Source organism: Mesorhizobium sp. M0052 (assembly GCF_040323255.1).
GTDB lineage: Bacteria > Pseudomonadota > Alphaproteobacteria > Rhizobiales > Rhizobiaceae > Mesorhizobium.
Window position 1 is genome coordinate 57,672 of the sequence record NZ_JAMYUS010000019.1, and the last position, 53,850, is coordinate 111,521.

The window sequence follows — 53,850 nt, forward strand, 5'->3', positions numbered from 1 at the left end:
CCCGTAAGAAAGTGCAAGGTAAACCACCGGCGCCAAGATCAGCAGAACCGCGATTCCGATAACCACTGCGATTGCCAGGCGCTCTGTTCGCCTGACAAGCTCAGCGACCTTGTCGTCGTCAGCCGATGGTATGAGGTCAAGAACGGAAGAAACTTCCGCAGGACTGTCGTTGTCGTTTGCGGGTCGGGTTGCGCCGTCACGCACAGATCTCTGGACAAAGGTCACTGTTAGCCTCGCTATTGAAACGCACGCCGTTGGCGGTGTCACGACAATCGGGTGCCCGCTAACCTCTCAGGAATGGCGGGCACCCGATTGACCACCGATGAAGGGACTCATGCTCGGCAGCCCGGTTCCAATGTATCGGGAGGGCATAGGTTGCCCGCCTTCGGGCCTATGGCTCCGACGTCAGGACTTCAGTCATACCCTGTTCGGACCTTGGTCTGGCAATCGACGAAGCAATGGCCGCCATTTTGTTTCGACGCAGAAAATGCGGGAACATTAGTAGGCTCTTACGAGTTCACTCCCAGCAACTAGTTCGGGAGAGATACGGTGAACAACATAATCTGGCTCATCGGAGCAGTCGTTATCGTGATTGCGATACTGAGCTTCCTGGGCTTCCGATAAACGTGGCAGCTGAATTGCTGTCGGAGCCTATTGCCATCTGCGCCTTGTAGGCATCGCTTTCGCGTTGGCCGGCGCTTTGCATGTGGGCTTTGGCGTTCGCTCTCAGGTGGCGCTTAAATTCCTTCTCTTCGAACCTTACAGAATGCGCGTCGCAAGCAGGTCGCAAGGGCGACGGTCCTGTTGCAACAGTCGGATCGAGGCCATCGCCGACGAAATCAACAAAGCATGCTGCGTCAGCTCGCCTCGCGCATCGCCTCGGCGGCCTGCAGATCGACCGAGACCAGTTGGCTGACGCCCTGCTCGGCCATGGTCACGCCGAACAGGCGGTTCATGCGCGCCATCGTGATCGGGTTGTGGGTGATGATGACGAAGCGCGTCTCGGTGGTCGCGGCCATTTCGTCCATAAGGTTGCAGAAGCGTTCGACATTGTGATCGTCGAGCGGCGCGTCGACTTCGTCGAGCACGCAGATCGGCGCCGGATTGGTCAGGAACACGGCAAAGATAAGCGACATCGCCGTCAGCGCCTGCTCGCCGCCGGACAGCAGCGTCATGGTCTGCGGCTTCTTGCCGGGCGGACGGGCCAGGATTTCGAGCCCGGCTTCGAGCGGGTCGTCGGATTCGATCAGCTGCAATTCGGCCGTGCCGCCACCGAACAGATGCGAGAACAGCCGCTGGAAATGGCCGTTGACCACCTCGAAAGCGGCAAGCAGCCGTTCGCGGCCTTCGCGGTTCAGGCTCTGGATCGCTTGCCTCAGTTTGCGGATTGCCTCGATGATGTCCTCGCGCTCGGAAACGATGGCCTCCAGCCGGTCCGACAGTTCCTTCTGCTCTTCCTCGGCGCGCAGATTGACGGCGCCGAGCCGCTCGCGCTCAACCTTCAGCCGGTCGAGCTGGCGCTCGATCTCGGCCATTTCGGGCATCGGGCTGTCGGCTTCCAGGCCAGTATGGCGAATGACCAGATGCGGCGGCGTGTTCAGCGTTTCCTGGATGCGCGCCTCGACCTCGAGCCGGCGCTCGTCGGCGGCGGTCAATCGCTCTTCGGCGCGGACGCGGGTTTCGCGGGAATCGGCCAGCGACTGGATCGCCGCGGTGGCGGCCTTGTCCAGCTCGGCCTGGTTGTTCTCGGCCTCCTGCAAACGGTCGGCGGCCGCCTTGCGCAAGGTCTCGGCCTCGGTCAGCTGCGACAGCAGCGCGCGCCGCCTGGCGTCGATCTCGTCGGGGGCGTCGGCCAGCGTTTCGCGCTCGGCCTCGGCCTCGGCCCTGCGCTCGCCCAGCGAGGCAATCTGCGTCGAGGCGTTTTCGGCCCGCTGCAACCAGTTGCTGCGCTCGGCGCCGATGGCGTCGAGCCGGCGCGTGCGCGCCTCGGCTTCGCGGCGCAGGCCTTCATGGACGGCGCGCGCGTCGGCCAAGGTTGCGCGATCGCGGCTGACATTGGCGGCGGATTGTTCAAGCTGCAATTGCAGGTCGCCGAGATCGGGGGCGTCCTGCAGCAGCATTTCGGCCTCGGCGAAGGCGGCGGCCGTTTCTTCATGGCTGTCGACGATTCGCGCGCGCGCCTCGTCCAGGGCGGCGCGGCGGCTTGCCAGCTCGCCACCGGCCTTTTCGGCCTCGGCCAGCGCGCTGCGGGCGGCGTCCAGGCCGTGCTGGGCATCGCGCCCGGCCTGGCGCGCATTGCGTTCGGCCTCGCTCGCCTGGCGGAGTGCCTGTTCGGCCTGGGCAAGGGCGGCTTCGGCCTCGCGCACGATCTGCGTCGCCTGTACCGCCTCGGCATCGAGCTCGGCCAGCCGGTTCTTCTGCGCCAGCCTTTGCGCGGCCGCGGTCGTTGCATCGGCGCTGGCGGTCAGCCCGTCCCAGCGCCACAGCGCGCCGTCACGGCTGACCAGCCGCTGGCCGGGGGCAAGCAGCGTCTGCAGGCGTTTGCCGTCGGCGGCATCGACGATGCCGATCTGCGCCAACCGGCGGGCAAGCTGCGAAGGCGCGCGCACCACGCTGGCGAGGCTCTTGATGCCTTCCGGCAAGGCCGCATCGCCTGGTTGAACCTGGCTTTCGCCCCAATGCACCGGCGCGCTGCGGTCGAGCGGCACGTCGAGGTCCTCACCAAGCGCAGCGCCAAGCGCCGTCTCATAGCCACGTTCGACGCTGAGCTGCTCAAGCACCGAGGGGAAAAGATCGCCGCTGGCGGCATTGAGGATCTTGGCCAGCGTGCGCGCTTCGGTCTCGATGCCGGCGAGCTCCGACCTGGCGTCCTGCAGCGGCGGACGAGCGGCACTCTCGGTGGCGCGCGCCTCGGCGACCGCCTGTTCGGCAGCAATGGCGCCGGCCTCCGCTTCCTCCAACCGGGCGAGCGCGTCCTCGACCAGAGCGCGCTTCTCGGCGGGATCGGGCAAGCCCGCAACCTTCGACACAATCTCGGACAATTCGCGGTCGACATCGGCCAGCTGGCGGGCAAAGCGATCGCGGCGTTCGGCGTTTTCGCGCAGCGTTCGTTCGATCTGATTGCGCGCGGCGGCGGCCTCGGCGCGTTCGGCGGTCAGCGCAGCGAGCTTGGCTTCGCTTGTGACAAGCGTTGCGCCGGCCTGCTCGAAAGCGGCCCGCGTCGTGGCCTCGCGCTCGGCGGCGCCGGCATTTTCGGAGTTGAGCGTGGCTTCTTCCTCGCGCAGGCGCTCAAGAATATCCGCATTGTCGCGGACCATGCGCTCCTCGCGGGCGATATCGCCGTCGAGCTGCTGCAGCCGGCGCTCCAGTTCGGCCTGGCGGGCGCGGATGCGGCCAGCCTCCTCCTCGATCTGAGCCTTGGCGATCGACAGGCGCTGGAAGGCGGCAGCCGCGGCGGCCTCGGCATCGCGCAGATCGGGCAGCCGGTGGGCGCCGATGCCTTGCTCACGGGCGGCAGCCATCTGGGCGGCGGCGCGGTCGCCGACCAGAGCTGTGGCAACCGCCAATGCCGAACGCGCATCGCCCTCCTGGGTTTTGGCCAAAGTCCAGCGCAGATGCAAGAGCGTGGCTTCCGCCTTGCGGATATCGGCCGACAGGTTCTTGAAGCGCGATGCCTGGCGCGCCTGGCGCTTAAGGCTTTCGATCTGGCTCTCCAGTTCGCCGACGACATCGTCCAGCCGTTCCAGATTTTGTTCGGCCGCCTTCAGCCGAAGCTCGGCCTCGTGACGGCGCGTGTGCAGGCCGGAAATGCCGGCGGCCTCTTCGAGCAGCGCGCGGCGCGCCTGCGGCTTGGCCTGGATCAGTTCGCCGATACGGCCCTGTCCGACCATGGAAGGCGAGCGCGCGCCGGTCGACTGGTCGGCGAACAGAAGCTGCACGTCCTTGGCGCGGGCTTCCTTGCCGTTGATGCGGTAGAGCGAGCCGGCTTCGCGCTCGATGCGGCGCGACACCTGCAATTCATCGGCGTCGTTGAAGGCGGCGGGCGCGGTCCGGTCGCTATTGTCGAGGAACAGCGTGACTTCGGCGGTGTTGCGGGCCGGGCGAGTTCCCGAGCCGGAAAAGATCACGTCGTCCATGCCGGACGCGCGCATGTTCTTGTATGAGCTTTCGCCCATCACCCAGCGCATCGCCTCGACAAGGTTCGACTTGCCGCAGCCATTCGGCCCGACAATGCCGGTCAGGCCACGTTCGATGACGAACTCGCCGGGTTCGACGAAGGACTTGAAGCCGAGGAGGCGAAGGCGCGAAAACTTCATTCGCGCCTGCCTGGAAGGCACAAAGGTGCGCTGACGCCGAAGCGCAGTCGCTCCGGCGCCGCCTGGACGTCAGAGCAGAGGGTCGATGATGGCCGATATTTCCTCAATCGACATCGCACCTTTGTAGGTTTTCCCGTTGATGAAGAAGGTCGGCGTCGAGTCGACCTTGAATTCATCGGCGCCGCGCTTCTGGACCGATCTCACATCGTCCAGAAGTTTCTGGTCCGTCAAGCAGGCCTCGAAGGACTCCTGTGTAAAACCGGCGAGCTTGGAGATCTGCAGCAGCGCATCCTTGGTATTGTTGACGCCGACCCAGTTGGCCTGCTGCTTGAACAGCACGTCGACCATCGGGAAATAATTGTCCTTCGAACAGCGCGCCAGCATGAAACCGGCCTCGGCGCTCGGATCGAACGGGAATTCGCGCAGGATGTAACGCGCCTTGCCGGTGTCGATGTACTTGGTCTTCAACTCAGGGAAGGTGGTCGCGGCGAAATGCGCACAATGCGGGCAGGTCATCGAGGCATATTCGACGATGGTGACCTTGGCGTCATCCTTGCCGAGCTGCTTGTCGGGCAAAGCGCCGGGCTTCAGCAGTTCGGCCATGTCGACATTGCCGGAAGACTCCGGGACCTTGACGGCGGCCGGAGTGGCAGGCGTCGAAGCAGGCGCGGGAGCCGCAGGCTTCACATCCGCTGCTTTGGCATCCTCGCCTGAATCGCTGCATGCGGCGAGCATAGCCACTGCCGGAATGACGGCCAGCGAAGACAGGAGGTTTCTGCGGGACAAGCTACGGTTCATGCGAATCACCTGACTGTGGTTTGATTTTGCAACGCAAAGGCTAGAAAAGGCGAGAGTTGGCGGGAATTAAGGCATCGCCGTCCCCATTCCAATCGCCAAACTCTACATGCAGGATCACGAATGCGCGAGATAGATGACGCGTTCATGACCGACTGATTGCCGGTTGATTACCTTGGCCGCTTCCTTTGGCCAAGAATTGTGGCGCCAAGACGCTCCAGCGAGGCGCGCAAGCCTTCATCCTCGATCTTGCCGACGGTATCGGACAATTTGGCCTTTTCGACAGAAGTCAGTGCTCTCGGCGACGGTTTCGGCCGGGCTTTGTCCCTCAGCACCGGCTTTTGCACGATCCGGATCCTGCCGATCGCGTTGAAGCCGAGAAAGGCATTGACGCGGTTGATGATCTCGCCGGTCTCGTGCTGTAGGTGCAGCGCGGCCATGCCTTCGCAGGCGATGACCAGCACCGCCGGCTCGAACGGATCGTCCTCATGCATGCGGCGCGGCCACTGGATTTTTTCGGGGCGCGAATGGCCGGCGAGCCTGGGGCCGGCGATCTCTTCCCATGACTGCACCAGCCCGATCGAAATGCCGGCCCGCTTGCGCAGCACGGGGTCGAGGATCGCGGTCGCGAGATCGCTCACCGGAACGGGATTGCCGTAAGGCGTTCTCCCTGCCATGTACGTTCTCCAGCCACGCTCCTCACCAGCCTAGAGCCAGCCCGCGATCAATGGCACTGCACGAACAGACCCGCAAGGCCGCATCCGAACCAACTCTATCGGGAGAGATCGCCGCGCGTCTGCTTGCCTGGTACGACGCGCACCATCGCGAACTGCCGTGGCGGATCACGCCGCACGCCACGGCCCGCGGTGCACGGCCGGACCCCTATCGCATCTGGCTGTCGGAGGTGATGCTGCAGCAGACCACGGTCGAAGCGGTAAAATCCTATTTTCGCGCCTTTGTCGAGAAATGGCCTGATGTGAAGGCGCTGGCGGCTGCGCCGGCCGAGGATGTGATGAAGGCCTGGGCCGGGCTCGGCTATTATTCACGGGCGCGCAACCTCAAGGCCTGCGCCGATCTGGTTGCGAGCCAGGGCGGCCGTTTTCCCGACAACGAAACGGGATTGAGGGAATTGCCGGGGATCGGCGCCTATACGGCGGCGGCGATCGCGGCGATCGCCTTCGACCGTCCGGCGGCGGTCGTCGACGGCAATGTCGAACGTGTCATCTCGCGGCTCTATTCGATCGCAACGCCGCTCAGCGAGGCAAAGCCTGAAATCCGCGCGCTCGTCGAAAGACTGGTTCCGCAGACAAGGCCGGGCGACTTCGCCCAGGCAATGATGGACCTTGGCGCCACGATCTGCACGCCAAGACGGCCGCGCTGCATGCTGTGCCCGGTGCGCGAGGATTGCAGCGCCATCCTGTCCGGCGACCCCGAGCGCTTTCCGGTCCGCCTGCCCAAGGTCGACAAACCACTCAGGCGGGGTGCCGCCTTCGTCGCCGAGCGCGGCGACGGCGCCATCCTGTTGCGCAAGCGGCCTGACAAGGGCCTGCTCGGCGGCATGACCGAGGTGCCGACCACAGATTGGACAGCCCGGATAGACGGCGCGACGACTGCCCAAGCAGCGCCCTTCCCTGCGGACTGGCGGCGCGCCGGAGAGATCGCGCATGTCTTCACCCATTTCGCGCTCGAGCTCGAAGTTTTTCACGCTCAAGTGAAAAGTGATGCGCCGGAAGGGCATTTCTGGTCGCTGGCCCATGACATTTCCGGAGAAGCGCTGCCGACCGTCATGAAAAAGGTCATCGAAGCAGCGATACCGGGCGCAACCAAAAAACACCGCCCGATTGACTAGCATTCGCTTTGAAAGGCCAGAAATGACTGAAATCCGCCATATCGTGTTCGACATCGGTCGCGTCTTGCTCCACTACGATCCGAACATTCCGTTCAGCCGCCTCATTCCCGATGCCGAAGAGCGCAAGTGGTTCTTCGACAATGTCTGCACGCATGACTGGAACATCGAGCAGGACCGTGGCCGGACGTGGGAAGAGGCGGAAGCGCTGCTGATCGCGGATTACCCGGGTCATGCTGAAAACATTCGCAATTTCCGACGCTATTGGAACGACATGGTGCCGCATGCCTATGACGACAGCGTCGCCATCATGCTCGGCCTGATCGAGAGCGGCCACGACGTGACCATGCTGACGAACTTCGCCGCCGACACGCTTGCCGAGGCAAGACTGCGCTTCGATTTCCTTAGCCGCCCGCGCGGCGTGACCGTGTCGGCCGATATCCGTGAGATCAAGCCCGACCGCGCCATCTACGACCATCACGTGGTCGCGTTCGGCCTGGAGCCCTCCGCCACGCTGTTCATCGACGACAGCCCCAGGAATGTCGACGGAGCCAGGGCGGCTGGCTGGAATGCTGTGCTGTTCACAGATGCAAAAACGCTCAAGGCGGACCTAGAGCGGTATGGCATCGCGGTGTGAGCCGCGCAGAGGCCGGAAGGTAGCGCTCTACGACTTTACACCCTGAGATCAAGCCCCTGCCCGTTCCATGCCGAGCCTGGCGATGCGGCGCAGTTCGTCGATCGGGGTCAGGCCGCCCGAGCGCTCATAGTGCCAGAAGGTCCAGCCATTGCAGGCGTCCAGGCCCTGCACTTCGGCGCCGATCTTGTGGATCGAGCCGGCGCTGTCACCGATGGCAACCGTGCCGTCCGCGCGTACCTTGGCCGACCAGCGCTTCTTGGCATCGTAAAGCGTGGCGCCGGGCTGCATAAGCCCGGTATCGATGAGGCTGACAAAGGCGACGCGCGGCTCGGCGCGCTTGCCGGTGAGCACGGTGAGATCGGCGGTTTCCAGCGGCCGCACGGCATCGATGCGCTCATTGGCGGCGTCGATATAGGCCTGCTCGCGCTCGATGCCGACGAAATGGCGGCCAAGCCGCTTGGCCACGGCGCCGGTTGTGCCGGATCCGAAGAACGGGTCGAGCACGATGTCGCCCGGCTTGGTCGAGGCCATCATGATGCGGGCGAGCAGCGCTTCCGGCTTCTGCGTCGGATGCAGCTTGTCGCCATTGTCGTTCTTCAGCCGCTCGCCGCCAGTGCAGATCGGGAACAGCCAGTCGGAGCGCATCTGGATGTCGTCGTTCGATGCCTTCATGGCTTCGTAGTTGAAGGTATAGCCCTTGCCCTTCTGGTCGCGCGAGGCCCAGATCATGGTCTCATGCGCGTTCTGGAAGCGGCGACCGCGGAAATTAGGCATTGGGTTGGTCTTGCGCCAGACGACATCGTTGAGGATCCAGAAGCCGAGATCCTGCATCTTGGCGCCGACGCGGAAGATGTTGTGGTAGGAGCCGATGACCCAGATGGTGCCATTGGGCTTCAGCACGCGGCGTGCCGCCAGGAGCCAGGCGCGGGTGAAGGCGTCATAGGCCTCGAAACTCTCGAACTGGTCCCAGTCATCGTCGACGGCGTCGACCTTGGACTGGTCGGGCCGGTGCAAATCGCCGTCGAGTTGCAGATTGTAAGGCGGATCGGCGAAGATGACGTCGATGGATTTTTCCGGCAGCCGGTCGAGCGCGGCGACACAATCGCCCTTGAGGATCGTGTCCAGCCACTCGGATTGCTGGGGGGCGTGGGAGAGGTCGGCGAGAAGACGCACGGCAGACATTTTTACACCCAAGGCACGCGTTACTGTTTACTCCCCGTTATGGTTACCGATCAGCGTAAATATTCGGTGAAGGACGCAACGGTCCAGGCAGCCCTGACGTCGTCAATTTGCGCAGCCCGGCCCGTTGGTGTATGTCGCGCCGCTTGAGCCTTGCCGGGCCTCCATCACCCTCCCTCGTTCGGATTGCCATGCCCCAGCCAGATCTTGTCATCTTCGATTGCGACGGCGTGCTCGTCGATTCCGAAATCATCGCAGCCCGCGTCGAGGCCGAATTGCTGACCTTGGCCGGATATGAAATCTCGGCTGAGGAATACGCCGAAACCTATGCCGGACTGACCTTCAAGGACATCATGATGCGGGTCGAGCAAAAATCCGCCATCCCGTTCCAGGCCTCGATGATCGACCGGGCCGAAGAGCTGGTCGACCGCAAACTGCGCAGCGACGTGCGCGCCATCGACGGCGTGCGCGAGGCGGTCGCCGCGGTCACCGCGCCGCGCTGCGTCTGCTCGAACTCACGCTTGGAGCGGATCGAGTTCATGCTCGAGAAAGTGGGCCTGCTGCCGTTCTTCGCCGGCCGGATTTTTTCAGCGCTGGAAATACCAAGCAAGAAAACCAAGCCCGCGCCGGATGTGTTCCTGATCGCGGCGCAGCAACTCAACGCCAATCCGGCAAACACCTTCGTCATCGAGGATTCGGTGCACGGCGTCACCGGCGCCAGGGCCGCTGGCATGCGCGTGATCGGCTTCACCGGCGCCGCGCACAGCTATCCCGGCCATGCCGATGTGCTGACCGAAGCCGGCGCCGAAACCGTCATCCGCCGCTGGGCCGAACTGAAAAGTGTGGTTGCGGCTCTGTCGGAGTGGTCGGACGCCTGAACCGATCAGTCCTTGGCTTTGGCCGACTTAGCCGGTTTCTTCTTTGCCCTGTTGTAGGCAATCGCGGCGCGGACGAGCGCTTTCAGCGCATCCGCATCGATCACGTCGCCCTCCGACACATCGATGGCGCGCCACACCTTGCCGTTGAGCCCGTTGTTGAACAGCCTGTCGGGATCCGGCAGGCTGGCGCCGTGAGAAAAGGTCAGCTTCACCTTGTCCTTGTGAGCGTTGCCGACGGCGATCATGCCGTCGCGTGACCATACCGGGCTGCCCATCCACTTCCACTCCTCGATGATTTCCGGGTCGGCGTCGAGGATGGTCTTGCGCAGGCTGGCCAACGTCTTGCCCCGCCAATCGTCCAGCTCCCGGATTCGGGCATCTATCCGCTCGGAGGCAGAGGCGCCTCCCTCGTCCTTGCTCGACATGCTGATCTTCATGGTCTGCCTCCGTTCACATCTTCTCGCCGGGCAATCGGCTGGCCTGCTTCACCCAGGAGGCGAAGCGGGCTTCGTCGATCTCTTCGCCTTCATGGATGTCGAGATACCGCACTTCCTTTTGCCTGGAACGGCCGGGAGGCACAGGATCGAGCGACGTGCCGCGAAAGAAGGCGACTTTGACGTATCTGGTGAAGCAATGCAGGCTGAGGAACCAACCGTCGCCCTCGATGCCATAGAACGGTGAGTTCCACTTCACCGCCTTGTAGACGCCGGGGACGGCGCTGACGATAAGTGCGTCGATCCGGCGCCCGACATCGCTTTTCCAGCCCGGCATGGCAGCAATATACGCCTGCACCGGAGCGTCCCCATAGGCCTTCGGGATCTGCGGGTTGCCGCCCGAAAGCAGGACCGGCTTTTCCGGCTTGTCTGGGCCGGTTTTGCGACCTTCGATTTTCCCAGCGCCTTGGCCATGTCCTACCCTTGCGCGCCCTGCTCGCCACGCGATCTCGCGACGTAAGGCAGCACGAACATGTAGAGGCCGCTGAACAGCAGCAGGAATAGCGGCAGCAGCGGCGAATAGACCACCCAGGCCGGAGGTTGCCCGAACGCCATGGTGATGAAATTGGCTGCCACGGTCAGCGTGAAGATGATCGACAGCCAACGATGGGTTTGACGTATCCATTTGCTCAAGTTCATTGCAACTTCCTCTTGAAACCAGCGCCTACCAACGCGCCAGTTGGGTGATCTGGATGAGATTGCCGCAGCTGTCGTTGAGCTGGGCGATGGTCGAGCCGGTCACTTCTGTCGGCGCCATGGCGAACGCACCGCCGCGTCCCTTGATGCGCTCGTAATCACCCTTGACGTCGTCGGTGAACAGCATGAGCGCGGGCTGCCCCTGCTTGAAGATGGCCTGCTGGTAGGCCTTGGCGGCCGGGTTGTCGTTGAGCGCCAGCTGTAGCTCGGCTCCCTCGGGCTCATCGGGTGAGATGACGGTCAGCCAACGAAAAGCCCCATTGCTGAAGTCGGCCTTCACAGCAAAGCCCAGCACGTCGGTGTAGAAGCGCAGTGCGTTGTCCTGGTTGTCCACATAGACGCTGGTCAGCTTGATCTTCATCGATTTTCTCCTTTTTGCATTCGGTGCCCCGCGGTCAGGGCATGGCGCTGAAATTTGTGCCGGCAGGCCTCAATCCGGCTTCGCCAGAAGCTGCTCCAGCTTGGTGAGGAATTGCTGCCACCCGGCCCTGGCGCCGCCATAGGCCTGCTTCTGGCTCGGATGGAAGCCCGACTGCTCGACGCGCAGATGGGTCCCCGTGCTGGTGGGCGTGAGCGTGAACGTCACCACGCTCTTCAGATTGTAGGCGGCATCCTCATGGGCAAAATCCCAGCTGTAGGACAGCGTCCTGTTTTGCTCGATGGCCAGCACCTCGCAATCGAGCACGCCGCCCCAGTCGCCGCGAAGATTGAAACTGTGGCCGACGGCAAGCTTGAAATCGTTCTTCATGAGCCACTCCTCCATCAGATGCGGCTGCGTCAACGCGCGCCAGATCTTCTCCGCCGGCCACGATATGTCCCGCTCGACAACGACGGTGCGCAGTTCGGGATTGCTCACTGGTCCATCCTTTTCAGCAGGTTCTCGAGATCATCGAAGCGGCTCTCCCAGAATCCTGTCATTTGAACTGTCCAGTCGGTCAGCGGACCAAGTGCCTCGGGCTGCGCGCTGTAGTGGGTCTGGCGTCCGGCGTGGCGGTCACGCACCAGGCCGGCCAGCTTCAGGACGCCGAGATGCTTCGACACCGCCGGTTGCGAGACCCCGGACTGCGCCGTCAGCGCCCCCACGGTCTGCTCACCTTGGCGGCACAAGCGCTCGAAGATGGCCCGCCGGGTCGGGTCGGCAAGCGTTCTGAACAAAGTATCGTGGGCGTCCGGCATCGGGATCAATAACCTGCGAGCTATTGATTGACGTATAACCGCCGGGATATGGATGAGTCAAGTGCGCTGGCGGAATGGATCGAGATTAAAGCGCAGACGCGACCTGCCGCAGGCGCACGCCTGCAGGATTACGATCGGATCGTTTGGATCTTTCAAAGAGTTGACCGGCACCGTCGCAGCAGCGACGGCGCCCAGGCGCTTAGTTCGTCGCGGGAGCGCGCTTCTTTTTCTTGCCGGACTTCTTGTCCACCGCCGCCGGCGCGGTGTCGTCATAGCCGGCATAGACAGTGTAATCCCGGGCGGAGGGTTCGGGCACGACGACGTTGGGATCGGTGAACACGAACTGGGTGGCGGTCGAGGGATCGCTGACCTGGATCTGATAGGGGTGGATCTGCGAATAAAGCACGTCGGGGCCGTGCATGACGGCAATGCGGATCGGCATGGTGATGGTGCCGGGGGCGAACAGCGGTCCCGGCACGATCTTGCCGGCAACGCCAACCTTCATCGTCAACTGGCCGTTGGCACGGCTGCAATCGCGGCTCACATCGCTGATCGAGGCCTGGTAGATGATCTTGGCCGGATCCTTGTTCGGATCGACGATGGAGCCGTCAGGCGCCGTCTGCGCGGCGGCAGCGGCCTCGGCATCCTGTGTTGCATCAGCCTTTTTCTTTTTCGGCTGCGGCGCGCCCTTGGCGTAGGTATTGAAGTATGCGGTGCCATCGCGCACCGTCACTTTCGGGCAGTAGGCCTGCAACTGGCTGGCGAGAACCTTGGGATCCTGAGGCGGTATTGGCGCATTCGGGTCGGTCTTCTTGCCGAAACCGAGATTGAGGATGCCATTGTCGCTCGATTGGCAACCGGCGGCGGCAAGCATAAAGCCGGTTAGCGCCAGACCCGCGACAAAGCGACGGTTGAACTTATGAAACGCCATGAAACTGCACTTCCCTCTCGCAAAGTTGGTGACGTATAGCAACGCCACGGCAAAAATGCGACTGAGGCGGCTCGGAAAATTAACCAATTGCCGTGGATGAAACCGGCGGCAGCAATGGACCTTTGACGATGCGCTATGTGAGTACCCGCGGGGATGCGCCCGTGCTTGGATTTGCCGATGCGGTGCTGGCGGGGCTGGCCCGCGACGGCGGGCTTTATGTGCCGCAGACATGGCCGCAGTTTTCGGCAGCCGAGATCCGCGCCATGCGCGGCCTGCCCTATGCGGACCTCGCCATCCGCGTGCTGACGCCGTTCCTCGGCGGCGAGATCGCCGCACCCGTCTTCGAGCGCCTGGTGCGAGAAGCCTATGCCACCTTCCGCCACCGGGCCGTCTGCCCGCTGGTGCAGACCGGCGCCAACACGTTCATCCTCGAGCTCTTCCACGGTCCGACGCTGGCCTTCAAGGACGTTGCCATGCAGCTGCTTGCCCGGCTGATGGACCATGTACTGACTGAGCGCGGCCAGCGCGCCACCATCGTCGGCGCGACCTCGGGTGACACTGGCGGCGCCGCCATCGATGCCTTTGCCGGCCGCGACCGAACTGACATTTTCGTGATGTTCCCGCATGGCCGCGTCTCGCCGGTGCAGCAGCGGCAGATGACGACATCGACGGCCGCCAACGTCCAGGCGCTGGCGATCGAAGGCAATTTCGACGATTGCCAGGGCCTGCTGAAGGATATGTTCAACGATCATGGTTTTCGTGATCGCGTGTCGCTGTCGGGCGTCAATTCGATCAACTGGGCCCGCATCATGGCCCAGATCGTCTATTATTTTTCCTCGGCGCTTTCGCTCGGCGCGCCGGACAGGCCGGTCTCCTTTACCGTGCCGACCGGCAATTTCGGCGATATTTTCGCCGGTTACGCCGCCAAGAAGATGGGCCTGCCGATCGAGCGGCTGATCGTCGCCACCAACGACAACGACATATTGGCGCGCACTTTCGCGACCGGTGAATACCGCACCAAGGGTGTGTTTGCGACGACGTCGCCATCGATGGACATCCAGGTATCGTCGAACTTCGAGCGACTGCTGTTCGAGGCCTGCGACCGTAACGCAGAGACGGTGCGGCGTTACATGGCCGGCCTCAAGCAATCCGGCGCCTTCACCATCGAAACCGCGGAAATCGACCGGATGCGGTCCGAATTCGACGCCGGGCGCGCCGATATGGACGAGGTTGCAGCCACCATTCGCTCGACGCTCGAATCCAGCAATTATCTGCTCGATCCGCACACGGCCGCGGCCGTGCATGTCGCCGCCGGCCAGGCCGACGGTGCAGTGCCGATGGTGGTGCTGGGCACGGCGCACCCGGCCAAGTTTCCGGCCGCCGTCGAAGCCGCCTGCGGCGTGTGGCCGGCCCTGCCCGCATGGCTGGGGTCCTTGATGTCAGCCGACGAAAAGTACACGGTACTTCCATCCGACCTGAAAATGGTGGAAGATTACGTGAGCCGCCACTCAAGGGCAGCGCGTTAGGGAGTACTTGCCATATGGGTGTTGAGGTAAGCCGTCTGTCGAACGGCCTGACAGTCGCCACCGAAACCCTTCCAAGCCTCGAATCCGTTGCCCTTGGCGCCTGGGTCAAGTCCGGCGCCCGCAATGAGCGTGACGACGAGCACGGAATGGCCCATCTGCTCGAGCATATGGCCTTCAAGGGTACGAAAAGGCGGACGGCCTTCGAGATCGCCTCGGAAATCGAGGATGTCGGCGGCGAGATCAATGCCGCCACATCAGTCGAGACGACGTCCTATTACGCCAGGGTGCTGTCCGACGATGTGCCGCTGGCGGTGGATATCCTTGCCGATATCCTGCAGGAGTCCGAATTCGACCCAGAGGAACTGGAGCGCGAGCAGCATGTGATCCTGCAGGAGATCGGCGCCGCGCACGACACACCCGACGACATCGTCTTCGACCGTTTCACCGAGACCGCCTTCCGCCACCAGACGATCGGCCGCTCGATCCTCGGCACGCCGGAAACCGTCAAATCCTTCACCTCCAAACAGCTGCATGATTTCATCGAGCGCCAATATGGCGCCGAGAAGATGGTGATCGTGGCGGCAGGCGACATCAAGCATGACAATTTCGTGCGCGAGGTCGAAAAGCAGCTCGGCGGTTTCCGCAGCAAGTCCGACAGCACGATGCCGCAATATGCGCAGTATGTCGGCGGCGATTTCCGCGAGGATCGCGACCTGATGGACGCGCAGATCGTGCTCGGCTTCGAAGGCCGAGCCTATCATGTGCGCGATTTCTACGCTTCGCAGGTGCTGTCGATGATCCTCGGCGGCGGCATGTCGTCCCGGCTGTTCCAGGAGGTTCGCGAAAAGCGTGGCCTGTGCTATTCGGTCTATGCTTTCCACTGGGGTTTTTCCGATACCGGCATCTTCGGCGTTCATGCCGCGACCGGGCAGAGCGACATTGCCGAACTGGTTCCGGTCATTATCGACGAGCTGCAGAAGGCCGGCGAGAATATCCTTCAGGAAGAGCTCGACCGCGCCCGCGCGCAATACCGCGCCGGCCTGATCATGTCGGCTGAAAGCCCGGCCAGCCGCGCCTCGCAGATCGCCAGGCAGCTGCTTCTGTTCGGCCGGCCGATCGCCAAGGAGGAGTTGATGGAACGGCTGTCGGCGCTGACCGTCGAGCGGCTGACCGACCTTTCGTCCCGGCTGTTTTCGACCAAGCCGACGCTGACCGCGGTTGGACCGGTGGGTACGCTCGCGCCCTATGAGGCGATTCTCGATTCGCTTGCGGGCACGCACACCACGGCCCGCAAGCTCGCCGTCTAAGCCTTCAAGCGCCGGTGTTCGCGCTCCCTTTCTTTCGCCGTGACCTGCCGGCACTGAAAGGCGACCGGGTCATGCTGCGCGTGCCCTACACCAACGACTATCGCGAATGGTCGGCGGTGCGCGGCGAAAGCCGTGCCTTCCTCGAACCGTGGGAGCCGCGCTGGACGCCCGATGAACTCGACCGCACCGCCTGGCGGCTGCGCATCGGCCGCTACCGCGAAGACTATGCGCAGGGAACCGCCATCGCCTTCTTCATCTTCGAGAAGGCGAGCGGCAAGCTTGCAGGCGGCATTACACTCGGCAATATCCGCCACGGCGTCTCGCAAAGTGGCCATGTCGGGTACTGGATCGGAGAGCGGTTTGGCGGCCGCGGCCTGATGACCGACGCGGTCAAGGTGGTCTGCCGCTTCGCCTTCGATACGCTGAGGTTGCACCGGATCGAAGCTGCCTGTATTCCCGACAATATCCGGTCGATCCGCGTGCTTGAAAAAGCCGGATTCCGGCGCGAAGGACTTCTGCGATCCTACCTCAGGATCAACGGCATCTGGCAGGACCACTACCTCTACGCCCGGATCGCGGACGATCCGCCGGGCGCTGGAACGAAGGACTGATTTTTGACGAATTTCCTGCGAAACGGGTCGCTGTTGGCCTTTGTTCTGGCGGTTGTCGTCACGCTTTGCGCGGCGCTCCCGGCCTTCGCCGTCGAACCGATCAAGATTGCCCGCGACGATGTCGCGCTCGACCTGTCGCGCGCCGTCCAGATCTACGTCAATCAGGGCGAAAACTTCCAGGTGTCGACCGCGCCCGGTCCCGACGGCATCGTGCGGCGCATCGAGGTCGAGGCCAATGACGCGCGCTCGAGCGGCGACTGGGCGGTGTTCGCGCTCGCCAACACCACCGACCAGCAGCTCGACCGGCTGATCGTGGCGCCGCATTTCCGGCTGGTGAATTCCGGCATCTTCTGGCCCGATCTCGGCGCCACCCGCATCGCCGCGATCACACCCAGCGAGGGCTTCGCGCTCGACCGCCAGTCAAGCTCCGACGCCGACGTGTTCCGGGTGACGCTGAACCCGGGAACGGTGATCACCTTCATCGCCGAACTCGCCTCGCCGAAGCTGCCGCAGGTCTACCTATGGGAGCCGGAAGCCTACAAGGACTCGGTCAATTCCTATACGCTGTTCCGCGGCATCGTCATCGGCATTGCCGGCCTTCTGGCGCTGTTCCTGACAATTCTGTTCGTGGTCAAGGGAACCTCGATGTTTCCGGCGACCGCAGCGCTGGCCTGGGCGGTTCTGGCCTATATCTGCGTAGATTTCGGCTTTCTAAACAAGATCATAGAGATATCGCCCGGCAACGAGCAGATGTGGCGAGCGGGAACCGAGGTGGCGCTTGCGGCGACCTTCGTGGTGTTCCTGTTCGCCTATCTCAACCTCAACCGGTGGCACGGCCATTTCAGCTATGGCGCGCTGGTCTGGATCCTCGGCCTGGTGCTGATTGCGGGTGTGGCCATCATCGATCCGGCCGTCGCCGCCGGTATTGCCCGGCTGTCCTTCGCCGCCACCGCGCTGACCGGGCTCGGCCTGATCATCCTGCTGGGTCTTCGTGGTTACGACCGTGCGATCATGCTGGTGCCCAGTTGGGTGATGGTGCTGCTATGGCTGTGCGGGTCGTGGATGGCGATCACCGGCATGCTCGACAACGACATCGCCCAGCCGGCATTGGGCGGCGGGCTGATCCTGATCATCCTTTTGATCGGCTTCACCGTCATGCAGCATGCCTTTGCCGGCGGCGCGCTGCATCAGGGCCTGTTCTCCGATCTCGAGCGCCAGGCGCTGGCCGTGGCCGGCTCCGGCGACACGGTGTGGGACTGGGACGTGCTGCGCGACCGCGTCGTCACCAAGCCCGACGTCAGCATCCAGCTTGGCCTGGCGCCCAACAGCCTGGGGGGTGCGGCCCGCAACTGGCTGCCGGTGCTGCATGCCGACGACCGCGACACGTTCCGCACCACCCTCGACGTGGTGCTCGAACATCGGCGCGGCCGGGTCTCGCAGAATTTCCGCCTGCGCGGCGCCGACGGGCACTACCACTGGTTCTTGCTTCGGGCGCGGCCGGTGATCGGCTCGGACGGCGAAGTGATTCGCTGCGTCGGCACCATGGTCGACGTCACCGAGCAGAAAAAGTCCGAGGAAAGGCTGCTGCACGATGCCGTTCACGACAATCTGACCGGCCTGCCCAACCGCGAACTTCTGATGAACCGGCTGGAAGCCATCATCTCGATCGCGCGCACCGAAGAGAAGGTGCGCCCGACCGTCTTCGTCATCGACATCGACCGTTTCAAGCAGGTCAATGACGGGCTTGGCATCTCGGCCGGCGACACCATCCTGCTCACCATTGCGCGCCGTTTGCACCGGCTGTTGAAACCGAAGGATTCGCTGTCGCGCTTTGCCGGTGACCAGTTCGCCCTGATGCTGCTCTCCGAACAGGAACCCTCCCGCATCGCGGCGGTGGCAGACGCCATCAAGCACGCCATCAACAACCCGATCACCTTCGCCAAGCGCGAGATCGTGCTGACTGCCTCGATCGGCCTGATCACCTGGACCTCGGCGCAGACTTCGGCAGAAGACATGGTCAAGGACGCCGAGCTTGCCATGCACCAGGCCAAGCGCTTCGGCGGTGACAGGATCGAGCCGTTCCGGCCGGCCTTCCGCACCGTCGGCACCGACCGGCTGCAATTCGAATCCGATCTGCGCCGCGCCATCGAGCGGCGCGAATTCACCCTTGCCTACCAGCCGATCGTACGGCTGGAGGACGGCAGCATTGCCGGCTTCGAGGCGCTGCTGAGGTGGGACCATCCGCGCCGCGGCATGATCCCGCCGGGCGATTTCATCCCGGTCGCCGAAAGCTGTGGCCTGATCGTGCAGCTTGGGCTGTTTGCCATGCAGCAGGCGGCCGAAGACCTCGCCGGTTGGCAAAAGCAGATCGGCGACACGCCGCTGTCGGTGTCGGTCAATCTGTCCAGTCGCCAGCTGATCCGCCGCGACCTGGTCAGCGATGTCCGCTCGGTCATCGCGCGCGCCAATCTGAAGCCGCGCTGCTTCCGGCTCGAACTTACCGAATCGCTGGTGATGGACAATCCAGAGCAAACCTCGCATGTGCTGACCAAGCTCAAGCAGCTCGGCATCGGCCTGTCGCTGGACGATTTCGGCACCGGCTATTCCTCGCTCGCCTATCTGACCCGCTTCCCCTTCGACACCATCAAGATCGACAAGAGCTTCGTCGACGACGCGACGCCGAAGCGGGCGGTGCTGCTCAAATCCATGGTCAACATGGCGCATGAACTCGGCCTGTCGGTGGTGGCCGAGGGCATTTCCGACGAAAGCGATGCGCTGGAACTGCGCCAGATGGGCTGCGAATATGTGCAAAGCTTCATGTTCGGCGCGCCGATGCCAGGCGACCAGGTGCTGAAGGCGTTGAAAGAGCAGTACCCGATGACGCAGGCGTGACGGGTGAGGCATGCGTCGTGCAGGCGCGTGGTTACATTGGAATGAACCCCGAAAATTAGCTGAAGCGACCGCGCCTTCGTCATCCTAGGGCGAAGCAAGGAGCGCAGCGACGCGGCGCAGACCCTAGGATGACGAAAGTGGCGGGCGGCTTCGGCTAGTCGCGAAGGTTCGGCGGAACGTCGGCGAGGCGAGGCCTCAGGCGTGCCCCGCGGCCAGGCTCAAATGCGCCAGATCAATCCCGATCGATGCCAGGATGCGGTCGTATTTGCGCTCGATGTCGGCGTCGAACAGAAGCTCCGGCGTGGCCGGACAGGTCAGCCAGCCATTCTCGGCGATCTCGGTTTCCAGCTGGCCGGCGCCCCAGCCGGAATAGCCGAGCGCCATCAACGCGCGCCGCGGGCCGCGGCCGGACGAGATGGCGCGCAATATGTCGACCGTCGCGGTCAGGCAGATATCGTCGGAGACGGTGAGCGAGGATTCCACCCGGTAGTCGCCCGAGTGCAGGACGAAGCCGCGGCTACGGTCGACGGGGCCGCCATTGCGCACGACGAAGTCGCGAGCCTGCGCCGGCAGCCTGATCGCCTCCTGCTCGTTCATGATGCCGAGCTGCACCAGAAGATCGGGAAACAGCATCTGTTGCGTCTGGTTGATGATCAGGCCCATGGCGCCTTCATCGCTGTGCGCACAGATGTAGATGACCGAGCGCGTGAAGCGATCGTCCTTCATGCCGGGCATGGCAATCAGAAACTGGTCGTCAAGAAAGCCGCGTCCACCGGCCGTCTTTTTGTGGCGCAACAAGTCCATGGACGGGAGCGTAACGCGTTTCCGGGACGCCGAAAAGATGCGCCGCGTGGGATTCGGCCAAAGCCCAATGGTTGGAACAACTGAATCTTGAGTGCGAACTTCGCTCGGCCGATTGCTTGAACCCAACTGTTCCTTGCCCGAAGGTCACGCAAATATGATACGCAGAGCGCCATGAAAACATTGCGCGGCCATGAACTGACGATCAAATCAACGCCATGCAAAGATTGAAAATCCTGCTGCTCGGCGCCGCCATTGGATGCGGAGCAGCTATTCCCGCCGCCGCGTCCTCTTCCGACTGGTACAACAGCGAAGGCGGCAGGGTGCGGCTGGTGACATCAGGCAAGGCCGACGAGGCCGGTCGCATCCATGGCGTGCTCGACATTGCGCTCAAGCCCGGCTGGAAGACCTACTGGCGCGATCCGGGCGACGCCGGCGTGCCGCCGCAGATCGACGTTTCGGCCAGCACCAACATCACCGATGCGGCGTTTTCCTTCCCGCCGCCGCAGCGCCATGACGACGGCTACGGCAAATGGGCCGGCTACAACCATCCGGTCTCGCTGCCGGTGACATTCACTTTGTCGTCGCCTGGGGATGCGGCCGTCATCGATGCCGACATCTTTCTTGGCATCTGCGAGACGATCTGTATTCCGGTGCAGACGCGGCTGAGCGTCGATCCCGCCGCCGATCCCGACAATGCCGAGGATGCGGCGCTGGTGAAGGCTGCACTCGCCACCTTGCCCGCGCCTGCCAAGCCCGATTTCGGGATCAAGGTGCTGCCGGGCGACCATGAGACGCTGATCGTCGAGGCGACTTTTCCCGGCGATCCGGAGGCGGCGGATTTATTCGTCGCCGGGGGACGCGACTATATGTTCGGGGCGCCTGCACGCAGCGAAAAGGACGGCCGGCTGGTGTTTACCATTCCGATCCTCGACCGGCCGTCGACGACACCGACCGATGGCGGGTTGTATTACACCCTGACAAGTGCCGAAGGCGCGGTCGAGGGCGTTCTGCCGTTCCCCTGATACGGAACCCGATCCAGGCTTTCCCTTGATCCAGGCCTTGTCGGCGGTTGCGGGAGATGCCCGATTTCGCTATCGCAAGAAACCTTCCCTGCTTTTCACACGAGGACCATCATGACGATTGCCGTTGGCGACAAACTGCCCGATGCGACCTTCAAGGAAATGACCGCCGACGGCGCCAAGGTGATCACCTCGGCCGAGATTTTCGCGGGCAAGAAGGTCGTGCTGTTCGGCGTTCCAGGCGCCTTCACGCCGACCTGCAGCAACAATCATCTGCCGGGCTATCTCGAGAACCACGATGCCATCCTGGCCCGCGGCGTCGACACCATCGCCGTCGTCTCCGTCAACGATGTCCATGTCATGGGCGCCTGGGCCAATTTCACCGGCGGTCAAGGCAAGATCCTCTATCTCGCCGACGGCAATGGCGACTTCGCCAGGTCGATCGGCCTCGACTCCGACTATTCCAGCGGCGGCATGGGATTGCGCTCGAAGCGCTTCTCGATGATCGTCGACAACGGCAAGGTCACGGCGCTCAATGTCGAGACCAAGCCAGGAGTCGACACATCGGGTGCCGCTCACATTCTGAGCCAGCTCTAAACCGCGGCGGCCGCGTCGGCTCATGAGCGCCATGGCCTGACGACGACGCGCTTCCAGCCGGATTGCCTGCTTTGGGGGACATCGACGATGTTTGACATCATCTGGCGCAGCGTTGCGATCGGCATCGGCGCCACGGTGCTGATGGATCTTTGGGCGCTGTTCCTGCATCTGGCGCTCAGCCAGCCGCGGCCGAACTGGGGGCCGCCCGGCCGCTGGGTCTGGCACCTTAGGGAAGGCAAGGTTTTCCACGACGATATCGCCCATGCCGGACCCTATGCGCATGAGCAGGCGCTGGGCTGGGCCTTCCATTATGTCACCGGCATCGTCTACGGCTTCATCCTGGTGGCGCTGGCGGGCACGGCATGGCTGGACGCGCCGACCTTCCTGCCGGCCTTCATCCTCGGCATGGTCACCATCGGCGCCGGCTGGTTCCTGCTGGCGCCCGGCATGGGCGCCGGCTGGGCTGCGTCAAAGCGCCCCAACGCGATGCAGATCCGCGCCTTCAACGTGATCTCGCACACGGTGTTCGCGCTCGGCCTCTACGGCACGGCCCTGCTGATCCGCTGAGGACAGGTTCTATCCGCTGGTCGCCAGCGGCTTCATCGCGGCTACGGTATCGATGATCTCCTGACATCCGCTTTAGCGCGGCGCCAGACTGTCTATCGGCCGCCATCCGTGGACGACGCGGCGCGTGCCGACATCATAGGCGAAGTAATTGCCGCCGCCGGCCGGCTGATCCGCCGCGCGGCTGATTGCGCGGCCGCTGAGCGAGAGCAGCAAGAGCGTTCCGACGCCGCCATGGCCGACGAAGGCAATGTCGCCGCCGTCGGCAGCACCCAGCACCGTTTCGACCTCGCTGACAATGCGTTGCTGGGCGTCGATGGCCCGTTCCCAGCCGCGGATGCTTTTGTGCGGGTCGGCGAAGAACTGGTCGGCGACCACCTCGAACTCCGGCGGCGGCAGGAAGCCGGTTGCCGACCGATCGTTCTCATGCATGCGCTCCCTCACCTCGACCGCGAGGCCGAGGTGTTTGCCAAGGATCTCGGCGGTTTCGATCGCCTTGCGCTCGGCCGACGAGACGACACGGCGAATCGACCCGACCCATGGCTGATCGAGCATGGCTGATGCTGTCGCTCGTCCGATCTCGGACAGCCCCCAGTGCGGCACGGGAACGTTGGCATCGATCTGAACCTGGGGATGGGTGATGTAGTATACGATCGGCATGAGTGAGGTCTCCTGCCGATAGCTTGAGCTCAATAGCTCTGGGTCGAGCGCCGTGCCCGCGGCGCCGGCTGCTTCTCGGATGCCGCCGGCTTCAGCGCCACTTTCGGCGCCGCAGGTTTGGCTGAGCCCCTCTTGAACGGCGCCATGCCTTCCCTTGCGAGTTCGTCGGCGCGTTCGTTCTCGGTGTGGCCGGCATGGCCCTTGACCCAGTTCCAGGTCACGTTGTGGCGCCGATTGGCCTCATCCAGCGCCTGCCACAGTTCACCGTTCTTGACCGGCTTCTTGTCGGCGGTCTTCCAGCCGTTTTTCTTCCAGCCGTGGATCCATTTGGAGATACCGTCCATGACATATTTGCTGTCGGTGTGAAGCTCGACGGCGCACGGCTCCTTCAGCGCATTCAGCGCCGAGATGGCGGCCAGCAGTTCCATACGGTTATTGGTCGTCTCGGCCTCGCCGCCCGACAATTCCTTGGTCTTGCCGTTGAAGCGCAGGATGGCGCCCCAGCCGCCGGGACCGGGATTGCCCGAGCAGGCACCGTCGGTGAAGATTTCGACCTGCTTGGTCATGTCAGTCCGTATTCCGAAGGCGACTTGATCGCGCGGTGGAAGCGCATGCGGCGGATATATTCGGTCGGATCGCGCTTCATGACCAGCCCGCCGTCGGGAACGGTCAGCCAGTCATAGAGCCGGGTCAGCATAAAGCGCAGCGCCGAGCCACGCGAAAGCATCGGCAGCGCTGCTTTCTCGCCCTCGCTCAAAGGCCGCACGCTCTGATAGCCGGCCAGCAGCGCCGTGCCTTTGGTCAGGTTGAAGGAGAAATCCTTCTCGAAACACCAGGCGTTGAGACAGGTGGCGACGTCATAGGCGTAGAGGTCGTGGCAGGCGAAATAGAAGTCGATGAGGCCGGACAGTTTCTCGCCGAGGAAGAAGACATTGTCGGGAAACAGATCGGCATGGATGATGCCTGCCGGCAGGCCCTGCGGCCAATGGCGTTCGAAATCCGCGAAATCCGCGTCGACCTCGGCCGCCAGTCCCGGCTCGACCTCGTCGGCTCGGTCGCGCGAGGCATTCCAGAGTTTGCGCCAGCCCTCGATGGCCAGTGCGTTGTTACGCGTCATCGCAAAATCCTGCCCGGCCAAATGCAGTGCGGCGAGGGACTTGCCGACCTCCGCGCAATGCGCCGCTGTCGGCCGCCGCAGCGACAGGCCTTCGAGGAAGGTGATGATGACCGCGGGACGGCCGGCCAGCGTGCCGATGACGGTGCCGTCATGCGCGGTCACCGGCAGCGGACAGGAAATGCCTTTGCGGGCGAGATGGCCCATCAGGCCGAGGAAGAACGGCAGGTCGGCCTTGTCGACGCGCTTCTCGTAGAGCGTCAGTATGTAAGAGCCGCTTGAGGTGTGCAGCAGGAAATTCGAATTCTCCGTGCCTTCGGCGATACCCTTGTAGGACAAGAGTTCGCCGACCGGATATGCCCTCAGGAACGCGCCGAGTTCGCCTTCATTGACGTCGGTGTAGACCGCCATGGGCTGTTCACGCGGCTCCGTTGACGAAGGCCATGTCGGCCCGTGTCAGTTCGACATCGCGCAGAACCCGCATGACTGGAAAATCCTCCGTTTCGGTGGCCGTGATCGCCAGGTCGATGGTCACCTCGAAGCGCTGGCGGAAGGCGTCGATGATCTCGTCGACGATGATCTCCGGCGCCGACGCGCCGGCAGACAGGCCGAGCGTCGAGATATTTGTGATGTCATTCCACGGAATTTCGGCGGCGCGCTGTACGAGAAGCGACATGGTGGCGCCGGCGCGCTCCGCCACTTCGACAAGACGGCGCGAATTGGAGGAATTGGGCGCACCGACGATCAGATAGAGATCGGCGCCGGCGGCGGTTTCCTTGACCGCTTCCTGGCGGTTGGTGGTGGCGTAGCAGATCGATTCGGCGGCCGGTGCATGCAGTTGCGGGAAGCGCTCCTGCAGCACCCGCAATATGCCGGCAGTGTCTTCGACCGACAACGTTGTCTGGCTTACGAAGCCGAGCGCTTCCGGGTCGGCGGGGGCAAAGGTCCCAGCGTCGGCTTCGGTCTCGATCAGCGTGACGGCGCCTTCAGCCAGTTGGCCCATGGTGCCGATCACTTCGGGATGGCCGGCATGGCCGATCAGAAGCACATGGCGGCCGAGCCGCTGATGGCGCATCGCCTGCTTGTGCACCTTGGACACCAGCGGGCAGGTGGCGTCGAGATAGAAGAGCTCGCGTGCCTTGGCGTCGGCCGGCACCGATTTCGGCACGCCGTGGGCCGAGAAGACAACCGGCGACTTGCGGTGCTCGGCCGGGATTTCCGAGAGTTCCTCGATGAAAACCGCGCCAAGGCTTTGCAGGCCCTCGACGACATAGCGGTTGTGCACGATCTCGTGGCGGACATAGACCGGCGCGCCGTATTTCTTCAACGCCAGCACGACGATCTGGATGGCGCGGTCGACACCGGCGCAAAAGCCGCGCGGCTGGCAGAGCCGGATCGTCAGCGGTGGTTTTGTGGCGGTCTGCAGCATGATTCCAGATCGGTTGATCGTATCGTGACGCGAAATGAGGTGTGCACCCCTGCCCTGTCAAGGGCAGTTGAGATCAGGTTGAATGGTCAACCTGATCTAACTCTTTGTTGGAGCATGATCTTGTCCGAAACCGGTTCCCACTTTTCGGGGTGATGCTCTGGATCATTCAGTCTTTGCCGGACCGCGCAGCCTGACGATCAGAACCGCGGCAAGAGCCGCCGCCAGGCCATACCAGGTGAAGGCATATTGCAGATGAGAATTCGGCAGGTCGATGATGGTGACGCCGCCGACCGGCAGCCCGCCCGGGTTCGGCGTCTTGTCGGCGTCGATGAAGATCGGCACCAGCACGGCACCGGCCGGCAGGCCGGCACTCGCCGCCATGACATCACGATCCTTCCAATAGAAGATGTTCTTGGCCACGTCATTGTCGGGCAGCATCATCGACGGCTTGGCCGGCAGCGGGTTGCGCGCCAGGCCGGTGACCGTGACCTTGCCGGTCACCTGCCCTTGCGGGCGCTTGGCGGCATCCTTGACATCATAGGGAACGAAGCCGCGGTTGATCAGGACATAGCGGCCATCGTCGAGGGCCAGCGGGGTATAGACGTTGAAGCCGGCGTCGCCGTCCCATGTGGCGTAGAAATGCCGCTCGCCGGAGTGCAGGAACGTCCCGCTGACGGTGACCGGCGTGTAGTCGACATCACCGGTGGCGGCGAATTCCTTCTCGACGTCCGCCAGCGGCTGCGGCGCTGAATGGGTGCGCTGGTCGATGGTCTGCAGAAGGGCTTCCTTCCAGTACAGGCGCTGCACCTGCCATGTGCCAAGCCCGAGCAGGATGACGAACACCACCAGGCCGAGGCCGAGCAGCAATGCCGTCTTCGGCCGCGAGCGGCCGGCGGGCTTGGTCAGCGCCTCGCTCATTGCCCTTGGTCCAGGCGGCCTTCGGCCGCCTTGTTGGCGTATTGAAGCGTCAGCAGCACCCCCTTGATCAACCTCAGCGCCGTCAGGCACAGTCCCACGGCCAGCGGTATCCAGATGATGAAATGCAGCCAGAGCGGCGGGCTCAGCGTGACCTCCACCCACAGCGCCAGCCCCACGACGATGAAGCCGATGATCAGGATGACGAACACCGCCGGGCCGTCGCCGGCATCGGCGTAGGAATAGTCGAGGCCGCAATTGTTGCAGCGCTTGCCGACGGTGAGGAAGCCGGAAAACAGCCGTCCTTCGCCGCAGCGCGGGCAGCGTCCGTGCAGGCCGGCCGAGATCGGCTCGATGGGTGGCCAGATCGCCCTGTCTTCACTCATGGATAGTCATGCTTTACGGCTCGATTTCGATCAGCGTTCCATCCGGCACCATAGTCCAGATTTCGTCCATGTCGCAGTCGGTAACCCCAATGCAGCCATCGGTCCAGTCGACCAATTGAAGCAGCCAGCCCGACCAGCCGAATCCGTTGGCCATTGATGGGGCGCCGAAAAGAAGAAAGGCGACCGCGTTGCCGCGACCGCCCTTCTGATTTGTCGGTTCGGTGAAAGCCGTCAGTGGCCTTCGATCACCGCGCCGACCGATCCCCAGACGTAGATCGATGCGAACAGGAACAGCCAGACCACGTCGACGAAGTGCCAGTACCAGGCAGCCGCCTCGAAGCCGAAATGCTGCTTGGGCGTGAAGTCGCCTTTCCAGGCGCGGATCAGGCAGACCAGCAGGAAGATGGTGCCGATGATGACGTGGAAGCCATGGAAGCCGGTCGCCATGAAGAAGGTGGCGCCGTAGATGGAATCCTTGAAGCCGAACGGAGCGTGCATGTACTCGTAGGCCTGCACCATGGTGAACAGCATGCCGAGGCCGACGGTCAGCACCAGGCCGTTGATCAGGCCCTTGCGGTCGCCATGGATGAGCGAATGGTGCGCCCATGTCACCGTGGTGCCCGACAGAAGCAGGATGATGGTGTTGTAGAGCGGCAGATGGAAGGGATCGAGGACTTCGAGACCCTTCGGCGGCCAGACGCCGCCAGTGAAAGCGGTGCGGGCGTAATTCTGCACTTCGCTCGGAAACAGGCTGGCATCGAAATAGGCCCAGAACCAGGCAACGAAGAACATCACTTCCGAAGCGATGAACATGATCATGCCGTAGCGCAGATGCAGCGACACGACGCGCGTGTGGTGGCCCTCATGCGCTTCCTTGATGGTGTCCGACCACCAGGCAAACATCGTGTAGAGGACGATGACCAGGCCGATGAAGAACAGCCACGGATTGGCGATGTTGTGGCCGAAAATCGGAAAATCGCCGTTCTTGAGATACTGCATCAGGGCGACGCCGCCGACTGCAGTCACCAGCGCGCCGATCGACCCCAGGAAGGGCCACGGGCTCGGGTTGACGAGATGGTAGTCGTGTTGTGGTTTTGCGTGCGCGTCTGCCATATCAACCCCCGAGATTTGCTTCGGTATCTGAAACTTTGCTGCTGCTGTCCGGCGTCGATGACGCCACCGGCTTGTTCTTTTGGACCGGGAACATGGTGTAGGACAGGGTGATCGTCTTCAAGTCCTTCAGTTCCGGCACGTTGACGATATCGGGATCCACATAGAACACGACCGGCATGTCCAGCGTCTCGCCGGGCTTCAGCGTCGTGTCGGTGAAGCAGAAACATTCGACCTTGTTGAAGTAGGGGCCCGCCAGTTCCGGCTGCACGTTGAAGGTGGCGCGGCCGGTAACGGCGCGGTCGAACTTGTTGGTGGCGCTGTAATGCGCCTGCGTGGTCTCGCCGATCTTGATGGTGACCGAGCGGGCGACCGGCTGGAACTGCCAGGGAATGCCGTTGGTGTTGGCGTCGAAGCGCACGGTGATGTCGCGGTCGAGGATGCGGCCGGCATATTGCTTTTCGGCGCGCTGCGTCGTGCCGCCATAGCCGGTGGCCTGGCAGAACATCTTGTAGAGCGGCACCGCGGCGTAGGCCATCCCGATCATGCCGCCGAAAAAGGCGACGCAGACGGCGGCGACGACGCGGTTGGTGTTCTTCTTCCTGGGATCGGTCACGGTCTGGCGGGTCATCATCGGCCTCATCCGGTATGGCCGAATTTCACGATGGTCGCGACGTAGAAGATGACGACCAGAATCGCCAGCGCGACGCCGATCGCCGCCGAACGGTTGCGCCGCGCCTTCTTCTGGCTTTCGGTCAGCGTGACCAGTTCAAGCTTCTTGTCGATCATGGTCATGCTCCACCGATGGCCAAAGCGCGACCGACGACACAGTCGGCAAGATAGATGGCGAAGATGGCGAAGAGGTAGAGCAGCGAATAGGCGAACAGAGCCTTGGCCGGCTTCATGACGCGGTCGCTATCGGTCATGCACAGCACTTTCCATGCATACCAGACGAAGCCGGCGCCGAGAGCCACTGATGCGACGCCATAGAAGGCGGTGGTGAAACCGAGCACCCAGGGCAGCACACCGATCGGCGCCAGGATCAGGGCGTAGGCAAAGATCTGGCGGCGGGTCGAGGCCTGGCCGGCAACGTTCGGCATCATCGGGATGCCAGCCTTGGCGTAGTCGTCGGACTTGAACAGCGCCAGCGCCCAGAAGTGCGGCGGCGTCCACAGGAAGATGATCAGGAACAGGACGAGGCTTTCCAGGCTCACCGTTCCGGTCACCGCGGCCCAGCCGATGACCGGCGGGATGGCGCCGGCGGCGCCGCCGATGACGATGTTCTGCGGCGTCGAGCGCTTCAGCCACATCGTGTAGACGACGGCGTAGAAGAAGATGGTGAAGGCAAGCAGCGCCGCCGACAGCCAGTTGACCAGCACGCCCAGCGTCATCACGGACAGCACCGAAAGCACAAGGCCGAAGCTCAGGGCTTCGCCGGGCAGGATGCGGCCGGAGGGTACCGGGCGGCCGGCGGTCCGGCTCATCACCGCATCGATGTCGGCGTCGTACCACATGTTGAGCGCACCCGAGGCGCCGGCGCCGATGGCAATGGCCAGGATGGCGATCACCGCCAGCAGCGGGTTGATGGCCACGGGCGCAGCGACCATGCCGACAAAGGCCGTGAACACCACCAGCGACATGACGCGCGGCTTCAGCAGGGCGAAGAAATCGCCCGACGTGGCTTCCGACATGCGAAAGCCCGCTTCGTCAATCATTGGGTCGTCGAAAAGGGCCATGCGTACATAAGTCCAATCATTCCGTTGGCCGAAACCGCCGGCGGGCCGGCGGTTTCGTATTCGGGCTGCCTTACTTGATCTTCGGCAGCTGTTCCCACTGGTGGAAGGGCGGCGGCGAAGGCAGCTGCCATTCGAGCGTCGTTGCACCCTCGCCCCACGGATTGGCGCCGGCGACGCGCTTCTTCTGGAAGGCCTCGAACACGCCATAGAGGAAGATCACCACGCCGACGGCCGATATATAGGAGCCGTAGGACGACACCATGTTCCAGCCGGCGAACGCGTCGGGATAGTCGATGGTGCGGCGCGGCATGCCGGCCAGGCCGAGGAAATGCTGCGGGAAGAAGATCAAATTGACGCCGACGAAGGTGACCCAGAAGTGGGTGTTGGCGATCACCGGCGAGTACATGTAGCCGGTCATCTTGGGGAACCAGTAGTACCAGCCGGCGAAGATGGCGAAGACCGCACCCAGCGACAGCACATAGTGGAAGTGGGCAATGACGAAATAGGTGTCATGCAGCGAGCGGTCGAGGCCGGCGTTGGCGAGCTGGACGCCGGTGACGCCGCCGACCGTGAACAGGAAGATGAAGCCCAGCGCCCACAGCATCGGCGTCTTGAACGAGATCGAGCCGCCCCACATCGTCGCGATCCAGGAGAAGATCTTCACGCCTGTCGGTACGGCGATGACCATGGTGGCGAAGACGAAGTAGCGCTGCGTGTCGAGCGACAGGCCGGTCGTGTACATGTGGTGCGCCCAGACGATGAAGCCGACGGCGCCGATCGCGACCATGGCGTAGGCCATGCCGAGATAGCCGAACACCGGCTTCTTCGAGAAGGTCGAGACGATGTGGCTGATGATGCCGAAGCCCGGCAGGATCAGGATGTACACTTCGGGGTGACCAAAGAACCAGAACAGATGCTGGAACAGGATCGGATCGCCGCCGCCATCCGGGGCGAAGAAGGTGGTGCCGAAATTGCGGTCGGTAAGCAGCATGGTGATGCCACCGGCCAGAACCGGAAGCGACAAGAGCAGCAGGAAGGCGGTGATCAGAACCGACCAGGCAAATAGCGGCATTTTGTGCAGCGTCATGCCCGGCGCGCGCATGTTGAAAATGGTGGTGATGAAGTTGATGGCGCCGAGGATCGAGGACGCGCCGGCAATGTGGATCGACAGGATCGCCAGATCCATGGCCGGCCCGGGCTGGCCGGAGGTCGACAGCGGCGGATAGAGCGTCCAGCCGCCGCCAACGCCATAGGCGCCGGGCGCGCTCGGCATGAAAGCCGAAGCGATGAGCAGCAGGAAGGCCGGCGGCAGCAGCCAGAACGAGATGTTGTTCATGCGCGGGAAGGCCATGTCAGGCGCGCCGATCATGATCGGCACCATCCAGTTGGCGAAGCCGCCGATCAGCGCCGGCATGACCATGAAGAAGATCATGATCAGCGCGTGCGCGGTGCCGAAGGCGTTGTACATGCTCTTGCCGCCGTCGATGGCGGCATCGCCGTTCATGCCATAGACCATCTGCGCCAGACCGGTGAAGATCTGGATGCCCGGCTCCTGCAGCTCCATGCGGATGACGACCGAAAGCGCGCCGCCGACGATGCCCGCGAAAATCGCGAAGATCAGGTAGAGCGTGCCGATGTCCTTGTGGTTGGTGGAGTACACCCACCGGACCCAGCCATGATAGGGCTTGTGGTCGTGGTCGTCGTGAGCTGCAGCTTCTGCCATGGTCGGCTCCGTTCCCTAATTCTTGCTAACCCGCGGCATCAATTGCCGGCGGCCGCTACCTTGTTGGTACCGTCGACCTCGGCCATCAGCGCCTTGTTGGCGCCGGGGAGGTCGGTCTTGGCTGCTGCCAGCCAGGTCTTGTACTGCGCATCGGATACGACGCGGACGGCGATCGGCATGAAGGCATGGTCCTTGCCGCAGAGCTGCGAGCACTGGCCGTAATAGATGCCTTCCTTTTCCGCCTTGAACCACGTCTCGTTGGTGCGGCCGGGAACCGCGTCCATCTTGATGCCGAAGGCCGGAACGGCAAAGGAATGGATCACGTCGGCTGCGGTAACCAGGACGCGCGTCATGGTGTTGACCGGCACGACCAGCTCGTTGTCGACCGCCAGCAGGCGCGGATAGACCTTGCGGTCTTCCTTGCCGATCGCGGCGCGGTCGGCGTCCTGCAGGATGGCCGAGTTGAAGGAGAGCGTGTTCTCGGTCTGGTACTCATAGTCCCAGTTCCACTGATTGCCCGTTACCTTGACGGTCAGCTTGGCCTCTTCCGGCGGCGTGTACTGCGCCGTCAGCAACTGGAACGAGGGAATGGCGATGAACAGCAGGACGACGACCGGCCCGACTGTCCAGATGATCTCGATCAGCGTGTTGTGGCTGGTCTTGGACGGAACCGGGTTTTTGCTGGCGCGGAACCTGAAGATGCACCAGGCGAGAAGCGCCAGAACCAAAGCAGTGATCGGGACGACGAACCACATCGTGTAGTTCCCGAACCACTCGATCTGCCGCATCATGTCTGTCGCCGGCGGCTGAAAAGTCATCTCCCACGGCTGCGGCTGGGCCGCATGGGCGGAGGCACCGGCGAAAAATGCGGCGGCGGCGCCTGCCGTTGCCATCAATTTGGCGCTTGCTGGGAATTTTCTCATCGCCCTCTTCATCTCCCGGTTCCTCGCGATCGCGACGCAAGAATATCGAACAATGCCGGGATGGGAATCCCGGGCAGTCCCAAGGGTGGTTCAAACCATACTCTATTTCCCTCCGCAAGAAAGGAGCGGGCGAAACCGTGCGGCATTTTTGCGCGCAAGTGCTGCCGCGCTGTTTCGACGGCCTCGTGGCCCGCGCGGGTCGTCGACAGACAGGCTATGCGGGCTTGTGTCAGGAATGCGCCCGACGGTCGCAATTCGGGCGAATTTGCTAGGGAAAAGCGCATTATTGCGCCTGCCGGGGCTGACCGGCGGTCGCCCTATCCTTTACTTGGCCTTGGCGCGGCTTAAAGTGCCGTGATTCGCAATGGAGCCGTCATGACCTCTTGGCTTTCGAGAAACGCCTGGCATTCGAAGAGCGCCTGGCATTCGAAAAGCGCTTGGCTTTCGAGAAGCGGGGCGAAGGTCGTTTTTCTCGCCGCCCTGATCGGTATCGGCTCGTCCGCAACCGGCGTCGCCAATGCAGCGCAGCCCAGCGGCACGGTCAAGTCAACGCATGGCGCGTGGTCGATCATCTGCGACACGCCGGCCGGCGCCACCTCGGAACAATGCGTGATGATGCAGAACGTCGTTGCCGAGGATCGCCCGGAAATGGGACTGTCCGTCGTCGTCCTGCGCACCGCCGACAACAAGGCCGAGATCCTGCGCGTGCTGGCCCCGCTCGGCGTTCTGCTGCCCAATGGCCTGGGCCTCAATGTCGACGGCAAGGATATTGGCCGCGCCTATTTCGTGCGCTGCTTCCAAGACGGCTGCTATGCCGAGGTCATTCTCGAAAAGCCGCTGCTCGATACGCTGAAGACCGGGACGTCGGCCACCTTCATCGTCTTCCAGACGCCGGAAGAAGGCATCGGCATCCCCGTCGACCTCAAGGGCTTCGCCGACGGTTTTGCCGCCCTGCCCTGAGCTTGATGCTTGCGAAACCGTCTTTCCTCACAATTCCCACGGGTTTGATCTTTGGCTGTGGGGGTCATCATGCGTGCTTGTTCTTTGCTTTTGTCGACCGGTCTAATCCTGACCGGCGCCGTTTCCGTCGCCTTTGCCGAGGATTCCGAAATCATCACGGCGCCCGATCCGGCCGTCATTTTCGAGCTTGCGAAAGGCTATGGCTCGGCCAAGATGGACAAGGATGACGGCGGTGATCCGATGATCTCCGGCCGGCTCCAGGGCATGAAATATGTGATCTACTTCTATGGCTGCGAAAACCATGAGAAGTGCAAGTCTATCCAGTTCTCCTCGGGCTATACCGACCCCTTCACGGCCGACCAGGCCAATGAATGGAACAAGAAATACCGCTGGGTGAAGGCCTTTTCCGGTGACGGGTCGAACTTCAAGATGGATGTCATGTTCAGGGGTTACCCGCTCCTATCTCGAAGAGCAGTTCTCGAACTGGGATTCCATGACCAGCGACATCAAAGCGTTCGTGGACGAGAAGTAGGGCCCTAAAGCGCGTCGCGCTGAAACGGATTCATACGACGCGCTTTAGGTCTTTGTTTGATGCATGTCGTTGTCCCAGAACCGCGGCACACTTCTGGGCGACATGCATTAGCGCTCCACTGTCCGGCTGCGGATCGTCATTGCGGATTGTGCAGGCGCGTCTTCGCGCCTACATCGTGGCAAGACCATTCCTCCTGTGAGCGGACCTGCCATGAACAGCCTGACCGGCCAATTCGACATTTCAGATGATCGCATCAAGCGGATCGTCGCCGACACACTGAACGGCGCCGATGACGGCGAACTGTTCCTCGAATACAGCGAGAGCGAAGCGCTGATGTTCGACAATGGCAGGCTGAAGACCGCCAATTTCAACACCGACCAGGGTTTTGGCCTGCGCGCCGTGGCCGGCGAGGCCAGCGGCTACGCCCATTCCAGCGATCTTTCGGAGGCGTCGCTGCTGCGCGCCGCCGACGCGGTCTCGACCGTCAAGGGCGGCTATTCCGGCACGCTTGCCGCGGCACCCGCGCGCACCAACCGCCATCTCTATGGCGAGGAGAACCCGATCACCTCGCCTTCCTTCGAGGTCAAGGCCAAGCTGTTGCAGGAGATCGACGCATGGCTGCGCGCCGAGGACCCGCGCGTGCGCCAGGTGACGGCCTCGCTCGCTGCGTCCTGGCAGCATGTCGAGATCGTGCGCGCCGACGGCCAGATCGTGCGCGACATCCGCCCGCTGGTCCGCATCAACGTTTCGGTCGTCGTCGGCGACGGCGACCGCCAGGAAAGCGGCTCCTATGGCATGGGCGGGCGCAAGGCGTTCGGCGAGTTCCTGGTCGAGGACGCCTGGAAGCATGCGGCCAGGGAGGCGCTCAGGCAGGCGTTGGTCAATCTCGAAGCCATTCCCGCGCCGGCCGGCACGTTCGACATCGTTTTGTCCAGCGGCTGGCCGGGCGTGATGCTGCACGAAGCCGTCGGCCACGGGCTGGAGGGCGACTTCAACCGCAAGAAGACCTCCGCCTTTGCCGGCCTGCTCGGCCAGCAGGTCGCCGCCAAGGGCGTTACCGTGGTCGATGACGGCACCATGCCGGAGCGGCGGGGTTCGCTGACCGTCGACGATGAAGGCACGCCTTCGGCCCGCAATGTGCTGATCGAGGACGGCAAGCTTGTCGGCTACATGCAGGACCGCCAGAACGCCCGGCTGATGGGCATGAAAGCCACGGGAAACGGCCGGCGCGAAGGCTATGCGCACCAGCCGATGCCGCGCATGACCAACACCTATATGACGGCAGGCGACATGGAGCCGGACGAGATCATCGCCTCGGTCAAGAACGGCATCTATGCCGTATCCTTCGGCGGCGGCCAGGTCGACATCACCTCAGGCAAGTTCGTGTTCGGCTGCACCGAGGCCTACATGATCGAGAACGGCAAGGTGACGCAGCCGATCAAGGGCGCCATGCTGATCGGCAACGGACCGGACGCCATGCACCGTGTGTCGATGATCGGCAACGACATGAAGCTCGACACCGGCATCGGCATGTGCGGCAAGGCCGGACAAGGCGTGCCGGTCGGCGTCGGCCAGCCGCATCTCAGGATGAACCAGATGACGGTCGGCGGCACCAGGGTTTGAGGATACGAATCCGGTCGGCTTGAATACCTTCCGCGATAGGGCTATCTTACGTTCGTCTTACGCAAAGGTCCTTCGCGATGGCTGCGACCGAAAAACTTATAACGACCGTCTCGACCAAGGGACAAGTCATCCTGCCCAGCGCTATCCGCAAACGGAGGGACTGGGGCGCGGGCACGCGCCTGCAGGTCGAAGACACACCGGACGGTGTACTTTTGAGACCGGCGCCTGCCTTTGCCCCGACACGACCAGAAGATGTCTTTGGTGTCCTGCCGCACAGTGGCAGACCGAAGACCTTGGAGGAGATGGACGCGGCCGTCCTTGCTGAAGCACGGCGGCGCCATGCTCGCGATTGATACCAACGTTGTCGTCAGGTATCTGACGAACGACGATCCCGAGCAGTCCCCGCGAGCCCGGCGGCTGATCGACGGTCAGCCCGTTTTCGTCGCCGTCACGGTGATCCTGGAGGCTGAGTGGGTGCTGCGCAGCGGCTATGGTTATGATCAGGCCTCGATCGTCAATGCACTGCGGGTGTTCGGCGGGCTTCCCACTGTCGAGATAGAGGATGCTGCGATGGTCTCTTCCGCGGTCGATCTAGCCGAGACGGGAATGGATTTCGCCGATGCGCTCCATCTGGGCAAGTCCTCGCACTGCTCAGCATTTGTGTCCTTCGACCGTAAGTTCATCAAGGCCGCACAAGCGGCCGGGTACGAAAGCGTTCGCGAAGGCTAGTTTGCCAGCCGGCTACGTCTTGCGGGGGGCGGCAAACTCAAGCACGGCCTTGTGAAAATCGGCGGATTAACGTCGCCGTTTCGGCTTCTCCAGCAGCGCCACGGCCTCGACATGCGGCGACCACAGGAACTGGTCGATGGGCGTGACGCTCTTCAAGATGTAGCCGCCGTCAATCAGGATGCGCAGGTCTCGTGCCAGCGTCACCGGATTGCAGGAGACGGCGGCGACGAACGGCACATCCGAGCGGGCGATCTGCTTCGACTGGTCCTCGGCGCCGGCGCGCGGCGGGTCGAAGACGACGCCATCGAAAGCATTCAGCTCCTTGAACGTCAGCGGCCGCCGGAACAGGTCGCGGCGTTCGCCGGTTACCCGCTTCAGGCCGGTGGCGAAGCGCGATCCGCGGTCGAGCGCCGAAAGGGCTGCCGCGTCGCCTTCGACCGCGTGGACTTCGGATTTGGCCGCCAGCCGAAGCGCAAAGCTGCCGCAGCCGGCGAAAAGATCCGCGACTTTCCTGGCACGCTTCAGATGTCCGCCAACGAGATCGGCCATCGTCTGTTCGGCGGCTTGCGTTGCCTGCAGGAAGGCGCCAGGCGGTATGGCGACAGCGACGGTGCCGAACATGACCACCGGCTTTTTCGGCTCGATGACGATCTCGTCGTCGATCGAAAGCCGGGCAAAGCCATTGGCCATGATGAAGTTGGAGGCGACCCGGCGCTGGTTCTCGCCCAGCTTGCCCGACTCATAAACGGCGACGTCAAGCCCCGAGCCCGTCACAGTGACCGCCATCCGGAACGATTTGGTGGTGGCGCAAACCAGGTCGGCGACTGATCGCAAGCGATCGAGCGCGGCAACGATCTCCGGCAGTGAGATCGGACATTCCTCGATGGGGATGATTTCCGGCGACAGATGGCGATGGAAGCCAAGCAGCATCCCTGTGTCGGCGCGCCTGGCGGCAAGCACGACGCGGCGGCGTGTGTGTGGCGCACACGGCACCAGGGCGCCGATGTTTCCGGCAATGCCTTTCAAGGCGTGCACGACCTTGTCGCGTTTCCATTGCTGGTAAGCGTCGGCTTGCAGATGCTGGACGGCGCAGCCGCCGCATTCGGTGAAATGCCGGCAGGCCGGATCGATACGCAGCGGCGACGTCTCCAATACCGCCATCAGCATGGCGCGATCCCTCTCGCGCGCGGCGGTGACGGTCTCGCCGGGCAGGGTGAAGGGAATGAACAGCTCGCCGGTTTCCGTCTCGGCGACGCCGTCGCCCTGCGAACCCAGTCTCTTGATGGTGAAGCCCGTGCTCATCGGTCCTTGGTCCCGGCATCCTTGATCCCGGCATCCTTGATCCCGGCAAGCAGGAATTCGCGGTTGCCGTCCCCGCCTTCGATCGGCGACATGTGCAGACCCAATGTACGCCAGCCAGGGACGCCTTCGAGCCATTCCTGCAGCAAGCCGGCCACACGGGCAGCGTCATAAGGGTCTTTCAACAGACCGCCCTTGCCGATTGCCTCGCGGCCGGCCTCGAATTGCGGCTTGACCAGAAACACCGCACGAGCGCCGTCCCGTGCCAATGCCAACGCCGGTGGCATCGCCAGTTTCAACGAGATGAAGCTGACGTCGGAGACGATGAAATCCGGGATGCGGCCGCCGAGATCGGCAGCCGTGAGCTCGCGAGCGTTGAGGCCCTCGATCACGGTGACGCGCGGGTCGGACGAGACACCGGGATGCATCTGGCCGTGGCCGACATCGACGGCAGTGACATGGGCCGCGCCGCGTTCGAGCAGCACCTGGGTGAAGCCGCCGGTCGAGGCGCCGATATCGAGAGCTTCACTACCCGCAGGATCGAGACTGAAATGGTCGAGCCCGGCGATCAGCTTCAGCGCCGCGCGTGAGACATAACCCTGCGCCGGATCGTCGATGACGATGAGACAGTGCGGCAGAACCGTCTGGCCGGGCTTGCGGGCGACCACGCCGTCGACCGTCACGGTGCCGCGCTCGACCGCGTCGCGGGCGCGCGAGCGGCTCGCAAACAGGCCGCGCTGGACGAGCAATTCGTCGAGCCGCTGGCGTGTGCTGGCTGGCAGAGGGGAGTTCATCGGCCTTCATGGCGAAAGCCGGCCGCGAAGGCAAGGACATTGGCATGGGAGGACGTCGAGACCCGGGCCGCAAGCCAGTCCGCCCGGTTGAATATCGCAGCCAGTCCGGCAAGATGTAGAGGCTCAGGCAATGCGGAGGAAGACGAATGCTGACGGGAACCTGCCATTGCGGCGCCGCCCACTGGACCCTGGAAGGCGATCCCGGCCCGATCACGGCCTGCAATTGCACGCTTTGCCGCCGCTATGGCACGCTCTGGGCCTATGACTTTGTCGACGAGCGTATCCGGCTTGCGGGGCCTGTGCAGTCCTACACCCGCGCCGGGAAGGAGACGCCGTCGCTGGAAATCCTGTTTTGCCCGACATGTGCCTGTGTGCTTGCCTGGCGCGGTTTGCGCCGCAGCGACAGCGGCCGCACGCGTATCGCCGTCAATGTCAGGCTGGCACCGCCGGAGGCGGTCGCCGACCTGCCGATCGACCATTTCGACGGGCTGGACACTTATGACGACCTGCCGCGCGATGGGCGCTGCGTGCGCGATATGTGGTTTTAGAAGATCGTCCGTGAGACCTGCCGTTCAACGGCCGGCATCAGGCCGTCATTGCCGTCGCCTGAAGCCTGCTTGCGCGGGCGCTCGACAGGAACGACTGGCGCGTCCGGCACGACGACAAGCTGCGGCACCTGCTTGTAGGAAAAAGCGCCCCTGATATCGCCCATCTTGCGGGCGACGATGCCTGCCACCGCCTGTTCGAGCTTGCGGTCATAGCGCGTCTCGGCCATGGCCGGCGCGGCGATGACGGCCAAAAGGGCCGCGCCGCACAGAAGCGTTCGCATTGTTTTTAACTCCCTGCCTGGCTCTTGTTCTAGCAGGGGGGCGTTGAAAAACGGCCAAAAGACACGGTAAGCAAAACGCCAAAAGGAAGCGTTAACATAGGGTTGCAGCCGACACCGCTTCAGAGGCGTGAGGTTTGATTCAGGCCCGTTGCGCGCGCGCGGAATGGCCGAGCGCGACGAACACCGTGCGCACGATGCCGGCCGCGTCGAGCCCGGCATCGGCATACATTTTTTCCGGCTTGGCGTGGTCGGTGAACTCGTCTGGCAGCACCAGCGGCCGAACTTTCAGACCGCTTTCCAGCAAGCCTTCATGGGCGAGGAACTGCAGCACGTGGCTGGCGAAACCGCCGACAGCGCCCTCTTCCACCGTCACCAGCACTTCGTGCGAGCGGGCGAGACGGCGGATCAAATCCTCGTCGAGCGGCTTGGCGAAACGGGCATCCGCAACCGTCGTTGACAGTCCGGCCGCGCCGAGTTCCTCGGCGGCCAGCAGACAGTCCTGCAGTCTTGTGCCAAAGGACAGAAGCGCCACCTTGGTGCCTTCCCTGACGATGCGGCCCTTGCCGATTTCGAGGACCGAGCCGCGCTCCGGCATGTCGACGCCGACGCCATTGCCGCGCGGATAGCGGAAGGCGATCGGGCCTTCGTCATAATAGGCGGCGGTGCGCACCATGTGGCGAAGCTCCGCCTCGTCGGCGGCCGCCATCACCACGAAGCCCGGCAGCGTCGCCAGGAAGGTGGTGTCGAAGGCGCCGCAATGAGTGGCGCCGTCGGCGCCGACGAAACCGGCGCGGTCGATCGGGAAACGCACCGGCAGTTTCTGGATCGCCACATCATGGACGACCTGATCGTAGGCGCGCTGCAGGAAGGTCGAATAGATGGCGGCGAAGGGCTTGTAGCCCTCGCTGGCGAGGCCGGCGGCGAAGGTCACGGCATGTTGCTCGGCAATGCCGACATCGAAGGTCCGGGTCGGAAACGCTTCGCCGAACAAATCGAGGCCGGTGCCGTTCGGCATGGCGGCGGTGACGGCGACGATGCGGTCGTCCAGGCGGGCCTCCTGGACCAGGCTCTCGGCGAACACCTTGGTGTAGGCCGGCGCATTGGCCGGGGCCTTGGTCTGCGCGCCGGTGATGACGTCGAACTTGTTGACGCCGTGATATTTGTCGGCCGCGGCCTCGGCCGGCGCGTAGCCCTTGCCCTTCTGGGTCACGACATGGATCAGCACCGGGCCGTCGGCATGGTCGCGGACGTTCTTCAGCACCGGGATCAGATGCTCGAGATTGTGGCCGTCGATCGGGCCGATATGGTAGAAGCCAAGCTCCTCGAACAGCGTGCCGCCGGTGACGTAGCCGCGCGCATGCTCGACCGCCCGCTTGATGGCGCGGTCGGCGCGCTTGCCGAGATAGGAGGTCAGCTTCTTGCCGAAATCGCGCAGGCCAAGATAGGTCTTGCCCGACGCGAGCCGCGCCAGATAGGCGCTCATGGCGCCGGTCGGCGGCGCGATAGACATGTCGTTGTCGTTGAGGATGACGATCAGCCGGGCATCAAGCGCGCCGGCATTGTTCATGGCTTCATAGGCCATGCCGGCGGACATGGCGCCGTCGCCGATGACGGCAATGACATTGTTGTGGCCGCCCGAGAGGTCGCGCGCCATGGCCATGCCGAGGCCGGCGGAAATGGAGGTCGAAGAGTGCGCGGCGCCGAACGGGTCGTATTCGCTCTCGGCGCGACGGGTGAAGCCGGACAGGCCGCCTTCTTGCCTGAGCGTTCGGATGCGGTCGCGGCGGCCGGTCAGGATCTTGTGTGGATAGGCCTGGTGGCCGACATCCCAGATCACGCGGTCTTCCGGCGTGTTGAAGACATAGTGCAGCGCCACCGTCAGTTCGACGACACCGAGGCCGGCGCCGAGATGCCCGCCCGTATGCGAGACGGCATCGATCAGCTCGGCGCGCAGCTCCGAGGCCAGCTGCGGCAGCTCGCTTTCGTCAAGCTTCTTCAGGTCGGCTGGAATGCGGACCTTGTCGAGAAGCGGCGTATGCAGCGTTGCGTTCACTGTTAAAGGGCCTGCTCAGCTATAATGCGCGTCGATCATGGCGAAATATGCCTGCGTCGCCGGAATGTAAATGCGTGTCAGTGACGCGGGTGATGCTGACGTTAATTGTCCGGTAACGGAATGAACTCTTCCTCATCTCCAGGAACGATATCGAAGCGGCCCGTCTTCCATTCCTGCTTGGCCTGTTCGATGCGTTCCTTCGACGACGAGACGAAGTTCCACCAGATGTGGCGCGGAGAGCCGAGCGAAGCGCCCCCGAAGAGCATGAAATGGGCGCCGCGCTCGGACGACACGACGATCTCGTCACCAGGCCGGAACACCAGCAGCCGTTCGGCCGGAAAACGGTCGCCCGAAACCGAGACATCGCCGTCCAGCGTGTAGATGGCGCGTTCCTCGGCGTCGGCGGGAATTTTGACGCTGGCGCCGGGCGCCAGCCTCAGATCGGCGTAGAGCGTCTCGGTGTCGGCTCTTACCGGCGAGCGCAGTCCCTGGAAATCGCCGATCACCACGCGGCCGGAAACACCTTCGGCGTCGATCTCGGGCAGAAGGAGCGCGGCCGTGTTCTCGAACACCGGCGCCACTTCCTCCTTGCCGTCGGGCAAAGCCAGCCATGTCTGCAGGCCGGAGACCGACATTGGCGCGCCGCGCAGTTCTTCGGGCGTGCGCTCGGAATGGACGATACCGCGGCCGGCGGTCATCAAATTCACGTCGCCCGGCTGGATGACCATCTCGGTGCCGAGCGAATCGCGGTGCCTGATATTGCCGTCGAACAGATAGGTGACGGTGGAAAGCCCGATATGCGGGTGCGGGCGCACATCCATCGCCTGCCCGGCGCGCAAGATGGCCGGCCCCATGCGGTCGAAGAAGATGAAGGGACCAACCAGCCGCCGCTTTGCCGTCGGCAGAGCGCGGCGAACCTGGAAGCCGCCAATATCCTTGGCGTTTGGAATGACCATGAGCTCGATCTGGTCGCTGGCGAAGGCATCGCCAGGCTCAGGGTCCTTGCCGGGGAAGAAACTCATCTGGATGTCCTCAGGCGAAGCGGAGCGCCGATTTGGCTTTTGCCTTGGCCGCCACCTCTTCGCGATTGCGCGGATGATGCGTGGTTTCCAGCGAATGCAGCAATTCATGCGCCGATTCGGCGATCGCCTCGACGGCACGGTCGAAGGCCGCCTGGTTGCGCTGCGAGGGCCGCGTCGTTCCGCTCAGTTTGCGCACGAATTGAAGCGCGGCGTCGCGGATCTCGTCATGGGTCGCCGGCGGCTCGAAATTGAACAGGGTCTTGATGTTTCTGCACATGCTTGAACTCCTATCTGCTTTATGCCCGCCCCATTCCACTACTCCGCGTCGAGCGGCTCCGTTCCCACCGGTTTGCCATCACGCGACAGCCTGATCTTCTCGACCTTGTCTTCGGCGGCCTTCAGCAGCCGGTCGCAATGGGCCTTCAGCGCCTCGCCGCGCTCATAGATCTTGATCGACTGGTCGAGCGGCACGTCGCCGCGTTCCAGATCATCGACAATCTTTTCCAGCGCGTCGAGTGCCTGCTCGAAGCTCATCGCCTTGACGTCTTCGTTTGCTTCGCCAGCCATACTTTATCCCTTCATCAGCCGCCCGACATGGGCAGCGACCGAAAATGCCAATCCCTGCAGATCGTAGCCGCCCTCAAGCAGGCTGACGAGCCGGTTGCCGCTGTGGCGCCCGGCGCGTTCCAGCAACTGGCCGGTCGCCCAGTCGAAATCGTCCTCGCTGAGGTTGATCTCGGCCAGCGGATCGCGATGGTGGGCGTCGAACCCTGCGGAAATGATGATCAGATCGGGCGCGAAATTGTCGAGCGCCGGCAGGACGCGCGACAGCAAGGCATCGCGAAACATGTCCGAGCCGGTCTGCGGCGCCAGCGGGGCGTTGACGATGTTGCCGGCGCCGGTTTCGCTCTTGGCGCCGGTGCCGGGATAGAGCGGCATCTGGTGCGTCGAACAATAGAGCACCGAGGGATCGTCCCAGAAGATGTCCTGCGTGCCGTTGCCGTGATGGACATCCCAATCGACGATAGCGACGCGCTCGGCGCCGTGTTTCTTTTGCGCATAACGCGCGGCAATCGCCGCGGTGTTGAACAGGCAAAAGCCCATCGCCGTGGTCTTTTCGGCGTGGTGGCCGGGCGGACGTGAGGCGACGAAGGCATTGGCGACGCGGCCCTCGAAGACGTCGTCGACAGCGGCGTTGGCGGCACCGATGGCGGTCACCACCGCCTGCCAGCTTTTCGGGCTGGCGCTGGTGTCGGCGTCGATCGAGGCAATGCCGCTTTCAGGGATCGCGGCGCGGACGCGGGCGACGAAATCCTCGGGGTGGGCGTAGAGGATTGTGGCCTCGTCGCCTTGCGGCGCCGTTACCCGATCGAGTGCGGTGAAGGCCTCGTCGTCGAGCACGCGCTCGATAGCGCGCAAGCGGTCCGGCCGCTCCGGATGACCGGGGGGCGTCAGATGTTCGAGGAAGATCGGATGGGTGTAGAGCCTGGTGACCATGACCCGATATAGGCGCGCCCGGCCGCTTTGACCATGGTTTGACGCCTCACCGTCCCGACGTTCAACAGGGATTACACCCCGGGCGCGGGCTGCGTCCAGCGCGAGCCGCCGAAGGAGGCCAGCGCCTTATCCCTGAGTTCCCTGAACTTGGACGACCCCTCGGCCAGCCGCTGGTCCCATTCGGCGTTCGGCACCTGGCCTTCGATGGTCTTGAAATAGACCTGCATCAGGCAGGCTATGGCGAAGGGTTCGATGAAGGCCGCCTTGAAGGCCCAGGCAAGGAGGATGGCGAGCACGAAGGCCCAGCCGCCGAGCTGCCCCGGAATGAACCACATGATGGCGGCGGCCGGCGCCAGCATCAAAAGGAAGATGACGAAGGACACACCCCACATAATGACCGCCAGCCAGACGGCGTTCTTGACCATGGTCTTGCCGTTCTGGGCATAGAGCACGACGCCTTGCCGGGCGGTTTCGAAGGGCGACGACGAGTTGATACGGATGTTGTAGCCGAGGATGATCTCGTCAACATAGGTCAGCGACAGGCGGATGACCGTATTGATGAAAGCGACCAGGCCGCCGAGGCCCGGAATGGGCAGGAAGGCGGCGATGCCGCCGATCAGGCCGGTGATGGCGCGGATGGCGCCCTTGACCAGCTGGTCGACCACGAAAAGGATGTTGGCCTCGGCGAAACGTTCCTTCACCACACCCTTGGCGTAGGCGATCTGGTCCTGGCCATTGGGAATCTCGCGGCCATCGATCAGATGGACCATGACGGCGATATGGCCGGCCTTGACGACATAGAGGATGTATTCGCGGATCCAGTACAGCGCGATCGAAACGACGCCGATGCCGACGATGCCGCCCCAGAGCGCAAAAGACAGCGGCCCGTCGGGATCGGTGGAGATGTGGCCGACGCCATAGCCGACGGAGGCGCCGCTGCCGGTCGCCACGATATAGGCGAGCGTGATGCCGAAATAGACGATCATGCGAAAGACGATGAATGGCCATGTCCTGATCATGATGGACACCGACCTGCCGATTTCGAAATCCCACATGCGCCCGAATCTCCCCTCAGAGATGGACGGCGAGGATGAACCCGGGCCGGGAATTGTCAATCTCGGCAAATGCCGGGTCTCGGCCGACCAGATTTCAGGCCGGCTGCGAACCCTGTTTTTTGAGAAGGCCTTCAAGCAGTTGCTGGAAGGCTGCCACCACGGTCTTCGACGTCGCTTCGGGGTCGTTCGAATTGGCGATGCGCTGCGCCGCCTGGCTGCTGGCGCCGTTGATCAGCCGGGCGGCGGTTTCGGGGTCGACGCCGGGGACGACCACCCCCTCCTGCTGCAGAGCCGTCAGATGATCGGTCATCGAGCCGACGCAGGCATTGGCGTTCGGCCATTGCGCCGGATCGCCGAGCACAGCCGGACCGTCGCGAAACATGATGCGCTGGATTTCCGGCTCCAGCGCCATCTCGATATAGGTCGTGCATTCGTCGACGAAACGCTGCCATCGGCTTGGCGCCCGCGACACAATCTCATGGATGCGGACGGCCATCTCGCCATCGATTTCGGCGATGACGGCCTGCAGCAGGCCCTTCTTGTCGCCGAAATGATGATAGAGCGCACCGCGCGTCAGCCCGGCCGAGGCGGTGAAGTCGTCCATCGACGCGTCGGCATAGCCGATCGTGCCGAAAGCGTGGCGGGCCGCCGTGATCAGCTTGGCGCGCGTTTCGGCAATCATCTCCTTGCGGGGTCTTTGCATGGTTCTGGCCTTATTCACATACGCTCCGTATGCCAATTGACATACGCCGCGTATGGACTACCTGTATTCATACGCATCGTATGTAATCGTCGAATTGGCCTTTGTCGAGGAACCAGCCATGCAAAACCCATACTCGGAAATCTTTCGTGCCCCTGGAGCCAAGGGGTTTGCCGCCGCGGGCTTCCTCGCGCGGCTGCCGATCGCCATGGCGCCGATCGGCATCGTGGCCATGCTCTCGCAGACGCGTGGCGAATACTGGCTGGCGGGAGCTGTCTCGGCGACGTTCGCGCTGAGCAACGCTTTCGTGGCGCCGCAGATATCACGGCTGGTCGATCGCCTCGGCCAGACGCGGATCGTGATTCCGACCACCATCCTCACCGTGCTCGCCTTCGCGGTGCTGATTGCCGCAGCCAATCAGGACTGGCCGGTGTGGACGCTGTTTGTGTCGGCACTGGCGGCCGCCGCCATGCCCAGCATGCCGGCGATGGTGCGCGCGCGCTGGACCGAGATTTTTCGCGGCCGGCCGCAGATGAACACCGCATTCGCCTTCGAATCGGCGGCGGACGAACTCGTCTACATTGCAGGCGCATCGCTGTCGGTGGGCTTGAGTGCCGCTCTGTTCCCGGAAGCCGGTGTCCTGGTCAGCACGCTATTCCTCGCCCTTGGCTCGGCAGCCTTCATCCTGCAGCGTTCGACCGAACCACAAGTGCGGCCGGTGAATCATGTCTCGAGCGGCTCGGCAATCCGGCTCAGGCCTGTGCAGATCATCACCTTCGCCCTGATCTTCGTCGGCGCCACCTTCGCGACGACGGAAGTGAGCACGGTGGCGATCACCAAGGAACTCGGCCAGCCGGGCGCCGCCAGCCTCGTCATCGGCGTCTATGCGCTGGGATCGTTCGTGCTCGGCCTCGTCGTCGGTGCGCTCAACCTGAAAGCGCCGCTGCAGCGCCAGTTGGCCCTCGCGGTCGCCCTCGTTGCGCTCGGCACATTGCTGCCGCTCACCGCCGACACGGTGCCGCTGCTGGCGCTGACCGTTTTCATCAGCGGCGTGGCGATCTCGCCAACCTTCATCACCGCCTTCGGCCTGATCGAACGCCACGTGCCGGAAGCGATGCTGACCGAAGGCATCACCTGGGTGATGACCGGCATCGGCATCGGCATGGCGCTGGGTTCGTTTGCCGCCGGCGCGGTGGTGGATGAGTTCGGCGCCAGGAACGGGTTCTGGGTCTCGGTGGCGGCCGGCGTCATCGCATTGGTCACGGTGTTGCTGGGCCAGCGCAGCCTGGCCACCCACACATGCGAGCTGGACGGATGCGACGCGGCCGCCGTTCCCGCGTAAGGACGCGGCCTGACGTTCGCTTTGGAGACCACCGCAAACGTTCGGAATTAGGTGAGGCCTCTGGCGTCGTCATCACGGAGCGACGCGAAGCGAAGCGCAGACCCGAGGACCCATTCCGTTACCTTGACCGAAGGGTGCAGCGGAGCAGAATTCTGCACCGTTGCAACGCGTCGAAGTCGCGGCATGGGTCCTGTGTCTGCGCCGCGTCGCTTCGCTCCTTGCTTCGCCATAGGATGACGACCGCGGAAAGGCTTCGGCCAATCACAAACGCATGTGACCTGCCCGCGCAATCCTTCCGACGCGCCATCCACCTGAGAAACTAGATAATCTCAGTTTTCGCGATGTGAATCCCAAAGCCTTCAAGCCCGACATAGTGGCGCTCGCGCGAGGCGATCAGGTTGATCGAGGAAATGCCGAGATCCTTGAGAATCTGCGCGCCGAGGCCGATTTCTCGCCACTCGTTCTCACGGCGGCGGGCCTCTTCGTGGTCCTCACGGTCGGCACTCATCGGCCGGTTGCGCTCCTGATGGGCGACGCCGACCGAACCCTCTCGGAGGTAAACGATGACGCCGCGCTTGCGTTCGCCCATCGCCTTCATAATGGCGTCGAGCCGGTGGCTGGTGCCGAACACGTCGGTCACCACATCCTCGGAATGCAGCCGCACCGGGACGTCCTCGCCGTCACGGATGTCGCCGAAAACGACCGCGACATGGTGCATGGAATCCCAAGGCAGCGTGTAGGTGAAGACCTGCGCCTTGCCGCCGAGTGTGTCGATTTCGGAGCAGGCGACGCGTTCGACCAGCGTTTCCTTGCGCTGCCGGTAGGCGATGAGGTCGGCGACCGAGACCTGCTTGAGGCCGTGTTCCTCGGCAAAGTTCGCCACCTGCGGGCCGCGCTTGACGGTGCCGTCGTCATTGACCAACTCCGAGATCACGCCAACCGGCGGCAGGCCGGCAAGTTTGCACAAGTCAACCGCGGCTTCGGTATGGCCCGAGCGCATCAGCACGCCGCCTTCCCTAGCGATCAGCGGGAAGATGTGGCCGGGCCGGACGAAATCCGAACCGCCGACATTGCCGTTGGCCAGGTTGCGCACGGTCAGCGTGCGGTCCTCGGCCGAAATGCCGGTGGTGGTGCCATGCTTGAAATCGACGCTGACGGTAAAGGCCGTGGTGTGGGCGGAATCATTGTCGGCGACCATCGGCTGCAGATTGAGCCGCTTGGCCTCCTCGCGCGGCATCGGCGTGCAGACGATGCCGGAGGTGTGACGGATGATGAAGGCCATTTTCTCCGGGCTGCAATGCACGGCGGCAACGATCAGGTCGCCCTCGTTCTCACGCCCGTCATCGTCCATGACGACGACGATCTCGCCGCGCTCGAAGGCGCGGATGGCTTCGACGATTTTCTTCTGATCGTATGGCATTGGCTCGCTTCGCTCGCAGGGAATAGGGGTTGGGCAGTAGGAGTTAGGGAAGGAAGGATGGGCTGGCCTATTGCCTAATCCCTACTGCCTAATCCCCGGCCTGTCTGTCCCCGGTGCCGCAGATAATGGTCGGCGATGACGCAGGCAACCATGGCTTCGCCGATCGGCACGGCGCGGATGCCGACGCAGGGGTCGTGGCGGCCCTTGGTCATGACGTCGACGTCGTTGCCGTCCTTGTCGATGGATTTTCGCGGCGTCAGGATCGACGAGGTCGGCTTGACGGCGAAGCGGGCGACGATCGCCTGGCCGGTCGAGATGCCGCCCAGAATGCCGCCGGCATTGTTGGACAGGAAGACCGGCTTGCCGTCATTGCCGATGCGCATCTCGTCGGCATTCTGTTCGCCGGTGATGCGGGCGGCTTCGAAACCGTTGCCGATCTCGACGCCCTTGACGGCGTTGATCGACATCAGGCCGGACGCGATGTCCTGGTCGAGCTTGGCGTAGATCGGCGCGCCAAGTCCGGCGGGCACGCCGTCGGCGACGATCTCGATCACCGCGCCGACCGAGGAGCCGGATTTGCGGATGCCGTCGAGGTATTGCATGAAGACGGGAACGGACGCCGGATCGGGGGTGAAGAACGGGTTTTCGGCGTCACCGATAAAATTCCAGTTCCAGTTGGCGCGGTCGATGGATTTCTCGCCCATCGAGACCAGCGCGCCGCGCACCACCATGCCGGGCACCACCTTGCGCGCCAAGGCGCCGGCCGCCACGCGAGCGGCGGTCTCACGGGCCGAAGAACGGCCGCCGCCGCGATGGTCGCGCAGGCCGTATTTGACGTCATAGGTGTAGTCCGCATGGCCGGGGCGGTACTGGCGGGCGATCTCGCCATAGTCCTTGGAGCGCTGGTCGATATTCTCGATCAGCATCGAGACGGGCGTGCCGGTGGTGATCATCGACTCGCCGTCCTCGTCGAGGATGAAGCCGGACAGCACCTTCACCTCGTCCGGTTCGCGGCGCTGCGTCACAAAACGTGACTGGCCGGGGCGGCGCTTGTCGAGTTCGGCCTGGATTTCGGCCCGTGTGAAGCGGATGCCGGGCGGGCAGCCATCGACGACACAGCCGAGCGACGGGCCATGGCTTTCGCCCCAGGTGGTGACGCGGAAGAGATGGCCGAACGTGTTGTGAGACATGAATTTTAGCCCTGCCCGGCAGCGGACCGGATCAAAGGTGCGTTCTATTGGCGTTTTCCACAGCGGTCAAACTGTGATCCGGCGGTTTTAGTTTTGACACATTCGGTTGGTTTCTGCTCTCTTCCATCCGCCCGTTGAAAGCTCGCCGCCATCCGTGCAGGCGCAATGACAAAGAGGACGACGATGCGTACCCTGATTGGCGCTGCTGCCGCCATGTTGCTGATTTCCACCGCCGCCTATGCCGGCCAGACCGAAGGCCTGATCAAGAAGGTCGACAAGGACGCGCTGACGCTGACGCTGGAGGACGGCAAGTCCTTCAAGCTCAACGCCGAGACCGATCTCGATTCGCTGAAACCGGGCATGGATATCGTCATTGCCTATGACGTGACGAATGGCGAGAACGTCGTCACCGACATGGAACTGCCCGACACCGAGTAACACCGACGCCGAACAGGGTCTTGCCGCTCGGCGGAGCCCTGCCCGGATAAACAGGACGGTCGTCCTGTTTTTATCTGCTCGAACCTAAAGCCAATCCAGACGCCCGTCCTGCAGCCTGAGCACCCGGTCCTGCCGCACTTCCAGGTTTGCCGCTTCATGTTCGGAAACACCTTCGACCATCCGAAACAGGGTCCGCACGACGCCACCATGCGTGACGCAGACCGTCTGGCGGTCGAGCGCCTCGAACCACGGCTTCACCCGTTCGAGCAGCATCTGGTAGCTTTCGGCGCCCTCGCCCGGCGGCTGGAAATTCCATTTGTTGCGTCGTCGCGCCTTCGCCGAGCCCGGCATTCGCGCATCGAGTTCGGCATAGGTAAAGCCCTGCCAGTCGCCAAAGTGCACCTCGACCAGACGCGGGTCGGTGCGGTAGGCATCGGGATCGAGTTGCATCGCCAAGCGTAGCCGCTGCATCGTCTCGCGCGTCCGCTTCATCGGGCTGGCGACAAAGTCGAAATCCTCAGGGTTCTGGATCAGTTCGGCCAGCCGCCGTCCATTGCGGGTCGCCTGCTCGCGGCCGAGCGCGTTGAGATCGGTATCGGCCTGGCCCTGCAGCCGCGACTCGGCATTCCACTGCGTCTGGCCATGGCGCACGATGTAGACGAGCGGAACCATCGGGTCTTCCGGAAATCAGGACAGGCAGGCGGAAACCGCGGCAGAACTATTCCTTGACGGTCGAAATATCCGGCGCGTCGACCGCCTTCATGCCGACGACGTGATAGCCGGAATCGACATGGTGCACCTCGCCGGTGACGCCACGCGACAGGTCCGACAGGAAATACACGGCGGAATCGCCGACTTCTTCCTGGGTGACGGTCTGCTTCAGCGGCGAATTGTATTCGTTCCACTTGAGGATGTAGCGGAAGTCGCCGATGCCCGAAGCAGCCAAGGTCTTGATCGGCCCGGCCGAGATGGCGTTGACGCGGATCTTCTTGCCGCCGAGGTCGACGGCGAGATAGCGCACGCTGGCTTCCAGCGCGGCCTTGGCGACACCCATGACGTTGTAATGCGGCATGACCTTTTCAGCGCCATAATAGGTCAGCGTCAGCAGCGAGCCGCCATCGGTCATCAGCGCTTCGGCGCGCTTGGCGATGGTGGTGAAGGAATAGACCGAAATGTCCATGGTGCGCAGGAAATTGTCGCGCGTCGTCTCGACATAGCGTCCGGTCAACTCGTCCTTGTCGGAAAAGGCGATGGCATGGACGAGGAAGTCGAGCTTGCCGTCCCAATGCCTGGCGACATTGGCAAACACGTCGTCGAGGCTCGCCGGATCAGTGACATCGCAATGACCGGCGACAAAGGCGCCCAATTCCGCAGCCAGCGGCTCGACGCGCTTCTTGAACGCCTCGCCCTGATAGGTCAGCGCGATCTCGGCGCCATGGTCGACGCAGGCCTTGGCGATGCCGTAGGCAATCGATCTGTTGTTGGCGACGCCCAGTATAAGCCCGCGCTTGCCGGCCATTAGGCCCTGTCCACCCGCCATGTCAGCGCTCTCCGAAAGGTTTTCTGCTTTGGAGTGCCTATCGCACACGCAGAAAGGCGCATCAAGCACAGACGGGGCGCGCATTCAATTCAGACACTCGGCGTGACAACGAATGGGGGATAATAAGGTTGTTGTGAGATTCGAACGCCTCACTGCGGCCAGCGCGCCTTGACGGCCCAGGCCGGGCAGCCGAATCGGCTGGCCGGCACCGCATCGGCCCTATCCAGCCATTTTGCGCCAGGGAATGAGCATTCCCACCTGCTTGCGGTAGAGGCGGTACTGATCGCCAAACATCGCGACGAGATCGCGTTCCTCGAGGAAGATGCCGAGCAGGATGTAGCCGGTGCTGCCCGCCGCGAACAGAAGATGGCCCCATGTCATCGACGGCGTCGCCCAGAAGGCCAGGAGAAAGCCGACATAGAGCGGGTGCCGGACCCATTTGTAGAACAGCGGCGTCCTGAACACGGGCGGCGCCGGTTCGCTCTTGCGCAAAGCGGCGAGAACCTGGCGCAAGCCGAACAGTTCGAAATGGTTGATCAGAAAGGTGCTGGTCAACAATACCGCCCAGCCGAGCCAGAACACGCCATGGATGACGGCGACCCAGACCGGGTTCTCGACCGTCCAGACGAGACCGGGGATCGGCCGCCATTGCCAGTAGAGCAGCAGCAGGATGAGGCTGGCCAAAAGCACATAGGTGCTGCGTTCGGCCGCGTGCGGGACAATCTGTGTCCACCAGCGCTTGAAAACCGGCCGCGCCATGATGCTGTGCTGGGCGGCGAAAAGGCCGAGCAGCAGCGCATTGACGATGACGGCTTCGACCGGACTTCCAGCGACTCCGGAATCGATGGATTTCGGCACGACCATGTTGCCGACGAAACCGGCCGCATAGAGAAACGAACCGAGAAAAATCAGGTATGCGGCAACGCCGTAGATAAGGGTGATTACGCCCGCCATGACTGCCCCTCCATGCAAGCATCAGGATTCGGTCGGTCGACCGAATTCAGTGTCAAAAACCATAAATTCTCTGACGAGTCAACTTGATCGGTCGCTCGACCGAGATAGAGTGGAGGGACGTCCAGCCCCGGACAGGAGAAGCTATGATCCGCCCAGATTGCACCGCTAACAGCGGCAGCCACGCCGCATGACGGACGCTGCCGAAGCCGTTACCCCGCCGCAGAACAAGCAAAAGCGCGACACGCGCGCCGAACTGATTTCGGCCGCCGAGTTATGCCTCCATCAAGGCGGTTATGCCGATCTGTCGACGCGCCGCGTTGCCGAGATCGCCGGCGTTCCGCTCAGCCAGATCCATTACCATTTCGGCTCCAAGGAACGGCTGTTCCTGGCCCTGCTCGACCATCTGAACGAGGGCCTGCTGAAACGCCAGGCGGAGACTTTTGCGGCACCGATGCCGCTGTGGCAACGCTGGGAGCGCGCTTGCGATTTCCTCGACGATGATCTGGCGTCCGGCTATGTCCGGATCCTGCACGAGATGATCGCGGCAAGCCTGTCGAGCCCCGAGATCGCCAAGGCGGTGCGCCGCGACCTGCGCGGCTGGTTCGAACTGCTGGACGGACTGGCGCAAGAGGCGGAGCGTCGGTTCGGCGGCCTCGGGCCATTCTCCGCCGCCGAAGTAACCAGCCTGGTCAGCGCCGCATTCCTCGGCAGCGAGACGATGATCCTGCTTGAGATCGAGAGCCCGCATGTCCCGGTGCGGCAGGCGTTGCGCCGCTTCGGCGAAACCATCCGGCGGATGGAGGAAGCAGCGCCCGGCAGTTAGCCAGCGAAGTCGAGCCGCGTCAGCCTTTGCGGCTGCGCATCAGCGCTTCGAGTTCGCTGTCGCCGCCTTCCGGCAGCATGATGCGGACATGGGCGTAGAGATCGCCATGGCCGCCGGCCTTTTCCGGCAAGCCCCTGCCCTTCAGGCGCAGCACCTTATCGGAACTCGACCAAGCCGGAATGTTGACCGCCAGCCTGCCGGTCGGCGTGTCGACCGGCACCTTGGCGCCCAGCACCGCGTCGGCCAACGCTACCTCCAGATCGGCATGCAAGTCACGGCCCTCGATGCGGTAGCGCGGGTGCCTGCGGATACGGATCTTGACCAGCGCATCGCCCGGCTGTGCCGGCCCCTGCTCGCCCTGGCCCTTCAGCCGGATGGTCTGGCCATCCTCGACATAGACCGGCAGCTTGACCGCAATCTTGCGGCCGTCGGGAAACATCGCCGTCACCTTTTCGGCGGTCGCTATCTCCTCGATGGTGACGTCGAGCGTGACGTTCAGATCGGCGGCGGTCGCCTGCTGGCGGCGGTCGCCTGTTCCGGCGCCGCGCGCGCCGGAAAAGGCGTCGCCGAAGATCTGGCTGAAAATGTCGCTGTTGCCGTCGAACGGATCGCCGCCCGGACGCCCCGATCGGAATTCGAAGCGCGAGCCGCCGGCGCCCTGCTGGCGGCGGAAGCCACCGAACGGATCGCCGCCGCCGGCTGCGCCCTCGAAGCCCTGGAATTTCGGCTTGCCGTCGGCGTCGATCTCGCCGCGGTCGAAGGCCGCACGGTTCTTCTCGTCGCCGA

60 protein-coding genes (1 of these 60 cut by a window edge) are annotated in these 53,850 nt (G+C 63.4%); 19 read left to right on the plus strand and 41 right to left on the minus strand.

From position 1 onward, the window contains the following. Positions 1 to 857: 857 nt before the first annotated feature. The 3 genes from smc to NKJ77_RS23650 form a co-directional block, all read right to left on the minus strand. A complete protein-coding gene (smc, locus tag NKJ77_RS23640) occupies positions 858 to 4,316 on the minus strand; it encodes a chromosome segregation protein SMC (protein ID WP_352535841.1) in 3,459 nt (1,152 codons plus the stop codon). Between the two features lie 69 nt (positions 4,317 to 4,385). Continuing rightward, a complete protein-coding gene (locus tag NKJ77_RS23645; RefSeq protein WP_023692056.1) occupies positions 4,386 to 5,114 on the minus strand; it encodes a DsbA family protein in 729 nt (242 codons plus the stop codon). 167 nt (positions 5,115 to 5,281) lie between these two features. Further along, the gene (locus tag NKJ77_RS23650) at positions 5,282 to 5,788 is read right to left on the minus strand and encodes a DUF721 domain-containing protein (RefSeq protein ID WP_023830281.1); all 507 of its coding nucleotides are present in this window, start codon (positions 5,786 to 5,788) and stop codon (positions 5,282 to 5,284) included. 50 nt (positions 5,789 to 5,838) lie between these two features. On the opposite strand from NKJ77_RS23650, the gene mutY reads away from it, so the two are divergent. Next, positions 5,839 to 6,960 carry an A/G-specific adenine glycosylase gene (gene mutY / locus NKJ77_RS23655; protein ID WP_023830282.1) on the plus strand — a complete coding sequence of 374 codons (1,122 nt, stop codon included), beginning with the start codon at positions 5,839 to 5,841 and terminating at the stop codon, positions 6,958 to 6,960. A 22-nt stretch (positions 6,961 to 6,982) separates the two neighbouring features. Continuing rightward, entirely contained in the window at positions 6,983 to 7,594 is a 612-nt protein-coding gene (locus tag NKJ77_RS23660; RefSeq protein ID WP_023830283.1) for an HAD family hydrolase, read from the plus strand. A 48-nt stretch (positions 7,595 to 7,642) separates the two neighbouring features. Here NKJ77_RS23660 and NKJ77_RS23665 read toward each other — a convergent pair whose 3' ends face one another. Next, a complete protein-coding gene (locus NKJ77_RS23665) occupies positions 7,643 to 8,776 on the minus strand; it encodes a site-specific DNA-methyltransferase (RefSeq protein WP_023668392.1) in 1,134 nt (377 codons plus the stop codon). Positions 8,777 to 8,964: 188 nt separating this feature from the next. Between NKJ77_RS23665 and NKJ77_RS23670 the strand changes: the two genes are divergently transcribed. After that, positions 8,965 to 9,651, plus strand: coding sequence for an HAD family hydrolase (locus NKJ77_RS23670; RefSeq protein ID WP_023706677.1), 687 nt, complete (start codon positions 8,965 to 8,967; stop codon positions 9,649 to 9,651). A 5-nt stretch (positions 9,652 to 9,656) separates the two neighbouring features. Here the strand turns inward: NKJ77_RS23670 and NKJ77_RS23675 are convergent, their stop codons facing one another. The 7 genes from NKJ77_RS23675 to NKJ77_RS23705 all read right to left on the minus strand — a co-directional run bounded on the left by NKJ77_RS23675 (position 9,657) and on the right by NKJ77_RS23705 (position 12,948). After that, positions 9,657 to 10,088, minus strand: coding sequence for a DUF1801 domain-containing protein (locus NKJ77_RS23675; RefSeq protein WP_023816775.1), 432 nt, complete (start codon positions 10,086 to 10,088; stop codon positions 9,657 to 9,659). Between the two features lie 13 nt (positions 10,089 to 10,101). Beyond that, positions 10,102 to 10,539, minus strand: coding sequence for a DUF1801 domain-containing protein (locus NKJ77_RS23680; protein WP_352535857.1), 438 nt, complete (start codon positions 10,537 to 10,539; stop codon positions 10,102 to 10,104). Positions 10,540 to 10,562: 23 nt separating this feature from the next. Next, the gene (locus tag NKJ77_RS23685; RefSeq protein ID WP_023668396.1) at positions 10,563 to 10,784 is read right to left on the minus strand and encodes a hypothetical protein; all 222 of its coding nucleotides are present in this window, start codon (positions 10,782 to 10,784) and stop codon (positions 10,563 to 10,565) included. A gap of 25 nt (positions 10,785 to 10,809) precedes the next feature. After that, positions 10,810 to 11,202 carry a VOC family protein gene (locus NKJ77_RS23690; RefSeq protein ID WP_023687162.1) on the minus strand — a complete coding sequence of 131 codons (393 nt, stop codon included), beginning with the start codon at positions 11,200 to 11,202 and terminating at the stop codon, positions 10,810 to 10,812. 69 nt (positions 11,203 to 11,271) lie between these two features. Further along, positions 11,272 to 11,697 (minus strand): SRPBCC family protein, encoded by a 426-nt coding sequence (locus NKJ77_RS23695; protein WP_352512886.1) that lies wholly within the window; start codon positions 11,695 to 11,697, stop codon positions 11,272 to 11,274. Further along, positions 11,694 to 12,017 (minus strand): ArsR/SmtB family transcription factor, encoded by a 324-nt coding sequence (locus tag NKJ77_RS23700; RefSeq protein ID WP_023687160.1) that lies wholly within the window; start codon positions 12,015 to 12,017, stop codon positions 11,694 to 11,696. Before NKJ77_RS23700 ends, NKJ77_RS23695 begins: the two co-directional genes overlap by 4 nt. A gap of 199 nt (positions 12,018 to 12,216) precedes the next feature. Further along, a complete protein-coding gene (locus tag NKJ77_RS23705; protein ID WP_023687159.1) occupies positions 12,217 to 12,948 on the minus strand; it encodes a hypothetical protein in 732 nt (243 codons plus the stop codon). 128 nt (positions 12,949 to 13,076) lie between these two features. Here NKJ77_RS23705 and thrC point away from each other — a divergent pair, with 128 nt between their 5' ends. The 4 genes from thrC to NKJ77_RS23725 are packed head-to-tail and all read left to right on the plus strand — an operon-like array spanning position 13,077 to position 19,284. After that, entirely contained in the window at positions 13,077 to 14,474 is a 1,398-nt protein-coding gene (gene thrC, locus NKJ77_RS23710) for a threonine synthase (RefSeq protein ID WP_023824238.1), read from the plus strand. Positions 14,475 to 14,488: 14 nt separating this feature from the next. Then, complete coding sequence (locus tag NKJ77_RS23715; protein ID WP_023668402.1) at positions 14,489 to 15,781, plus strand: M16 family metallopeptidase; 1,293 nt, start codon at positions 14,489 to 14,491, stop codon at positions 15,779 to 15,781. 14 nt (positions 15,782 to 15,795) lie between these two features. Continuing rightward, positions 15,796 to 16,392, plus strand: a complete 597-nt coding sequence (locus NKJ77_RS23720; RefSeq protein ID WP_023698526.1) for a GNAT family N-acetyltransferase — start codon at positions 15,796 to 15,798, stop codon at positions 16,390 to 16,392. Between the two features lie 3 nt (positions 16,393 to 16,395). Next, positions 16,396 to 19,284, plus strand: coding sequence for an EAL domain-containing protein (locus tag NKJ77_RS23725; RefSeq protein ID WP_023706671.1), 2,889 nt, complete (start codon positions 16,396 to 16,398; stop codon positions 19,282 to 19,284). A 195-nt stretch (positions 19,285 to 19,479) separates the two neighbouring features. On the opposite strand, the gene NKJ77_RS23730 is transcribed toward NKJ77_RS23725, so the two are convergent. After that, a complete protein-coding gene (locus tag NKJ77_RS23730; RefSeq protein ID WP_023668405.1) occupies positions 19,480 to 20,088 on the minus strand; it encodes a YqgE/AlgH family protein in 609 nt (202 codons plus the stop codon). A gap of 215 nt (positions 20,089 to 20,303) precedes the next feature. On the opposite strand from NKJ77_RS23730, the gene NKJ77_RS23735 reads away from it, so the two are divergent. The 3 genes from NKJ77_RS23735 (at position 20,304) to NKJ77_RS23745 (ending at position 22,271) form a co-directional block, all read left to right on the plus strand. After that, positions 20,304 to 21,110, plus strand: a complete 807-nt coding sequence (locus NKJ77_RS23735; protein WP_352535842.1) for a protein-disulfide reductase DsbD domain-containing protein — start codon at positions 20,304 to 20,306, stop codon at positions 21,108 to 21,110. Between the two features lie 111 nt (positions 21,111 to 21,221). After that, positions 21,222 to 21,704, plus strand: a complete 483-nt coding sequence (locus NKJ77_RS23740) for a peroxiredoxin (RefSeq protein WP_023698522.1) — start codon at positions 21,222 to 21,224, stop codon at positions 21,702 to 21,704. An 87-nt stretch (positions 21,705 to 21,791) separates the two neighbouring features. Then, entirely contained in the window at positions 21,792 to 22,271 is a 480-nt protein-coding gene (locus tag NKJ77_RS23745; RefSeq protein ID WP_352535843.1) for a DUF2938 domain-containing protein, read from the plus strand. Positions 22,272 to 22,343: 72 nt separating this feature from the next. Here the strand turns inward: NKJ77_RS23745 and NKJ77_RS23750 are convergent, their stop codons facing one another. The 13 genes from NKJ77_RS23750 to coxB all read right to left on the minus strand — a co-directional run bounded on the left by NKJ77_RS23750 (position 22,344) and on the right by coxB (position 32,276). Next, positions 22,344 to 22,928 (minus strand): histidine phosphatase family protein, encoded by a 585-nt coding sequence (locus NKJ77_RS23750; RefSeq protein ID WP_023827463.1) that lies wholly within the window; start codon positions 22,926 to 22,928, stop codon positions 22,344 to 22,346. A gap of 29 nt (positions 22,929 to 22,957) precedes the next feature. After that, positions 22,958 to 23,494 (minus strand): ribonuclease HI, encoded by a 537-nt coding sequence (gene rnhA, locus NKJ77_RS23755; RefSeq protein ID WP_023830284.1) that lies wholly within the window; start codon positions 23,492 to 23,494, stop codon positions 22,958 to 22,960. Beyond that, positions 23,491 to 24,453 carry a homoserine kinase gene (locus NKJ77_RS23760; protein WP_023827465.1) on the minus strand — a complete coding sequence of 321 codons (963 nt, stop codon included), beginning with the start codon at positions 24,451 to 24,453 and terminating at the stop codon, positions 23,491 to 23,493. The genes rnhA and NKJ77_RS23760 overlap by 4 nt, the downstream gene beginning before the upstream one ends. Before the next feature lie 7 nt (positions 24,454 to 24,460). Continuing rightward, positions 24,461 to 25,471: a 4-hydroxy-3-methylbut-2-enyl diphosphate reductase gene (gene ispH / locus NKJ77_RS23765; RefSeq protein ID WP_023685425.1), complete on the minus strand. Its 1,011-nt coding sequence runs from the start codon at positions 25,469 to 25,471 to the stop codon at positions 24,461 to 24,463. A gap of 162 nt (positions 25,472 to 25,633) precedes the next feature. Next, a complete protein-coding gene (locus NKJ77_RS23770) occupies positions 25,634 to 26,389 on the minus strand; it encodes an SURF1 family protein (RefSeq protein WP_023685424.1) in 756 nt (251 codons plus the stop codon). After that, a complete protein-coding gene (locus NKJ77_RS23775) occupies positions 26,386 to 26,772 on the minus strand; it encodes a DUF983 domain-containing protein (protein WP_023685423.1) in 387 nt (128 codons plus the stop codon). The genes NKJ77_RS23770 and NKJ77_RS23775 overlap by 4 nt, the downstream gene beginning before the upstream one ends. A gap of 13 nt (positions 26,773 to 26,785) precedes the next feature. Beyond that, on the minus strand, positions 26,786 to 26,926 hold the full coding sequence (locus NKJ77_RS23780; RefSeq protein WP_023668415.1) for a L,D-transpeptidase family protein: 141 nt from the start codon (positions 26,924 to 26,926) through the stop codon (positions 26,786 to 26,788). 77 nt (positions 26,927 to 27,003) lie between these two features. Beyond that, complete coding sequence (locus NKJ77_RS23785) at positions 27,004 to 27,885, minus strand: cytochrome c oxidase subunit 3 (protein ID WP_023668416.1); 882 nt, start codon at positions 27,883 to 27,885, stop codon at positions 27,004 to 27,006. A gap of 1 nt (position 27,886) precedes the next feature. Beyond that, the gene (locus NKJ77_RS23790; RefSeq protein WP_023692073.1) at positions 27,887 to 28,513 is read right to left on the minus strand and encodes a cytochrome c oxidase assembly protein; all 627 of its coding nucleotides are present in this window, start codon (positions 28,511 to 28,513) and stop codon (positions 27,887 to 27,889) included. An 8-nt stretch (positions 28,514 to 28,521) separates the two neighbouring features. Then, complete coding sequence (locus tag NKJ77_RS23795; protein WP_023668418.1) at positions 28,522 to 28,677, minus strand: cytochrome c oxidase system small membrane protein; 156 nt, start codon at positions 28,675 to 28,677, stop codon at positions 28,522 to 28,524. Continuing rightward, on the minus strand, positions 28,674 to 29,618 hold the full coding sequence (locus NKJ77_RS23800) for a heme o synthase (protein WP_023830285.1): 945 nt from the start codon (positions 29,616 to 29,618) through the stop codon (positions 28,674 to 28,676). Before NKJ77_RS23800 ends, NKJ77_RS23795 begins: the two co-directional genes overlap by 4 nt. Before the next feature lie 70 nt (positions 29,619 to 29,688). Beyond that, complete coding sequence (gene ctaD, locus NKJ77_RS23805; protein WP_023668420.1) at positions 29,689 to 31,341, minus strand: cytochrome c oxidase subunit I; 1,653 nt, start codon at positions 31,339 to 31,341, stop codon at positions 29,689 to 29,691. A 38-nt stretch (positions 31,342 to 31,379) separates the two neighbouring features. Next, entirely contained in the window at positions 31,380 to 32,276 is an 897-nt protein-coding gene (gene coxB / locus NKJ77_RS23810) for a cytochrome c oxidase subunit II (RefSeq protein WP_050485823.1), read from the minus strand. A gap of 363 nt (positions 32,277 to 32,639) precedes the next feature. Here coxB and NKJ77_RS23815 point away from each other — a divergent pair, with 363 nt between their 5' ends. The 5 genes from NKJ77_RS23815 to NKJ77_RS23835 all read left to right on the plus strand — a co-directional run bounded on the left by NKJ77_RS23815 (position 32,640) and on the right by NKJ77_RS23835 (position 36,108). Next, positions 32,640 to 33,224, plus strand: coding sequence for an invasion associated locus B family protein (locus tag NKJ77_RS23815; RefSeq protein ID WP_023668422.1), 585 nt, complete (start codon positions 32,640 to 32,642; stop codon positions 33,222 to 33,224). A 69-nt stretch (positions 33,225 to 33,293) separates the two neighbouring features. After that, positions 33,294 to 33,764, plus strand: coding sequence for a YbjN domain-containing protein (locus NKJ77_RS23820; RefSeq protein ID WP_352535844.1), 471 nt, complete (start codon positions 33,294 to 33,296; stop codon positions 33,762 to 33,764). A gap of 202 nt (positions 33,765 to 33,966) precedes the next feature. Beyond that, positions 33,967 to 35,379: a metalloprotease TldD gene (tldD, locus tag NKJ77_RS23825; protein ID WP_352535845.1), complete on the plus strand. Its 1,413-nt coding sequence runs from the start codon at positions 33,967 to 33,969 to the stop codon at positions 35,377 to 35,379. A 77-nt stretch (positions 35,380 to 35,456) separates the two neighbouring features. Next, positions 35,457 to 35,732: an AbrB/MazE/SpoVT family DNA-binding domain-containing protein gene (locus NKJ77_RS23830; protein ID WP_081732289.1), complete on the plus strand. Its 276-nt coding sequence runs from the start codon at positions 35,457 to 35,459 to the stop codon at positions 35,730 to 35,732. Continuing rightward, positions 35,719 to 36,108, plus strand: coding sequence for a type II toxin-antitoxin system VapC family toxin (locus NKJ77_RS23835; RefSeq protein ID WP_023687145.1), 390 nt, complete (start codon positions 35,719 to 35,721; stop codon positions 36,106 to 36,108). The genes NKJ77_RS23830 and NKJ77_RS23835 overlap by 14 nt, the downstream gene beginning before the upstream one ends. 66 nt (positions 36,109 to 36,174) lie before the next feature. Here NKJ77_RS23835 and NKJ77_RS23840 read toward each other — a convergent pair whose 3' ends face one another. Next, positions 36,175 to 37,410 (minus strand): class I SAM-dependent RNA methyltransferase, encoded by a 1,236-nt coding sequence (locus NKJ77_RS23840; protein ID WP_352535846.1) that lies wholly within the window; start codon positions 37,408 to 37,410, stop codon positions 36,175 to 36,177. Further along, the gene (locus NKJ77_RS23845; protein ID WP_023732097.1) at positions 37,407 to 38,201 is read right to left on the minus strand and encodes a TlyA family RNA methyltransferase; all 795 of its coding nucleotides are present in this window, start codon (positions 38,199 to 38,201) and stop codon (positions 37,407 to 37,409) included. Before NKJ77_RS23845 ends, NKJ77_RS23840 begins: the two co-directional genes overlap by 4 nt. 146 nt (positions 38,202 to 38,347) lie before the next feature. Here NKJ77_RS23845 and NKJ77_RS23850 point away from each other — a divergent pair, with 146 nt between their 5' ends. Continuing rightward, positions 38,348 to 38,749 carry a GFA family protein gene (locus tag NKJ77_RS23850; protein ID WP_023687142.1) on the plus strand — a complete coding sequence of 134 codons (402 nt, stop codon included), beginning with the start codon at positions 38,348 to 38,350 and terminating at the stop codon, positions 38,747 to 38,749. Here NKJ77_RS23850 and NKJ77_RS23855 read toward each other — a convergent pair. The 8 genes from NKJ77_RS23855 to NKJ77_RS23890 form a co-directional block, all read right to left on the minus strand. Beyond that, positions 38,746 to 39,030, minus strand: coding sequence for a hypothetical protein (locus NKJ77_RS23855; RefSeq protein WP_352460042.1), 285 nt, complete (start codon positions 39,028 to 39,030; stop codon positions 38,746 to 38,748). The genes NKJ77_RS23850 and NKJ77_RS23855 overlap by 4 nt on opposite strands. 139 nt (positions 39,031 to 39,169) lie before the next feature. After that, positions 39,170 to 41,083, minus strand: coding sequence for a 1-deoxy-D-xylulose-5-phosphate synthase (gene dxs, locus NKJ77_RS23860; RefSeq protein ID WP_023732098.1), 1,914 nt, complete (start codon positions 41,081 to 41,083; stop codon positions 39,170 to 39,172). A gap of 101 nt (positions 41,084 to 41,184) precedes the next feature. Next, entirely contained in the window at positions 41,185 to 42,105 is a 921-nt protein-coding gene (locus NKJ77_RS23865; protein WP_023687141.1) for a pirin family protein, read from the minus strand. Positions 42,106 to 42,115: 10 nt separating this feature from the next. Beyond that, positions 42,116 to 42,382, minus strand: coding sequence for a DUF2277 domain-containing protein (locus NKJ77_RS23870; RefSeq protein ID WP_023668432.1), 267 nt, complete (start codon positions 42,380 to 42,382; stop codon positions 42,116 to 42,118). Between the two features lie 38 nt (positions 42,383 to 42,420). Further along, complete coding sequence (locus NKJ77_RS23875; RefSeq protein ID WP_023668433.1) at positions 42,421 to 42,672, minus strand: exodeoxyribonuclease VII small subunit; 252 nt, start codon at positions 42,670 to 42,672, stop codon at positions 42,421 to 42,423. A gap of 3 nt (positions 42,673 to 42,675) precedes the next feature. Continuing rightward, complete coding sequence (locus tag NKJ77_RS23880) at positions 42,676 to 43,602, minus strand: histone deacetylase family protein (RefSeq protein WP_023747548.1); 927 nt, start codon at positions 43,600 to 43,602, stop codon at positions 42,676 to 42,678. A gap of 71 nt (positions 43,603 to 43,673) precedes the next feature. Continuing rightward, entirely contained in the window at positions 43,674 to 44,657 is a 984-nt protein-coding gene (locus tag NKJ77_RS23885) for a hypothetical protein (RefSeq protein WP_023668435.1), read from the minus strand. Between the two features lie 94 nt (positions 44,658 to 44,751). After that, a complete protein-coding gene (locus tag NKJ77_RS23890; protein ID WP_352535847.1) occupies positions 44,752 to 45,360 on the minus strand; it encodes a TetR/AcrR family transcriptional regulator in 609 nt (202 codons plus the stop codon). A 118-nt stretch (positions 45,361 to 45,478) separates the two neighbouring features. Here NKJ77_RS23890 and NKJ77_RS23895 point away from each other — a divergent pair, with 118 nt between their 5' ends. Next, a complete protein-coding gene (locus NKJ77_RS23895; RefSeq protein WP_023830291.1) occupies positions 45,479 to 46,699 on the plus strand; it encodes an MFS transporter in 1,221 nt (406 codons plus the stop codon). Between the two features lie 319 nt (positions 46,700 to 47,018). Here the strand turns inward: NKJ77_RS23895 and ribB are convergent, their stop codons facing one another. Together ribB and aroC are read right to left on the minus strand one after the other, a co-directional pair. After that, a complete protein-coding gene (gene ribB, locus NKJ77_RS23900) occupies positions 47,019 to 48,119 on the minus strand; it encodes a 3,4-dihydroxy-2-butanone-4-phosphate synthase (RefSeq protein ID WP_023738482.1) in 1,101 nt (366 codons plus the stop codon). A 74-nt stretch (positions 48,120 to 48,193) separates the two neighbouring features. Beyond that, entirely contained in the window at positions 48,194 to 49,309 is a 1,116-nt protein-coding gene (gene aroC, locus NKJ77_RS23905; RefSeq protein WP_023749360.1) for a chorismate synthase, read from the minus strand. 183 nt (positions 49,310 to 49,492) lie between these two features. Between aroC and NKJ77_RS23910 the strand changes: the two genes are divergently transcribed. Then, positions 49,493 to 49,747: a DUF1344 domain-containing protein gene (locus NKJ77_RS23910; RefSeq protein ID WP_023685405.1), complete on the plus strand. Its 255-nt coding sequence runs from the start codon at positions 49,493 to 49,495 to the stop codon at positions 49,745 to 49,747. An 84-nt stretch (positions 49,748 to 49,831) separates the two neighbouring features. Here NKJ77_RS23910 and NKJ77_RS23915 read toward each other — a convergent pair whose 3' ends face one another. The 3 genes from NKJ77_RS23915 to mddA form a co-directional block, all read right to left on the minus strand. Then, complete coding sequence (locus NKJ77_RS23915; RefSeq protein ID WP_023685404.1) at positions 49,832 to 50,419, minus strand: histidine phosphatase family protein; 588 nt, start codon at positions 50,417 to 50,419, stop codon at positions 49,832 to 49,834. A 46-nt stretch (positions 50,420 to 50,465) separates the two neighbouring features. Continuing rightward, positions 50,466 to 51,287: an enoyl-ACP reductase FabI gene (gene fabI / locus NKJ77_RS23920; RefSeq protein ID WP_023687133.1), complete on the minus strand. Its 822-nt coding sequence runs from the start codon at positions 51,285 to 51,287 to the stop codon at positions 50,466 to 50,468. 219 nt (positions 51,288 to 51,506) lie between these two features. Beyond that, positions 51,507 to 52,241 (minus strand): methanethiol S-methyltransferase, encoded by a 735-nt coding sequence (mddA, locus tag NKJ77_RS23925; protein WP_352535848.1) that lies wholly within the window; start codon positions 52,239 to 52,241, stop codon positions 51,507 to 51,509. A gap of 187 nt (positions 52,242 to 52,428) precedes the next feature. Between mddA and NKJ77_RS23930 the strand changes: the two genes are divergently transcribed. Continuing rightward, the gene (locus NKJ77_RS23930) at positions 52,429 to 53,064 is read left to right on the plus strand and encodes a TetR/AcrR family transcriptional regulator (protein WP_023706649.1); all 636 of its coding nucleotides are present in this window, start codon (positions 52,429 to 52,431) and stop codon (positions 53,062 to 53,064) included. 19 nt (positions 53,065 to 53,083) lie between these two features. On the opposite strand, the gene NKJ77_RS23935 is transcribed toward NKJ77_RS23930, so the two are convergent. Further along, positions 53,084 to 53,850, minus strand: partial view of a DnaJ C-terminal domain-containing protein gene (locus NKJ77_RS23935; protein ID WP_023706648.1) — the 3' portion only. The gene runs 163 nt beyond the window's last position; the window shows 767 of its 930 coding nt (coding positions 164-930); its start codon lies off the right edge, out of view; it ends in the stop codon at positions 53,084 to 53,086.

What these genes read in the sequence shown, in the direction of transcription:
- NKJ77_RS23750 (WP_023827463.1), bottom strand. Translation starts at nt 22,928, where the DNA reads ATGCCGATCGTATACTACATCACCCATCCCCAGGTTCAGATCGATGCC.
- NKJ77_RS23855 (WP_352460042.1), bottom strand. Translation starts at nt 39,030, where the DNA reads ATGCGAACGCTTCTGTGCGGCGCGGCCCTTTTGGCCGTCATCGCCGCG.
- NKJ77_RS23745 (WP_352535843.1), top strand. Translation starts at nt 21,792, where the DNA reads ATGTTTGACATCATCTGGCGCAGCGTTGCGATCGGCATCGGCGCCACG.
- NKJ77_RS23665 (WP_023668392.1), bottom strand. Translation starts at nt 8,776, where the DNA reads ATGTCTGCCGTGCGTCTTCTCGCCGACCTCTCCCACGCCCCCCAGCAA.
- tldD (WP_352535845.1), top strand. Translation starts at nt 33,967, where the DNA reads ATGAACAGCCTGACCGGCCAATTCGACATTTCAGATGATCGCATCAAG.
- NKJ77_RS23760 (WP_023827465.1), bottom strand. Translation starts at nt 24,453, where the DNA reads ATGGCGGTCTACACCGACGTCAATGAAGGCGAACTCGGCGCGTTCCTG.
- NKJ77_RS23915 (WP_023685404.1), bottom strand. Translation starts at nt 50,419, where the DNA reads ATGGTTCCGCTCGTCTACATCGTGCGCCATGGCCAGACGCAGTGGAAT.
- NKJ77_RS23785 (WP_023668416.1), bottom strand. Translation starts at nt 27,885, where the DNA reads ATGGCAGACGCGCACGCAAAACCACAACACGACTACCATCTCGTCAAC.
- NKJ77_RS23670 (WP_023706677.1), top strand. Translation starts at nt 8,965, where the DNA reads ATGCCCCAGCCAGATCTTGTCATCTTCGATTGCGACGGCGTGCTCGTC.
- NKJ77_RS23820 (WP_352535844.1), top strand. Translation starts at nt 33,294, where the DNA reads ATGCGTGCTTGTTCTTTGCTTTTGTCGACCGGTCTAATCCTGACCGGC.
- ribB (WP_023738482.1), bottom strand. Translation starts at nt 48,119, where the DNA reads ATGCCATACGATCAGAAGAAAATCGTCGAAGCCATCCGCGCCTTCGAG.
- NKJ77_RS23815 (WP_023668422.1), top strand. Translation starts at nt 32,640, where the DNA reads ATGACCTCTTGGCTTTCGAGAAACGCCTGGCATTCGAAGAGCGCCTGG.
- NKJ77_RS23895 (WP_023830291.1), top strand. Translation starts at nt 45,479, where the DNA reads ATGCAAAACCCATACTCGGAAATCTTTCGTGCCCCTGGAGCCAAGGGG.
- NKJ77_RS23705 (WP_023687159.1), bottom strand. Translation starts at nt 12,948, where the DNA reads ATGGCGTTTCATAAGTTCAACCGTCGCTTTGTCGCGGGTCTGGCGCTA.
- fabI (WP_023687133.1), bottom strand. Translation starts at nt 51,287, where the DNA reads ATGGCGGGTGGACAGGGCCTAATGGCCGGCAAGCGCGGGCTTATACTG.
- rnhA (WP_023830284.1), bottom strand. Translation starts at nt 23,494, where the DNA reads ATGACCAAGCAGGTCGAAATCTTCACCGACGGTGCCTGCTCGGGCAAT.
- NKJ77_RS23830 (WP_081732289.1), top strand. Translation starts at nt 35,457, where the DNA reads ATGGCTGCGACCGAAAAACTTATAACGACCGTCTCGACCAAGGGACAA.
- NKJ77_RS23660 (WP_023830283.1), top strand. Translation starts at nt 6,983, where the DNA reads ATGACTGAAATCCGCCATATCGTGTTCGACATCGGTCGCGTCTTGCTC.
- NKJ77_RS23865 (WP_023687141.1), bottom strand. Translation starts at nt 42,105, where the DNA reads ATGAGTTTCTTCCCCGGCAAGGACCCTGAGCCTGGCGATGCCTTCGCC.
- NKJ77_RS23795 (WP_023668418.1), bottom strand. Translation starts at nt 28,677, where the DNA reads ATGACCATGATCGACAAGAAGCTTGAACTGGTCACGCTGACCGAAAGC.
- ispH (WP_023685425.1), bottom strand. Translation starts at nt 25,471, where the DNA reads ATGCTGCAGACCGCCACAAAACCACCGCTGACGATCCGGCTCTGCCAG.
- NKJ77_RS23700 (WP_023687160.1), bottom strand. Translation starts at nt 12,017, where the DNA reads ATGCCGGACGCCCACGATACTTTGTTCAGAACGCTTGCCGACCCGACC.
- mddA (WP_352535848.1), bottom strand. Translation starts at nt 52,241, where the DNA reads ATGGCGGGCGTAATCACCCTTATCTACGGCGTTGCCGCATACCTGATT.
- ctaD (WP_023668420.1), bottom strand. Translation starts at nt 31,341, where the DNA reads ATGGCAGAAGCTGCAGCTCACGACGACCACGACCACAAGCCCTATCAT.
- coxB (WP_050485823.1), bottom strand. Translation starts at nt 32,276, where the DNA reads ATGAAGAGGGCGATGAGAAAATTCCCAGCAAGCGCCAAATTGATGGCA.
- NKJ77_RS23645 (WP_023692056.1), bottom strand. Translation starts at nt 5,114, where the DNA reads ATGAACCGTAGCTTGTCCCGCAGAAACCTCCTGTCTTCGCTGGCCGTC.
- NKJ77_RS23930 (WP_023706649.1), top strand. Translation starts at nt 52,429, where the DNA reads ATGACGGACGCTGCCGAAGCCGTTACCCCGCCGCAGAACAAGCAAAAG.
- NKJ77_RS23790 (WP_023692073.1), bottom strand. Translation starts at nt 28,513, where the DNA reads ATGACCCGCCAGACCGTGACCGATCCCAGGAAGAAGAACACCAACCGC.
- NKJ77_RS23735 (WP_352535842.1), top strand. Translation starts at nt 20,304, where the DNA reads ATGCAAAGATTGAAAATCCTGCTGCTCGGCGCCGCCATTGGATGCGGA.
- NKJ77_RS23875 (WP_023668433.1), bottom strand. Translation starts at nt 42,672, where the DNA reads ATGGCTGGCGAAGCAAACGAAGACGTCAAGGCGATGAGCTTCGAGCAG.
- NKJ77_RS23675 (WP_023816775.1), bottom strand. Translation starts at nt 10,088, where the DNA reads ATGAAGATCAGCATGTCGAGCAAGGACGAGGGAGGCGCCTCTGCCTCC.
- NKJ77_RS23780 (WP_023668415.1), bottom strand. Translation starts at nt 26,926, where the DNA reads ATGGCCAACGGATTCGGCTGGTCGGGCTGGCTGCTTCAATTGGTCGAC.
- NKJ77_RS23885 (WP_023668435.1), bottom strand. Translation starts at nt 44,657, where the DNA reads ATGTGGGATTTCGAAATCGGCAGGTCGGTGTCCATCATGATCAGGACA.
- NKJ77_RS23850 (WP_023687142.1), top strand. Translation starts at nt 38,348, where the DNA reads ATGCTGACGGGAACCTGCCATTGCGGCGCCGCCCACTGGACCCTGGAA.
- NKJ77_RS23835 (WP_023687145.1), top strand. Translation starts at nt 35,719, where the DNA reads ATGCTCGCGATTGATACCAACGTTGTCGTCAGGTATCTGACGAACGAC.
- mutY (WP_023830282.1), top strand. Translation starts at nt 5,839, where the DNA reads ATGGCACTGCACGAACAGACCCGCAAGGCCGCATCCGAACCAACTCTA.
- NKJ77_RS23840 (WP_352535846.1), bottom strand. Translation starts at nt 37,410, where the DNA reads ATGAGCACGGGCTTCACCATCAAGAGACTGGGTTCGCAGGGCGACGGC.
- NKJ77_RS23870 (WP_023668432.1), bottom strand. Translation starts at nt 42,382, where the DNA reads ATGTGCAGAAACATCAAGACCCTGTTCAATTTCGAGCCGCCGGCGACC.
- NKJ77_RS23685 (WP_023668396.1), bottom strand. Translation starts at nt 10,784, where the DNA reads ATGAACTTGAGCAAATGGATACGTCAAACCCATCGTTGGCTGTCGATC.
- NKJ77_RS23890 (WP_352535847.1), bottom strand. Translation starts at nt 45,360, where the DNA reads ATGCAAAGACCCCGCAAGGAGATGATTGCCGAAACGCGCGCCAAGCTG.
- NKJ77_RS23880 (WP_023747548.1), bottom strand. Translation starts at nt 43,602, where the DNA reads ATGGTCACCAGGCTCTACACCCATCCGATCTTCCTCGAACATCTGACG.
- NKJ77_RS23715 (WP_023668402.1), top strand. Translation starts at nt 14,489, where the DNA reads ATGGGTGTTGAGGTAAGCCGTCTGTCGAACGGCCTGACAGTCGCCACC.
- NKJ77_RS23775 (WP_023685423.1), bottom strand. Translation starts at nt 26,772, where the DNA reads ATGAGTGAAGACAGGGCGATCTGGCCACCCATCGAGCCGATCTCGGCC.
- NKJ77_RS23740 (WP_023698522.1), top strand. Translation starts at nt 21,222, where the DNA reads ATGACGATTGCCGTTGGCGACAAACTGCCCGATGCGACCTTCAAGGAA.
- NKJ77_RS23650 (WP_023830281.1), bottom strand. Translation starts at nt 5,788, where the DNA reads ATGGCAGGGAGAACGCCTTACGGCAATCCCGTTCCGGTGAGCGATCTC.
- smc (WP_352535841.1), bottom strand. Translation starts at nt 4,316, where the DNA reads ATGAAGTTTTCGCGCCTTCGCCTCCTCGGCTTCAAGTCCTTCGTCGAA.
- NKJ77_RS23845 (WP_023732097.1), bottom strand. Translation starts at nt 38,201, where the DNA reads ATGAACTCCCCTCTGCCAGCCAGCACACGCCAGCGGCTCGACGAATTG.
- NKJ77_RS23770 (WP_023685424.1), bottom strand. Translation starts at nt 26,389, where the DNA reads ATGAGCGAGGCGCTGACCAAGCCCGCCGGCCGCTCGCGGCCGAAGACG.
- NKJ77_RS23730 (WP_023668405.1), bottom strand. Translation starts at nt 20,088, where the DNA reads ATGGACTTGTTGCGCCACAAAAAGACGGCCGGTGGACGCGGCTTTCTT.
- NKJ77_RS23800 (WP_023830285.1), bottom strand. Translation starts at nt 29,618, where the DNA reads ATGGCCCTTTTCGACGACCCAATGATTGACGAAGCGGGCTTTCGCATG.
- NKJ77_RS23690 (WP_023687162.1), bottom strand. Translation starts at nt 11,202, where the DNA reads ATGAAGATCAAGCTGACCAGCGTCTATGTGGACAACCAGGACAACGCA.
- NKJ77_RS23910 (WP_023685405.1), top strand. Translation starts at nt 49,493, where the DNA reads ATGCGTACCCTGATTGGCGCTGCTGCCGCCATGTTGCTGATTTCCACC.
- aroC (WP_023749360.1), bottom strand. Translation starts at nt 49,309, where the DNA reads ATGTCTCACAACACGTTCGGCCATCTCTTCCGCGTCACCACCTGGGGC.
- thrC (WP_023824238.1), top strand. Translation starts at nt 13,077, where the DNA reads ATGCGCTATGTGAGTACCCGCGGGGATGCGCCCGTGCTTGGATTTGCC.